We start from the raw sequence: 57671 nt of genomic DNA, 5'->3' as shown, positions 1-57671 counted from the left end.
ATCGCAGGTCCACAACACCGGTGTACCGGTGGCCTTGACAGCCTCGATGATTCCCGGGAGATACCGTTCGATGTGTTCCGCCCCCATGCGGGTGATGAGCGTCAATCGTCCGGGTCGGGCGTCCGGGTTCAAGGTGCGGACCAGCGTCTTGAGGTCTTCAACCGGCATGTCGGGACCGACTTTCAACGCCACCGGGTTTGCGATGCCTGACAAATAGGCCACGTGGTCGCCATCGGGCTGGGCGGTGCGCATGCCCACCCACGGGAAATGCGTCGAAATATTGAAGGTCTGGCTGGACTGGGCGTCCTCGCGCGTCAACGCCTCCTCGAACGGGAGCAGCAGGGCTTCATGGCTGGTGTAGAACGACACGCGCTCCATTTCCGTCCGGGGTCCCGGTGCCACGGCCTCCATGAACCGGATGGATTCCAGGATGGCATCGACCACGTCCTGGTATTCCTTCCGGAGGGCATCCTGGTTCACGAAACCGAGATTCCAGTTTTCCGGATGATGCAGGTCGGCAAATCCGCCTTCGCCCAGGGCCCGCACATGATTCAGTGTTGCGGCCGCGTGGTGATACGCGTGCAGCATGCGCTCCGGGTCCGGGGTGCGGGAGTGGGCCGTGAATTCCGTCCCGTTCACGATGTCCCCGCGGTACGAGGGCAGCGTCATGTTGCCCCGGGTTTCCAGGTCGGCCGAGCGGGGCTTGGCGTACTGTCCGGCGAACCGACCGACCCGTACCACCGGCATGCGCAGACCGTAGATGAGTACGAGGCTCATCTGAAGGAGTACTTTCAGCCGGTTGGAAATGATTTCGGGACGGCATTCCGAGAACAACTCCGCGCAATCGCCGCCCTGCAGCAGGAATCGCTTTCCGGCCGCGGCCTCCGCAAGCAGGGATTCCAACCGGCGGATTTCCCATGGGGTCACGAGCGGCGGGCGCTGGGACAATTCCTTCAGCGTGGCGCGAAGCTTGGTGGCATCCGGATAGAGCGGCTGCTGCAGGATGGGTCGGGTGGCAGTGGGCATGTCGGGAAAGTACGTCGTCGAAGTTTCGGGCAAAAGCCTGTACCCAATGCAGGTTTCAAGAACCGGGTCGCGCCGTGGACGTATCGACACGGAATTCCCGATGTCACCTTGCCCTGAATATCATGCGCTACCTGCCCGTTCTCCTGGTTATCCTGTTTGTCGCCGGTTGTGACAGTACCTCTTCTTCCGACGAGCCGGCAAACCGGTTCCGGATAACCCTGGACGTGGACGGGCTGGTGCCCCTCCAGGATGGCTTCAGGTATCAGGTCTGGGCCATGGTGGACAATACGCCGGTCGGGTCGACGGTGTTCAATGTGAATGAGAACGGTCAGTTCGTGAACAACCTGGGCCAGATCGTATCGCGGACGTTGTCCATGTCGGCGAACGTGGCCCGCGCCACGACCGTCATGGTGACCATAAACGGCAAGACGGATTCTGGTACCGTCCCGTCGAATCGCGTCCTCATGGCGGGTGATGTCGACAATGGAGGAGTCACCCTGTCGGTGGATCATCCGCTGGCCCTGGGTGCGGAGCTGGGTGGACCATTCACGGGGGCCTTCCAGCTCGCTACGCCCTCCGACACGAACCCGAACAACGAGCTGGGTGGCTTGTGGTTCGGGACCGGACAGGGCGCTCAACTCCAGCCGACGCTGGACTTGCCGGAGCTGCCTTCCCAGTGGATTTATGAGGGATGGATTTCTTTGTCGGACGGTACCGTGTTCTCCACCGGAAAATTTTCCCGGGGAGACCGGTTCGATGAGTCGAACCCCCACAGTTTCCAGGATGTCCCTCTCGTTCCGGGTGAGGACTTCCTGCTGGATCCTCCCGCCGGTGTGACGTTTCCGCCCGATTTCTCCGGAGCTGCGGTTTTCGTGACCGTGGAAATGGCCGAAGACGACAACCGTTCGACACCGTTTGCCGTTCGGCTGCTGGAGGGGAGCGTGCCGGCGTCACCGCAGCCGCGGACGCCGTACGCCTTGCAGTCGTCCACGTCCGTGCCGGGCGGCAGCGCCGAGTTCAGTCTGTAAGAAGCTTCGATGCCTTCACGGCTCGTTTGCGTCGATCCCGGATGGCGGAGCGGGCCTTGCGCAGCTGGCGTTCCACTCCGACCAGGGCATCGGCAATCGCTTCCGGAATGTCCCGCGACTTGGCCGATCCGGTCAGGTTTTCCGGCTTGTGATACAGGACGACCGTGGCTTCGTAGAGGTTGACGGTGGGCTTGCCTGACATCTGCTTGACCGATACATAGGCTCCGGTGATGTCGTTGCGCTCTTCATCCAACCCGTCCAGGCGGGACTGGATTTTCTCGACGACCGCATCGGAAATGTGGAGGTGGTCCAGATGGAGCTCGAGGTTGATGCTCATGGGTTTTAGGGGTTTTCCTGTACCTCTATTGTACTCGCGGAACGAGGAAGGATCAACCCTGGTTGGCATGCACCGACCCGGATGGATTCCGGACCATGACGTGGTATCCCCACCAGATGAGGGAAAGTCCCAGCAATTCGGTCACATACAGCACTTCCACGTAGCCCGCCCGGGTGAACGATCCCCCGATGCCGGGCAAGAGCGCGCCTACGGCAATCAGGGCATTGCCGTTCACGCGGCTGGCGAATTCGGCGCCGGCGTGCCGGTATTTCCACGCCGACCAGGCGGCGCCACCGGCCAGGAACAGGAAAGCGTACAGGTTCACGATGGGCGAGAACAACCGGACCCACTGCCACTCCAGGACGCTGCCCGACAGGCGGTGCGCCTCGACCAGGATGTAGTCAATGGGGGAGACCAGCACGAACCCGGCTGCCACGGCCACATACACGATGAGCAGTCCCGTCAGGACGTGGGCGGTGCGTCGCTTCATGAGCAGGTAGATGGTGCCCTGGGCCAGCGGAGCGCCGCCAAGCAGCGCCCCGCTGATGTACCAGGCCCGGAATACGCCCTCCTGCCACCCCAGCACCGTCGTCAGACTCTCGGTCAGCGTGCCGACGCCGTACATGATGACCCCGAGCATCCACCAGAACAGGTACAGCGCGGACGGCTTTTTCCGCCAATGCCGGTACAGCCGGATGGAGAACGGGACGGCCAGCAGGGTCGTCAGGATCGGGATGTAGTGGACGAAGGAGATCATTCGAATGACCGGCTGCCATCGGGCTGGAAGACGAAGTCGAACGTCAGGTAGCGGGCTTCGTCCGTATTCACCGGGTTGGCCGGTGCGCCGCGGTAGTACGATACCATGTTGATCTTGGCATACCGGCCGTCCGCCGTCTTCACGACAATCACGCGGCCCGGGGTCGGCTGCAGGATCTGCGTCGCGGGGTTGTAGGAATACCAGGACTGACCGCTGCCCGTACCCAGCGCCGGTCCGGCGGCCGAATCGGTGGCATAGCCGGTTTCCGGGGCCAGCGTCACTTCAGCAAAGGTGGTTTCCAGGATCTGAGCCGCGCCCTGGCCAGGCCCGCTGGTTCCGCCGTTCACCAGGATGGTCGAGCCCCGGAAGGCCACGTCCCACTGCGTCGTCGCAGAATCGGCGCGTTCAACAATGCGGTTTTCGCGCAGGCTGTAGAAGGAATGGAGGTTCTGACCCACGGGGCGGCCGTTGACGAATCCGACGAACGGATCGGCAGGCAGGTCGGCCACGCGTTCGGCGACCACTTCATTGCCGCCGTCCGGGGACGCCGGGTCGTCGCTGCAGGCGGTGAGCGTGAACAGCAGGATGAGGGAAAGCAGGGAAATACGTGTCATGGTTGATACTCGAATGCCAGCGAAGCGAACACTTGGCGCCCCGGCTGGGATGGGATGAGCGGTGCGTTGGTGAGGTTGAACAGGTTGCGGATGCCCGCCTGCAGACGCAGGCGGTTGCCCACGGAGCGTTCCGTGGTGACGTTCCAGAGCCAGTGGCCCGGGACATATTCATTGGCGGCGTCCAGGATGAGGTTGCCGTTCAGGTCGGCGTGCCCGTACCGGCTGCGGTACTGCCCCTGGACCGTGACGTCGACGCCGGCCATTACGCGCTCGGCGGTCATGGCGGCATGCAGGGAGTGGCGCGAACGGTTCAGCAGGCCTCCGTAGTCCTTGCGCGTCAGGCGGTAATCCACGCCGTCCCGGCGGGCAAACACCCGCCCGGCATCCAGGTCCTCCAGCACGGACAGGTCCGCCGTATCCAGGAACTGATAGCCGGCGCGAACGCTCACCGTCCGGGTGGGCCGCGTTTGCAGGTCGAGCGTCAGACCGCGGGTCCGGATCCGGTCCAGGTTGACATAGGAAAAGACATTCTGGCCGTTCGGCTTGATGGCCACCGGGACGGTCTCAATCAGGTCGCGAACACGGTTCAGGAAGGTCGATACCGTGATGTCCACCCGCCGGTGGGGATTCCACGCTACGGACGCATTCCAGGACACCGACTGCTCCGGCCGCACATCCGATGCACCGATCACGGAGTAGCCGGCCACGGGATTCGTGAAGTCCATGAACATCTGCTGGAACGTCGGGGCCTTGAATCCGCTGCCCACCGATACGCGCAGCTGGAGTCGGTCGGTGGGTTCGCCCAGGAGCGCGAGTTTGGGGGACACATGCGTTCCGTATTCACTGTGCACATCCAACCGCGCACTGGCTGTGGTCTGGAATCGGGACCTTCGGGCCCATTGATGCTGCAGGAAGGCGTGTGCGGCCTCCATGGACCGACGCTCGCCCAGGATCCGGTCGGCACGCACCACGTCGCGCGTGGCACCCGCACCGGCCGTGACCAGGTGGTGCTGGCTCCCCAGATGATCATAGATCGCTTCCAGCCGGTACATGCCCTGGCGGAACCGGGAGGTGGACGCGTCCACGGTGGAGGTCGTCCGGAACGAGGCGGCGTGGCCGCTCAGCCGGATGCGGTGGACCGGTGTGGCCCGCCAGGCGAGCGCGGGACTCACGGACCAGTCGTACTGGCGGTCCTCAAGCACACCGACGAGCGTCTCGTCGCGGCGCGCCTGGCGGGCCATGCGGACGTCCAGTCGGCTGTCGAAGCTCGGAGCGGCCTCCCAGTCCAGACGCAGCGAGCCCGTCTGGCTGTCATACGGTGCGCGGGTCATGCCTACGGCCGTGGGAGACAGGTCGTATCCGTCCGAGGTGAGGCTGTTCACATGGAGGGCGGCCGATACCGGGCCTGCCCCGCCCGACACGGACGCGTTCGCATCGGTCGTGGCGAATGACTGGCGGCGCACCATACCCGTGGCCGTGAGCCCGTCGGCGGGCGAACGCGTGATGATGTTGATGACCCCGGCGAGCGCATCCGATCCATACAGGGACGACGAGGGGCCTTGCACGATTTCCAGGCGCTCGATGTCAGCCACCGGCAGCCGGTCCAGGTCGAGGGTGCCGGCCGTGCGGCCGAGCAGGGGTTGTCCATCGATCAGGATGAGCGTGTAGGCGGGATCCATGCCCTGCATCTGGATGCCCGCGCCGTGGTCGTGCACAATGAACAGCCCGGGCTCCTGGGACAGCACGTCGGTCAGTCGCAGACTCCCCGTTCGGCGGATGTCCTCGGACCGGACGACCCGTGTCGGGACCGGCGTATCCTTGAGCCGCTGCAGTGTGCGGGACGCCGTAATGACCATGACGGGCATCTCGACGGTCCACAGCGAATCGCGGCGCGGTTTCTCCGCGTCAGGCGGCGTTCCGGATTGCCGGGCCAGTGCGGGAAGCACGGAAGCGGCGCAGAACAGCAGCAGGAAAAGAAGGACGGCAGCGCGGGACATGAGCAGACTCGATCAGATTTCGAGCTGCCAAAACTATATCATAAGTGAACAAATGTATACACAAATGTCACACTTGATAAGAAATGCACAGAATCAGGACGTCAATCCGTAGAGCGCGCCGTATTTGGCCGATACGTACTGCACGAACGGCTCGGCATCCAATCCCGTGCCGCACACATCCTCCAGGATCTGCGTGGCGGTCTTGCGGCGTCCCCACTGGTGGACGTGTTCGCGGAGCCACGCCAGGATGGGAGCGAACTGCCCGGACGCCACGAGGTCGTCGCGATTCGGGAGGTCCTTGGCCATCGCATCGAACAGCTGGGCCGACATCAGATTGCCCAGGGCGTAGGTCGGGAAGTAGCCGATGGCCCCGAGCGACCAGTGGATGTCCTGCAGCACGCCTTCCGCATCGTTCGAAGGACGCAGCCCCAGCCACGCCTCCATGCGGTCGTTCCAGGCCGCCGGCAGGTCGGCCACGTTCAGCCGCCCGGAAATCAGATCCTGCTCCAGCTCGAAGCGCAGCATGATGTGCAGGTTGTAGGTGACTTCGTCGGCCTCGACGCGGATGAGCGAGGGCTCTACGCGGTTTGCTGCCTGGTACATCTGCTCGGCGGTGACTCCCGCGAGCCCGTCCGGGAAATGCGCCTGCGCCCGCGGCATGTAGTGGTTCCAGAAGGGCAGGCTGCGGCCGATCTGGTTCTCCCACATGCGGGATTGGGATTCGTGCATGCCGAGCGACGTGCCCTCGGCCAGCGGTGTGCGCTCCAGGTCCTGGTCGACGCCCATCTCATACAGAGCGTGTCCGGTTTCGTGAAGCGTGCCGAAAAAGGCGGGATTGAAGAAGTCCGTCTCCAGGCGGGTGGTAATCCGGGAATCGTTGATGGAGAACGACGTGCTGAACGGATGCGCCGAGCGGTCCTGCCGCCCCCGCGTGAGATCATACCCGAACGCCTGGGCGACTTCCAGACCGAAGGCCCACTGCGCGGCTTCCGGGAAATGCCCCCGGACCGGGGCGTCGTCCAGTTGCGGGGCGGCGGCAATCTGCTGGACCAGCGGGACGAGCCGCGCACGCAGGTCGGTGAAGGTCCTGGTCACCGTCGCGGTCCGCATGTCCGGCTCGTACAGGTCCAGGAGGGCGTCGTAGGGCGTGTCGACGTATCCGTAGGCCTCGGCCTGCTGCAGGCACAGGTCCACGATCTTCTCCAGGTGCGGCTGGAAGTCCGCGAACCGGTTGGCCGCCCGGGCCCGCTGCCAGGCGCCCTTTGCCCGCCCGGTGGTGGCCGCCAATTCGGCGACCAGGGAAGACGGCAGGCAGGTGGCCTTTTCCAGGTCCCGGCGGGCCACCCGGATGAAATCCCGGTCCATGTCGGACTCGGGCGCGGCCGAATCCAGCAGGCTCGCCGTCCGGTCCGAGGTCAGGAGTTCGTGCGCGAACGAGCGGAGCGTGGACAGCTGTAGCGCCCTGGATTCGGCCGCGCCCTCGGGCATATAGGTCTCCTGGTCCCACTCCAAGAGGGCAGCGGCGTGGTTCAGGTCGGCGATCTTGGCGAAATGCTGGCGAAGTTCGTTCATGCTTGGAAAAAATCTTGGTTCGGACGGCGCGTGTCGCGTTCGGAGGATAGCTGAGCCGCCATGTACGAAGCGGGCGGGATCCCGATCCACGCGGGTGCCGTATGGGCCGGATGAAACGTCCCATCGACAACATCATCCGCAAGCGGCGCACCTGGAAGGTCATCGGATCGCCGACGCATCCGTTGCCCGCAGAGGACTCCATGCCGTTGGTGCGGGACGTGCTGGAGGTCGCGGCGTGGGCACCGTATCATCACGCAATCAAAGGAGACGTGCCCCAGCCCTGGCGCGTGCATGTGCTGGATGCGACCGCCTGCCGCACGCTGGCCGCGGACCTGGCCAAGGACCCGGAAGCGGGCAAGTACCCGGGCATGTTGGCCACGGCGAGCGCCCTGCTCATGGTGAATTGGCTGCCCGAGGGATCGTTCAAGCACGGCCGGAAGCCTTCCTTCAAGGGCACCCTCGTAAACATGGAGCACATTGCGGCGGTGTCGGCCTTCATCCAGAACGTGCTTCTTGCCGCCACGGACCGTGGCCTGGAGACCTACTGGAGCAGCGGCGGCCTGCTGGCGGAGCGGCCGTGGGCCAGGAAACTCGGCATTCCCAAGGACGAACTGCTGCTCGGCGCAGTGTTCCTGTTTCCGGATGATGCGCCCGGCGGCGTCCCCGGAAAACACCGGGACAAGCTCGCGCCGATCGATGCGTGGAGCCGGCAGGTCCACCTCAAATGACCCCTTGAACGGCCCGGGGCAGTAAAGAATCCGCGAACTACGGTACCCCGGTCCGGGTCGTGCGTTGACTGACCCGATAAAGGACCGTATTTTACCGGTCTATGCCAATGTAGCTCAGCTGGTAGAGCAGCTCACTCGTAATGAGCAGGTCAGCGGTTCGAGTCCGCTCATTGGCTCCACTGAAAACGCCTCTCTCGGTATCGGGAGGGGCGTTTTGCGTATGGTCAGGGCTCTGGGCCGTTGCGTTCCATTTTGAGTGTGCAAGATATATTCAAGACGAGCGGCTGATTACCTAGGCTGTTGTACCCTATACCAGTCGATTGGAAGGGGGGTGTTGCTGGGGCTCCTTCAATTCCGACCATTTTTCCAGCGAGACTCCCTTTTACCCGCAGCCTCATTTCCGACTATCTTGGCAATGCACCAATTCCGAGACCAAGATCGGTCTTTAAAGAAGTGTCCACCGAATCGGGGTAGAACCCGCCAGAAAAAAAGCCCCCCAAGATCGCTCATGGAGGACTTTCAAGGACTGTGGAGGACAAACCTCCTCATCTGAGTGCCCAGGACTGGAGTCGCGGAAGTTCCGCCTGTTCACTCCGGAATCATCACGGTAAGTTTGGTGCCATGGCCAGGCCTGGATGTGATCGTCATGCGACCTTGAATTCTCTCCGTCCGCTCCTGTATACCGATCAGGCCAAAGTGCCTCCTCTCAGCGAGGGAGACAAGATCTTTCGGAACGAGAAAACCAACTCCGTCGTCTTCGATCCGTAACAACCACTGCCCGCCATTCTTTCCGATTGATATCGTGAGACGGGTAGCTTGGGAGTGCCGAACAACGTTTCCGAGAGCGGTCTGAGCAATCCAGTAGAGGTGTTCAGCGATGGAAGGAGGCACGTTCTGGAGGTTCGGTGAAAGGCGTGCCACGATCTCGAGACCTGGGACCAATTCTCTGATGCGGGATAGCATTCCGTCCACGGCAAACTGAATTCCTAAAACGTCAAGAACTTTGGGTCGGAGTTGATCGCATACGTCACGAATTTCCTCCGCAATACCGACAATGGTCTCCCGGGTTTGTTCGATATCGGATCCGTTCGCCTCCAGCTGGTGATTCAGTGCATACAACGTCTGAATGGGCCCATCATGAAGCGTTCTTGCAACGTCTCCCCGCTCCTGCTCCGCCCTGAGAGCGACGATACGGGCCATTTCAGAAACATTTTTGGCCTTTTGGCGCTCATCTCGACGAACGGCTGCTCGTGAACGTTTGAACAGAAGGCCAATACCCATCAGAATCAATAAGAGGCTCCCGCCGACAAAACGGGAGGAGCGCCAGAATGGCGGATACGCACGTAAATACACGAAGCTATCGGACGGGCTTCCCGGTGGTTCGTCCACGTATCCGAATTCGAGGCGGTGCAATCCCGGGGAAAGATTGTGGAAGCTGAGTATCTGGCTGGTTGGATCGGTCGGGATCCACGCGTCACCCTCATTTGTCAATCGGTAACGGAATCTTCCCGCCGTAGGACTACCGAAACTGAGTGTGCTCATACGAATGGAAATCGACCGCTCGTCAGGCTGGAAAATGAGTGTGTCGCCCTCGCTTACGAGTCCGGGACGGCCAATGCCGAAAACCGAGACCTCTGATATCATCAAATCGCGTTGAATATGCGGTGTCAACACCCTCTCCGGGTCGAAAAACGTCATTCCGCTTGGACCACCGAAGTACATCCTGCCGTCACGCGCCTTGTATGAGGAGGCCAGATCAAACTCGTCGTCGTGCAGGCCCTGATCCCGGGTGAATGATCGTATGGTTCCGGACTGTGCATCGCGGTATCCCAGCCCGTCTGTGGTGGAAAACCAAAGCCCGCCGCGTTCATCTTTCTGAAGCGCATAGACCATGTTGCTGGGAAGTCCGTCGGCAGTTGTCAAGCAATGGGATTCGCCCGCTGCGACATCCAACTCGAGCAGTCCTCCTCCAACCGTCGCCAGCCACAGCGTGCCCGGATCGCTATCCAATTCTTCGATGTCCCAGATGACAGAAGAGCAACCGTTGTCCTGTACCAGGAGGTCAACCCGTTCTGCGTCAAACCCATCGCTTGACTCGTCGACCCGATACAGGCCGTTGTCATTCCCCAGCCAGATGGTACCGTCAATGGATTCAAAAACGGTGTTGGCCAAGTTGTGAGAACTCATGGACTCCACTTCGCGTGCACCGAAGCGGACCTTGTGATGCCATCTCCCATCCACGGATCCTACGACCACTTGGTTCGACCCTGCGACCCATACTCGGTGTCTGCTGTCTTCGAGCAAGTCGAGAACAAACCTCCTTGGCCGCTGGGGTAACACCGGTGGCAATTCGACCAGATCGATGTACGATTGGTCAAGAACGACCTCCGCGGCATCCTTTGGCATTCGGTAGAGCCAGCCGGAAGTGCCAATGAGCACTGTACCATCGGAAAGCCTGGACAAGCTCCTGATGAACTGCGGATGCTCTGTCATGAGACTGGGGCCTTGCGGAATGGCGATCCGGGTGGCGGGGACGCCTGGATCCCTGTTCCATTTGAAAAGACCTTCATTGGTACCCAGAACCATACTTTCGTCGTCGAGCTCCAGCATTGAATTCACCGCCGTAGGCGGAAGCACGAGGGAGGGAGGGTTCGTTCCCGAGAACCGATTGAATGGCAACGGAAGTGATCGTTGCAGCGTGACGCCGGCGTGCGTGCCAACCCAGAGGTTTCCTTGGCTGTCACGCATCACCTTCAAAGAACGGCTACTGGGTAGACTGAATGGTGGATTCGAGAGGGAGTACGTTGATACAGAATCGGTAAAGATGTCCTCTGCACGTAGGACATCCTCAAGACCACTGATCCAAATGGTGCCGGGATCGTCAACCCATACGGAAAAGATCCCGCCTACGTCAGCATGCGGCAGGACAATCCGTCTTTGAGGCGAAAGATCGCTCGCGGAATATGTTTGCACGTGGATTCCTTCGGCAAGGTCAGTATCAAGTCCATCGACATAACGGAACTGAAAGACGACGAAAAGCAAAGAATCTTGTTGGACGATGTCACCGAAGGATGCCAAGGAAGGCCCCAACGGTTCACAAGCGCCCGTTGATAAATCTACTTTTGAGAGGGCGACGCGAGGTAGCTCGGACGCCGACGGCGTCCATCGGCAGAAGCCCAGGATGCCCGAGTCTGCGAGCACAAAGGCCTGCAGTTTCATGGTCGCGTCCGTACCATCCACGTTGAGAGGAACACGACGGATGGTTTCCGTAGCGAGGTCGAATTCGGCCAGTTCCCCCGAGCGGGTTGATAACAGGAGTGAACCGTGTCCAGTGAAATTGACGTATTCGACTCTGTTTGACGGCAAGCTGGCTTCATTGTCAGGGTCGTGCTGCCACGAACGAAACGTCTCGGTGGATGGGTCGAACCTGTTCAGGCCACCGGACATGGTTCCGATCCAGAGCGCACCGTCCGGCGTCTCTTCGATACTCATGACCTTCGAATCGGACAGCGTCTCCGGGACTCCAGGTTCGTGACGAAAGACCTTGAAATGATGCCCGTCGTAGCGGTTCAACCCGTCCCTTGTCGCAAGCCAGACAAAGCCGTTTCGGTCTTCGTGGACATCGTAGACAATTCGCTGCGAAAGGCCATCACGGGAATCCAGATGGAAAATCGGACTCTGGCGAGCAGACAGCGCACCGGAAGGGAGCGTGGAAACAGCAATAAGTAAGATAGCGATTCGCACGGGCCGCCAGTGATCATGATCATACGTACAATTAGCACCAAAGTATACTGTTTATCAGACCGGGTTTGCCCATTTTGTCACCGATTGCTTTTTCACACGGTGTTTCGATATGACCATATCCTCTCCGGTTCGTGTTGTTGTGGCAGACGACCATCCGGCATTCAGATCGGGTGTTGCATCGTGGCTGGACCAGAATCCTGACGTAACCGTGATCGCTCAGGCGGCTGACGGGCATGAGGCGTTGCGCCGGGCCATGGAGTCTAAACCCGATGTATTGGTGCTGGACCTGGAAATGCCGAAGATGACAGGACTGGAAGTCATCCGTGCGTTGAAGCGGGAAGGATCGACAACGCAGGTTCTGGTACTGAGTGCGCACGAAAAAATGGAGTGGGTGCAAGCCATTTTGGACGAGGGAGCGGCGGGGTATTTGTCCAAGGTCGAGTCCCTAGATGCCATCCTTGAAGCTGTGTTGGGTATCCATTCAGGAGAAGTCGGATGGCTCAGCCGGCGAATTTCCCGGCTGTACGTACAGTCCGCGCGCGATCCGGATCGTGATATACTCGCCGAGACGAGTGAGCGGGAGATCGATGTGCTGCAGGCCATAGCCAGGGGTTTGTCGAACAAGCAGATCGCAGATGAGCTGTTCATTGCCGAGAGCACCGTCAAGAAGCACGCGAACAGCATATATGCCAAGCTGGGTGTTGAGACGCGCGCGCAAACCATCGCATTGATGTGGCGAAATGGCCTGGTCGACGGCGCAGAGGGGTAGTCTTTCGTTCCATGTATAAGGGTCAACAAGGGGTAGTCAAAGCTCTCCTTTTGTTTGACCCGTGTCAACGCAACGATTTGCAACATGGGAGTCGTTCCATACCCACCCCCAACGAGGAGTGTCATGCAATATCGTACTAAGTCAGGATTCGTGGTTCTGAGGGCATTCTTGGCCCTTGTCGCACTTTTGGGCCTGGTCGGGCCGGCAAATTCAGTATTCGCAGCTGGCCCGTCAGGCCCTACGGGGGTTGATGCGACGCGCGCCGCAGGCGCTTTGAGCGTAAGTGTGACCCATGATGCTTTTGATCCCATCGAGATAGGGCGCCAATTCAAGTACACCATAAACTACAGTTGTGCCGGTTCAGACTGCGTAAACCCAGCGTTGCAGTTAGACCTCTCGCCAGAGCTGGTCATTATCGCCGTAGAAGGAAATGGTCAATTTCCGAACGGGAGTGCCTTGTACTACAACCAGCTTACAAAGGCGATCTTCCGCAGCCCAACTGCATCGATCCCGGCCGGATCGACCGGTCAATTAACGGTCACGGCGTTCCTTCGATACGGGGATACTTGCAACGGAACCGAGACTACGGCGACAGCGGTGATGACGGCTGACGGATCACAGACAGCCGAAGCCCAGGCCAGCACCGTGACGGCGCGGTCGTACTTCAAGTACACGGCCGAACTGATTCGCGAGGCCGGCGATGCACTCGGCGGTGAAGTGGTGTACAGGATTCGGATGTTGAGTCCTCAGGGCAACTACATAGGAGGCCTCAATCTGTACAATCCGATGATAACCTTTACCCCTCCAACGGGCGCTGAATTTGTCGATGCATCTGATGGTGGACAATGGAATCCTGACGACGGGACCGCCACCTGGCAGCTTCCAAATATCGTCTCGACAGTCGCTGCGTACTTCGACCGCTTCGTCACGGTCCGATATCCAGCAGCGGTTTTTTCGAACGCAGGAAGCGTGACGGCCGAGATGCACATAGAGGGGTCAGGCCCATCAAATTGTGCCGAGTCCTTTGTAATCGACGATTCGGAGGAGACTATCCTCGTTGCCCCATACGACGAGACGGAATTTCGCGTCTACGGGCCAGGTCAAGAGTGGATAGACTATGTAGGAATTTGGGGCGATCCCGGGACTCAGAACTCCACATTGCACTTTACCAACAGTGGAAACGTCCCACTCGATGACCTGACATTGACACATCGTGTACCCGTCGAACGTGAGGTGCTTGTCATCCTGACCGGTAAGTTTGCAAATGCGGTCGGTGTCAACGCTACGATCAGTTATCAGAAGAACGACAATCCAGTATGGATCCCTATCGGAATATTCGATGCCGCAGTGCACGAAGAAATTCCACTATATCCGTCGCTTGATCCGCGACTGGCGAATACCGGGTTCACTTATGGGGTTGATCAGATAACGGCACTCAGATGGGAGTACGGCACGGTCCCTGTCGGTTTTCATTACGCCACTGTGAATCCAAATTCCGTAGACAAGCCCGGCGTATTCGTAAAGATTCCGCCCGTTACTCGGGACGGGAGAGTGGTGCAGGTGGGAGACCAATACTATGCCTGTGCTACCGCGGAATATTCTTATTCGGGTAGTCATGAGTCGGGAGAACATTGCATCACTGAAACGCTGAGGGCCGATTCACCAGTCGTTGTGGGGAGCATTCAGCCGCTCAGCGGAATGAGCTTCCGTCCCGGAGAAACCAGCAATTGGCGACTCACGTTCGGCAATTACGCTCCGGGTTCGGCGTTCAACCCGCGAGCCATCATCAACCTCCCACCTGAATTCGAATTTGTTTCGTTCGGCGATATCCCTGAAGGATGGATTGACGCGACTGATCCGCAGAATCCGGATGTCCCCACAATTTCTGCCCCGGTAATCGAGGGGCCGCAGTTGTATAACGAACTCTTCCAACTCACGATAAATCTCCGAGCACGTGCAGGTGCCCCGATTGGTACGGTAGCCTTGTGCTGGGGAGGCGTGAGTGACACGCCCGGATGGAACAGCAATCCCGTACAGTGCCAAAATCCGCGAATTACCGGCCTTGCCTCTGTGGAGTCGACCAAACAGGTTCAAGGCGCCAGCAACTACCCGGATTATGCGTCGGGCAGCCAATCGGCCAAGACGGTTCAGGGCGGCGCAGCCAACTACCGGCTCACCATACAGAATACGGGGAACGTTCCTCTTGAAGGCATTACGGTTGTTGATCTCCTACCACGAAGCGGTGACGTCTCGGTGCTCGCCCCATTCGGCCCCCGTGGAAGCGGTTGGACTCCGCAACTCGCCGGTCCCATCGTGGCACCTGCAGACGTGACGGTGACCTATTCAACGACCGACAACCCATGCCGGTCTGATATCGGAATCAGCGGACCGACGGGATGTGTCGATCCAGCATGGACAGCCGAGCCGCCCTCACCGATAACCTCCGTGCGCGCACTCCGCTTCGAATTCGGCTCAACGCTGAATGCACTCGAAGAGCGAGTATTTGACTGGCCCATGGTAGCACCGCTCGGTGCACCTCACGATTCGCAGGCCTGCAATAGCTACGCGTACTCGGCAAGGCGTGCCGACGATGGGGCCGTGTTGCTGCCGTCAGAGCCGGCGGCGGTGTGTGTTGGCATCGATCCGATCGAGCCCGCGGCGCTTGGCGACTTCGTCTGGGAAGACACGAACTTCAACGGCCTTCAGGACGATTCGGAAGAAGGAGTAAACGGCATAGCTGTCACCCTGCTTCGGCCCGTCGCGGGTGGCGCTCCGGTCGTAGCTGTCAACCGATCAGGCATACCGATGCAGACCGTTACGGCCGACAATGCGTCCGGCAAGCCAGGTTTCTATCTGTTTTCGAATCTCGAGCCTGGAGACTATATAGTCACGGCAGAGCTGCCGGAAGGCAAAGCGTTCGCTCGCAACGACGGGGGAAACGAGGCGCTCGATTCTGACATCGATCCGGCTACAGGCCAGTCGGCGGTCATTTCGCTGGGCCCAATTGAGCTCTACTCGGTGGATATCGGCGTACGTCCGCCGAACTCTCCTCCGATCGCCGTCGCGGGCGAGGATGCGATCCACGAGTGCCTCGCACCGACCGGGACCGACGTCATTTTGAATGGATCGAGTTCGAGCGACCCGGATGGGGACGCACTCACGTACACCTGGTTGAATTCCGACGCCCAGATCATCGCCGGGCCCGGGAGCGATCCCGTGAGCACCGTCACGCTCCCACTCGGCGAGCACCTGATCACGCTTTATGTGGCCGATGACAAAGGTGCGGTCTCGACGGACGTGATCGAAGTGACCGTCGAAGACACAACTCCCCCTGAGATCATCTTCGCTGCCGGCGCCCTCAGCCTCTGGCCACCCAATCACAAGTATAGGACGATCGATCTGGCCGGTCTCGCGACCGCAACCGACGCGTGCGATGCCGCCATCACGATAGAAGGATTGGCCGTGACCCGGGTGACAAGTGATGAGCCGGAAGATGTAATCGGAAATGGCGACGGCAAAACCACCGACGACATGGTGGTGGGGGCCACGTGCCAGAGCATCGACGTTCGCGCTGAGCGGCAGGGCGGTGGGAATGGCCGCGTGTACTCGGCGCTCGTGACGTTGGCCGATGCAGCCGGGAATGCGGGATCGGGCGTATTGACGATCGGAGTGCCGCACGACGTCAAGGATGTAGCCGCGGACGACGGTCCAGCGTACTCTGTCGAGACCTCTTGCCTGATAATGGGCAAGGACATCGCGGAGGCCGCCGACCTGGCGCCCATTCCGACCGAATACGAATTGGGCAACTACCCCAACCCGTTCAATCCTTCGACGACGATCCGTTTTGCATTGCCGGAGGCACAGGTGGTGCGGCTGGAGGTCATTGATATGGCCGGACGCCGTATTGCGATGCTCGTCGACGGGCTGCGCGAGGCGGGAACGCACGAGGTCCAGTTCGGTGGACAGAATCTCTCGAGCGGCCTGTATGTTTACCGCATGCAGACGGACGCGCACGTACTGACAGGGCACATGTTGCTGTTGAAATGATGCATTAAGGCTAGAGCCTTCAGGGCGCGACTCTCCCAAGGGGTTGCGCCCTGCAGGGAAATGGGCCTGAGTGAACCGGGAGGCGGAATCGTCCCATAAACATGAACCAGCGATTGCACGACATGACCGGGGTAGTAGTCGAACAGAGGATCAATGCCCCATGACCGAGTTGCCGAACACGGTCCCAATGCTCAATCGGCTCAGTATCTCGATCCAAGATTTCGAGCAAGTTGCGGATTTCTCGGATGTCTTGACCAAGAACGATGCGAATCTGGACCTGGCCGTCGAAACCAAGTATCTCCTTACTCTGCGAATCTCATGCTAGGACGAGGGTGGGCGTTCAAAACGTGCTCGTTGGATAGGATGAAAATAGGGGTTCTTGCCCGATTCGGTGGACGGTTGAGCTAAGTACAATTCCTTCGATCTAGACACGTTCAGATTGAGGCGAATCAGGTGGGTTCTACCCCAGTTTGGGTGGGCCGGACGAACGGGCCATAGGTTCTAGCCCAGTTACAACTTTGGGATAAAGAGTTTACATGTACCGGGCGTTAGTATGAGTCGGCACACGTGGCGACTAGCTCGATGGCTCAACGACCATTCTCGGCCGACTGACGAGTCCGTCATTACAATTTCGTGACACTAGTTTTACAACGACCGGAAGATCCTATGAGTTTGTGGGCCTAAGATGGATCGAGCATTCTTCCTTTTTGGCATCGCGACAACAAATTAGGAGGTGACTACAGATGAAAAGAATCTACCTGCTTTCAGTATTCTGCATACTCGCTATCGGCTACGCCCGCGGACAGAATTTCAGCGTGGACGCCGGGCCGAATGCTACGATCGCAAAGGGAAGTTCAACACAATTAAATGCGATTCTGACGCCTTCGATAGGTAGGTATTCGGCGTCGGAAGAAATTTGCATTTTTGATGTTGGAGGTAGCTGCAATTTCAGTAGGAACCTATGCAATGACAATTTTACCAATACTCCCGGGTCAAAGTCATCTCCGAATTTCACACTGCCTGGTGCAGTGAGGATTGAGAGCATAGATTTTGAATTCTATTTCACGTGTGCGGATGCCTCCTTCGAACTTCTGTTGAACAATAATCACTTTGCAACGGCCAGCTTTTTGAATATGGAGGAGTGTTCCTGCACTCCTGAAAGCACCTATCCCATCTCCTATCGCGTGGATGACTCGGATGCAATGCAAGCCGCGTGGAATTTTGAAGGCACAAACACTCTGACGGTCAACAACGTTACTAATGGTGACAACTTCGTAGCAGGGTATAAGGCGACAATTAGCTACACAGCAGAACCTGTATTCAGGTGGAACCCATCTTTTGGGCTAAGTAATTCCAACACAGCTGATCCTATTGCATCTCCACTCGTGACTACGCTCTACACTGTCTTCGTAAACGCAGGTGCGGGTTGGGGTCAAGCGGATGATCAAATCCTGGTAACAGTATCAAATATTGTTGACTCTGATTTAGACGGAGTCGCCGATCCGGACGACAATTGCCCGACGGCTGCCAATCCTGGACAAGAGGATTTCGATTATGATCTTGTGGGTGATGTCTGCGACGCGGACGACGACAACGATGGTGTTTCCGACGTGGAAGAGGATCTGGATGGAACGGATCCGTTCGATTCTGACTCTGACGACGACGGTGTGAATGATGGCATGGACCAGTTCCCCCTTGATGCTGGCGAATCAGTAGATACAGATCTGGATGGGCTGGGGGACAACGCCGACCAGGACGACAACAACGACGGTCAGGTAGACGTCCTTCAGGATGCTCAGAGTGACATATCTGCCTTGCTTGGAGTTGGCGACAAGAAGGACGACAAGGAATTGGAGAAGGCTCTGAAGAGCATCGAAGACGCGCTGGACGCTGGCCTGTGGCTGGACACGTCGCTGCTCATCCTCGACCCAAAGGACGGCCACAAGGTCTTCAGCGAGCTCAAGAAAGCTGCAAAGGATCTGCAAAAGCTGATCAAGAACGGTGGTCCCGCCGCTGCAGGTTCACAGGCAGCCCTTGAGGCCCTCGCCGATCTGACTGAGGCAATTGCCATGAATGCGCTGGACAGCGCAACGCTTGCCTGCACCGCCGACAAATGCCTCAAAGAGCTGGACAAGGCCACCGTGGAAATGGCGGACGCAGCCGACGAACGTCTGGCTGGTGACCTTGACAAAGCCATTGACGACTACAAGAAGGCGTGGGAGTACACGACAAAGATGGCAGGCGAGGGCACCATCAACAAGGGCGATACTCTGGTGGCCACGTTGGACGTCCCGGCGACATTTGAACTCCTTGGCAACTACCCCAACCCGTTCAATCCGGTTACAACCATCCGCTTCAATCTGCCCGAATCTGCCAGGGTCAGCCTGGCCGTCTTCGATGCTGCCGGTCGTGAAGTGGCCCGGCTTGTGGACGGTGTTGTCGGGGCTGGTGTGCACGAAGCCTCCCTCAACGCGGCCCACCTACCGAGTGGCATGTACCTGTCGCGGTTCGTGACGCCGGCGGGGACCTATTCGAAGTCCATGATCCTGATGAAGTAGGAATCAACCAGCGATACTCCAGTTGAAACGGAAGCCGTGGCGTCACAGCGATGTCAGGGCTTCTGTTTGTTTGGGAGACCCTCCCCAGGGGTTGTAAGCTGCCCTGAAGTCGGTGAACCTCGAAGTCCTTGTGCGTGCTCGAACCAGTTCCCGAAGGGGTTCCCGAGATACCGTCCAAACCTACCCTGATCTACTCAGGTATACATACCTAAATCGGCGAAATAGGCTATTCAGGGCCGCTTTCGCCGTCGTCACCACTTTCTCCTAATGAGCAGGTCAGCGGTTCGAGTCCGCTCATTGGCTCCATTTCCCGGGGATTTCCTCCCGCAAGTAAGCGATGTGCGCCCGGGATCGTAGAAAATGTGTAGAACGCGGTTCGAGCACGTTCGGGTAAGACCATGTATAAAACCATCGAAGCCATTCTGGACAAGGACGGACGCAACAATGGACGACGTCAGGAAGGCCGTTGGCGCCGGTCAACGATTGTGCCACGGCGTAGGGAAACCAGATCCTGGAATGAGTTCGGGATAGGGCGGCGGTTCGGGCCACGGCCTCGGATCCTCTTCAATGAGGCGCATCAGGTGCTGGACCGCGGCTTCGAGCTGCGCATCCTGTCCCGTCCACGTGGCATGCGGCGGATTGTCGACCTCAACGTCGGGATCGAAGCCCCAGCCCTCAATGAGCCACTCATCATGCGCAAAAACACCCATTTGGGAGGCGCGAGTTATGCCGCCGTCCACCTGTCTGTTGGAACTGCTCAGCCAGACTTCGCCGCCCCAGGTCCGCATACCGATCGATGCACCGAGGCCGAGCCGCCGGAATCCGTCCGCAACGGCCTCGCCGTCCGATGCCGTGCGCTCGTCGACCAGGATGACTAGATGTCCGCCGAAGCTGAACTGCATGTTCGGAGAAACAACCCCGTCTGCGCGCGGCTTGAACCACGCCCATGGTCGCCGGAGCAGCTGTGTCAAAATCCAGGAGTCTATGTTGCCGCCGTTGTTGTGGCGCACGTCAATGATGATGGCTTGCCGGTCGAGCTGCGAATAGAACTCGCGTGTAAACTGGCCTGCATCGCCGCCGCCCATGGCGCGGAGGTGTACGTAGCCGATCTGACCCTGTGAGAGACGCTCGGCCTCCAGGCGCCGCGTGTATTCCCATTCGTGGTAGCGCAGATCAAACTCCTGTCTCCCACTTATGGCGCGCGTGACGACGTCGCGACGCGCACCTCCCGGATCCTGTATGCCAAGGCGCACCTGCTTTCCGGCCTGCTCAAGCAGCAGTTCGCCCATGGCCCTGGCGTCGCGGGCCGCCTGGCCATTGACCGACAGAATGATACTTCCTTCCCGGACATCCGCATCTGGATGGGCAAGAGGCGAGCGGAATTCCGGTAGATCCGGATCGTGCTGCAGCCGATGGACCAGGCGGAACCCGCCGGTATTGGCGTCGCGCTCGAAATCGCCGCCGAGCGCAGCCGGCGCGGCCTTGTTTTCGCCCTCGCGCGCATCTCCCCCTCCTGCATTCGAGTGCAGCAGGCTCAGTTCAGAGACCAGCATGCCCTGCAGGTCGGCCAGCGCTTCGCGCGATCCGACTCTCGGGAGAAGCGGCGCATATTTGACGCGCATGGCTTCCCAGTCCACACCCCCCATGTCCGGATCCCAGAAATAATCCCGGTGCAGCCGCCACATATCCAAGTAAATCTGACTCCACTCGGCCCGTTTGTCCACCGCAAATGCCCAGTCGTCCAGTTGCACCCTGTTTTCGTTCTCGAGCTTGGCGTCAGCTCCGGCCAGCGCATCAATGACGTGAAAGGCGTCACCTCTTCGGAGGATTACCTTCGTGCCGTCCCCGGAAAGCGTAAAACCCGAGCCGGACTCCACGATCTTGACGGGTTCAGCGTCCGGCTTCAGGTCGAGTGCCATGAGGCTGTTTTCAGATGCATCGCGGTACAGGATGCGCTTGTCGGTTACGCCGACAAGGTTCCACGATCCGGCTGGCACGGGCACCTCGCGCACGTGCGCAGCAAAATCCCACCGGTACGTATGGTCCGCGCTGGAACGGTCGATCCGTTGACCGCCCTGTGCTCCTTTCAGATCGAGTTCGGTCGGCTCGGCAAACGGAAACAAGGCACCCTCGACGAGCGGCATGGCGTAGATTTTGGCACGGTCGTCAAAATGCGGCATGGGCGCGCGTTCTCCCCACGGGCTGCTGACGGTTGAGTTCCATGTGCGGGTCGATACGAAGTACAGCCAATGGCCATCCGGCGAGACGATGGGCCAGGTGTCGCTGAACCGATTGGATGTCACCTGCTGCGCCTGGCCCAATGCTACATCGTGTGCCCATAGCACGTCCAGCAGGTTGCGGTCACCGCGACTGTAGATGAGATATTTTGAGTCGGGTGTCCAGGTGAAATCCGAACGCGTGGGCGCATTGGCAATCATGGTCGATGACCCGGATTCCAGGTTGACGAGCCAGAGCTGATTGTCGAAGTCAAGCTGCGCCAGATAGCGGCCATCGGGCGAGGCCGTTGCGCCGAGCCGTAGCATGGCCGGGCCACGCGTGACCTGCGAGGGCGGCTCGGTACCGTCTGTGCGCACCCGCCACCACTCCAGCTCGCCGCTCCTGTCCGAAAGCGCAAACACATGCAGGCTGTCCGGTGTGAAAACGGCGTTCCGGTACCGCACGCCCGAATCGCGCGATACGTGCACCCAGCGGCCCGTTCCAACGGGCGCGGTGAAGAGTTCGCCGCGCGAGACGACGGCGACCCTGCGGCCGTCATGCGCTACGGCCGCGTCTGATATGCGGTCAAACGGCTTCGTTTCCCAATCGATGAGCGACTGTGGAAGATCCGTCTGAAGTTGGATCTCGATTTTTTTGGGCTCCGCTTGCAGAACGTAAAGGTCAGCGCCCATCCGGAAAACAAGCTGCGTTCCATCGGATGCCAATTCCTGAATGTCGAAGTCCTCGAACTCCGTGTGGCGCAACAGGTCTGAGCCGTCTTCCTCCATCGACCATACGTTCATGGCGCCCTCACGGTCGGTCAGGAAATAGATGCGTCCGTCTGCCAGCACGTTGGGCTGGCGGGACGTGCCGGGGTAGTCCGTCGTGAGCGGCACGGCTTCAGTCGCACCATCGTCGAAGCGCCAGAGTTTCTGGGCCGTGCCCCCCTTGTACCATCGGCTGTTGCTGCCCTGACGGGGCAGGCGCGCAAAAACGAGCGAGCCATCGGCTGTGAAACTGCCCTCGGCTGCCTGCGAGAGCGGGATTTCATCGAAGTCGCCGGATTCGGGGTCCACAAGCGCCAGGCGGACGTCGGGCAAACCCGCGCTCCAGGAGCCCCGCACGAGCAGGCGGCCATCCTTCGTCCAGTCAACAGGCCGCGCCCCGCCGCGTGCGTCCCACGTCACGCGGCGGGGCACGCCGCCGGAGACCGACATCACATAAACGTCCGGACTCCCTTCGTACGATGCACGAAACGCTACCTGCGTACCATCCGGCGAAAACACGGGAAAGGATTCCTCTCCGGCATGCGTCGTCAGCCGGGAAGCCGTCCCACCGCTTGCGTCCACGGTCCAGAGGTCGCCCTCGGCCGAGAATACAATCCGATCGCCGTGGATGTCCGGATGCCGGTAATACCCTGGGACCTGGGCGGCCAGCGGCTGAACCGGAGTGGCGAAAAGAATGACCGCAAGACCGACCAGCAGGAAACGGAAAGTCCGGAAACAGCTCATGGCAGCGTAAACCTGGAGGGTGGAATCAGCAAAAACAGATGGTACGCATCCACAGCAACAAATGCGCTGGCGGTCACAACGTCCGGACTGCCGTTCAGCGCCACAAAGAAGCCGCCAACCGCGTCTTGATTTCGTCGGCGATGGATCCCGGCATGGTCATGTTCTTCATGAACGCCCATTTCCCGGCGTCCTCGAAGAACATTTTCATCCGGTACATGGCGTCGACAGCCAGGATGTCCACACCATCTCCGGAAGAACGGACCACCAGTTCGATGGGGTAGGCGGCGGCATGATCAATGCCTGGACACGCCAGACCGGATGCCTGGTCCCGATTGCCGGCACCCACAATTTCAAAGGATTTCGACTCCATGGGTGCACCGCTGACGCCGACCACGGCCCACGAGGCGCCATCAGGATGGTAAACGTACTTGACGTCGAGGCCCCAGGTCATGGCGCCGTCCCCGAATGATGTCCGGATGCGATCGAGTGCCGTTTCAAGACTCATGCCGTCTGCATGGTGCAGGAGTCCAATGCGTTCGTCGAACAGCCCTCCGGCCATGACCCCCATGGTCTTCCCGATGTGGCCGCGCGACCGTTCCTGTCCGCGGGATTCCGCATTTCCGGATGCCAGGGGTGCGAACAGTCGGGCAGCATGCTGTTCGGCGCTGCTGACGGCCGACGGATGGTCCAGCAGAACGGTTCTCCAGATGGACACGGGATTCACGACGACCACATGGGCCCCTTCCTCGTCACGGATGAGCGCCCATCGGTCCACCATGCCGAACGGCGCCGTCTCGGCGTTGAGGGCAGACAGGTCGGTTGAGGCATCGGCGTGCACCCCGGCAAAAACCGTTGCAACGGACGTGCATCCTTCGGGGGATGCGGCATCCCATGTGCCGACAATCTCCCAGCCGTTCTCTGACAGCGTTTGGGTATAGGCCCCTGCTTCGTTGGCCGGTAACGTGTAGGACCGGTATACGGATGCCGGCTGAGCGACGACCGTGACCGTGGAGCACAGGAGTACGGCAATCAAGGCGTGCGAGCGGGGAGAGCACTTCATGGGCGTGTCCGGAATGTGAAGGATTCGGCTGGGTAAAACAGCGCACCCTGACAAGCTCGGTGTTCTCGAACCGTTGGGTTCCCGGAGAAATTCAGGCACACGCTGCCGGGCTCTGCCTCATTCGGACGGAGGGGAAGTCACCACGACCAGCGTTCCATGCCGGGAAAGAGATCATCGAGACGGACGTCGCCGGAGTCGGTCTGCGCTACGGGATGGATGAGGCGCAGCCCGTGGCTGTAGTCCTCGTAGCGGTCATGATGCACGAGGGACAGGGGCTGGATGGGCTCGCCGACGGCGGTGTGCCAGCCGTAGATGGCAATCCGCCCCGGCTGTGAATCCAGGCGGACCGTCGCCACGATGTCCTTCTTGTGGCCGGCAATCAAACCACCGGGCGCGCGGCCGGCGCGCTGGGTTTCTATCATCTGCTGGTGCGCCAGATAGTACGCGTTCGACGACATCTCCGGGCCCGGCGTCATGGGTTGGGGATCCAGACGCAGGTCGGCTTGCTCGTAGATGGCGTCGACCATGGTCGTTATGGGCAAGTACATGCCCCAGTCCCGGGCAATTTGACGCGCCGAGGGCAGTGTGAGCGGCATCCGGACGAAATCCGAATCGGAACCCACGGACAGGTAATCCCCCGTGACCCGGATGGTCACCGAACGCCCGCCCCCCAGATCCAGCCGAACAGGGTGCATTTCGCGCACGGACGCGGGCACGTTGCCGCCCAGGATTTCCGCCACGGCGCGTTCCTGGCGCCGTTCGGGCGTGGCCGATGCCGTGGCCTGGATGAACACGGATCCGGACAGCAGCGCCCGATCCGGATCCAACACCGGGTCGGATTCAGTCTGCGAGGTACCGGACGGATCGCATGCGGACAGCAACAGCAAGCACGAGCGGAGGACGGCGAAACGCATGGAGACGGTGGGACGATAGCGAAGTCGGACGGAGAGAAGCAAAGCTACGTCACCGCCCAGACAACCGTTCACATGCCAATGGAGACACCTGGAGACGAACCTTGGAGCGTTGACCCGGTAGGCTTCAATGGTCACTCCCGGATACCCTATCAATCACCATGGAAATCGCCAGATTGCACATCGTACCGGTCGTCGTGTTCCTTGCGGTGTTTCCGCCCATGGCCGCTCTCGCCCAGTCTTTTGAGCGGGATACAGCGGGTGCGTTGCACCGTGACAGGAACTACAGTTACGCATCGTCATGGGGCGATATCGACAACGACGGCGATCTGGATCTGTTCGTTGCCAACGCAGCGGGTGAAGCCGGATTCAACCAGGTCTTTGAAAATGATGGATTCGGTATACTTCGATTGATGGAGAACCATCCGGTCAGTCAGGAAAGCCATAATACCGTGTCGGGAAAGTGGATTGACCTCGACCAGGACGGCCTGCTCGATTTGATGGTCACCCACCTCAGTGGTGAGCCCTTCCATTTCGAGAACCGGGGCGCCGGGGTGTGGCAGGAAAACGGGCAAACATTCGAGCATGTCACACATGGATCCCGGAAAATCGGGCCGATCGATTTCGACCAGGACGGGGATCTGGATCTGTACGTGTCCATCCGCGGGGACTCCAGGAATCTGTTTCTGGTCCAGAACGACAACGGATCCTTCGAAAACCGGATAAGGGAGCATTTCGGGGATGACAGACAGGACTCCACCTGTGTAGAATGGGCGGATGCGGACAACGATGGAGACATGGATCTGTTTGTCTGCAACGCAACGTCCGATAACGTCCTTTATGAGCACAAAGAGGACCACACGTTTGAGCGGGTGGACAACATGCTGAGCAACGATGGTGGTCGGACCGGAGGAGCCGTGTGGGGCGACTATGACATGGATGGAGATCTGGATTTGTATGTCGCCAATGTCGACGAGCAGGAGAACTACTACTACCGGAATGACGGAGGACTGGTTTTCGAGAAGATCCTGACCGGCGACCACGTGACCGACAGGGGAGCGTCAAACACGGCACATACGGCAGATTTCGACAATGATGGTGATCTGGACTTGTTCGTCCCGGACCTCTCCGGAGTGAACGACCTGTTCCTGAACGACGGATCCGGAAATTTCGTCAAGGTATCGTCCAAATCAATGTCAGAGGTGTCACTCCGGACAGCCAGCGCGAGTCTGGCCGATGTGGACCGTGATGGGGATGTGGATATCCAGACCAACAACATTCCCGATCAGTCGGGTGAGGGAGGGTACAACCACCTTTATTTCAACCAGACCACACCGGCGGAATCCTCCCGTTGGCTCACCCTCGAATTGAAAGGCGAGCTGTCCAATATCCACGGAATAGGGGCCCGGGTGCGCGTTGTGGCTACAAGTGCAGGACGGGTTCTTGAGATGATCCGCGAAATCACAGGCAGCGCGGGCAGCAGCATAGGCGGATACGAAGCTGCGTTCGGTTTGAGCGGGGCAACCGTCGTCGATTCGTTGATCATCGACTGGCCGTCCGGAGTGCGTCAGACGCTCAACCACGTTGCTGTCAACCGTCACGTGGTGGTCCATGAGGCACCGCTCAGCGCGAAAGCGGATCGCTTCATTGTTTCGTCCGGTCCCACCGTCCAGATCCCGATCGAGATAGCGGGGGACACCGCGGTGACGGAGGTAACCACTTATTACAGACCCGTCGGCTCGCAGGCATACGTGTCCATCCAGGCCAGCCGGATTTCGGCAACCCGGTACACGGCCACCATCGAGCAGGTGACGACAGATCTCGAGTTCTTCGTTCAGATACATTCGAGCACCTCCTCATTTGCCGTCGGCAGCGCGGCCTCCCCTCACATCGTGATCCTGAAGACCGTCAATCCTCGTATTTATCGCAGTGAGGACGTTCCGCACGACAACGGAAACCAGATCCGACTGGAATGGGCGGCCTCTGCATTGGACGTTGACATCCTGGACCTCCCATACTACAGCGTATGGAGATCACTGCCACCCGGTACCGATTCCGGGAGCAATCTGGCTCATGACCCTGACATCGTCATTGCACGTCCCGAACGATGGCGTCTGTCCAAATCCGGGTACGTGTGGGAATGGCTTGCCAACTCGCCTGCATTGCGACTTGATCAATACGCCTATACCGCTCCGACACTGTTCAATTCGGGATTGAGCACGGATGGCACGCACTACTTCATGGTGGTTGCCCACACATCGGATGAAAATGTTTTTTATCTCTCCAACGTGGTCAGCGGCGCATCCGAGGGCGACGTTGTTGCAACCGGGGTCCATGCATGGACGTCAGTCCACGACTCAAATCAGATCCAGGGAATGTCCGCATTCCCCATGCCGGCCATATCGTCCCTGTCCGTGGAATTGGAGTTAAAGCAGGCTTCAGAGGTGACCATTGCGCTGTTTGACATTCTGGGACGAAAATTGGACGTTCTGGGCGAGTCACAGAGCTCTGCAGGCAATACCAGATTGACCTTCGATGTTTCAGGGTATCCGTCAGGAGCCTATATCCTGGTGGCCACGTCCCTGTCTCAGCGGAGACAAATTCCCCTCGTAATCAGCAGGTGATTCACAGGCGGACTACGGTCCCCACGGATTCCAGCAGGTTGACTTTTTCAGTCGGGCAGAACAGGAAGTCATTGGTGGACGATGCGTCATGTCTCAGGTCGCTGACCTCCACCAAGGAGTGTCCTGCAATGCGGAAGAGTGCGTAGTCCAGAGCGGCAATCTCCTGCTGGATTTCCGCTTCGACCCGGTTTGGCAACACCTCGCAGAACACGATGGGCCGATGCGTCCCGAAGGTCTTCCTGGCGCCTTTGATGACCATGTGTTCCGTGGCTTCCGTATCGATCTTGATCAGGTCGATCCCGTGGCCCCGGTATGCGTCCATGAAATCATCCAGCGTCTGAAGCGTGACGGGTATGGCCATTCTCCGTTCTGTCCGGTATCCCTGTACTTCGTCAAGGCTTCCCGTGCTTACCAATTGATCCTCCACGAAGAGGAACTTGGGATTGAGGGAAAAATGGAACTCGGACGCTCCGGATGCATCCGACAATGCAATTTGATAGGCATCCACGTTCACCGCTTGGTTGGCCAACGCGTTCCGCTTCAAATATGTGAACGCAGCCGGAAGGGGCTCAAAGCTGACTACCTTGATTTTCGGGTTGTATTTGACAGCGAGCAGAGAATACAACCCGATATTCGCCCCGACATCGAAGAACGAGTCTGCCTGTTCTGCCAGCCGTCTGAACCAGACCTGCATACCAGGCTCGAATCCATTCAAACCCTTCCAGAACAGCACCTTTCCCTGGTAGCAGGTTGGATTCACGTGCAGGAGAAGCGGTGACATGCCCGGAACCGGGACGTTCAGCAGGCCATCCACCGGAAACTGGTACTTCTCCGGGACGAACGACTTGAACGGGGACACAACAAAACGCGCAATGCGGTTGCCAGTCGGGGTGTATAGAAAAGGTCGAGCGTTCATTCGCGCAGTGTTAGACAGGCAAGGTGTGTGTCACGGTGCGGACAAACGTGCCAGGTCGGCTACCGCCGCGATGGTTCCGAAGGCGGCCCAGTGCTGACCGGCCACCACGTCGCGGAAAATTGCGAGGGCGCGCGTCGTATCGCCTTCCGTCAGGTACCAGTTGCCGACGCCGTAGCCCTGGGTGGCCAGGTTGAGCGCGACGTCACCATCGGCACGGCCGAGGAGCGAGTCGGGCGCGACGAGCCCCTGGTACATCAGGATGCGCCTGTGATAAACGTGGTTTTCCAGCAGTTCCATGTCGGGCGTCACGAAGGCAATGACTTCGCGGGCCTCGTCGTGCAGGCCCGACCGGCGCAGTGCCATGTACTCCCAATCGGCGGCGGCGACGCGCATGTCGTCATTCGTGGCGATGGCGCGGCAGTGTCCGAAGTGCCGGGCGGCCTCCTCGAAAGCACCCAGCAGATAGTGGGCCAGTCCGAGGTGGTAATGGATGTTGGTCTGGAGCGTGCTGGTCGGAATGCCCGCCGCGTTCGGCTGACCGTCCTGTTCGACCACGTCCGGTTGCCCCTCCACCGCCGCGGCGGCGGCCGAAAGGTCCTCGCGCGCCTGCTCGAACGCGCGCACGGAAATCAGGCGATGCCCGCGGTGCCGGAGCAGCTCCGGATGGTTCGGCCAGCGCTCCAGGCCCTCCGAAAAGACCTCGATGGCATCGTGGTAGCGCCACAGATAAGCGGTGCGCCGCCCGACCCAGATGAGCGCATCCACGTCGTCCGGGTTATCGGCCAGACGGGCTTCGGCGGCGGCAAGGTCGGCCTCCATTGCGGAACGAGCTTCGTCCGAAACCGGGGGTTCTGGAATCTGGACGCGGGTGTATTCGGGGGCAGATGCCGTGTCGGGCTCGGCGCATCCGGCGAGCGCCAGCGCCAGGATCATAATCGGGATGCAGACAGGCAAGGACGGACGGGGGCGGGAGGTGGGCATGGCGGGCAGGGGTTGATGCGGGTGCAGACCCCAATCTACGATGCGCCGCGAACATGCCCCGGACTCAGTGCCCCTCCCGTTCCGCTATCAACTCGAATCCGATAGTGATTTCATCCCGCGCCTTGACCAGTCCCAGGAGCGCGGTCGGCGGCGTGATGCCGAAATCCGTCATCTTCAGGTCCTTTTTTCCTGTTCCGCGATACCTGCCGTCCTCCAGACGATCGGCCGTCATGAGGACCACGACTTCGCGGGATTGGCCGGCCAGGGTGAGCGTCCCGACGACCTGGACGCGGAGGCTGTCCCCGGGCGCGTGCACGCGTTCGGCATAATCGAGGCGGAAGGTGATGGTTGGAAACTCATCGGCCTTCATGGCATCGCGCAGGTCCTTGTTCATGCGGCGGTTTCCGCAGTCCAGGGCCGGCACCTGAACGGTGATCAAGGCCGGCGATTCCGATCCCGTGACCGAGTCACGGCCTTTCAGGACACCGGTACCGTCCATGTCCGTGGCATGGCAGGTGAAGCTGTTCACACTGGATGTGCCATCAATCCACAGGCGGCTTTCCTCGGCCAGGGCCCATTCCTGCACCGAAACCGCATGCGGAATGAGGATGGGCATGGCCATAAGCAGGAATGCGATCACACCGGAAACTCGATTGGGGCGCATGGGCGTCAATTGAACAGCGGGTAGAGGGGAGGGGAGACGAGGTTGAGGGCAGGCCTTCTACGCAAGAAGGGGCGCCGCGTTTTGCGCGGCGCCCCCCTTGTTCTGCACGAAACAGATTAGAAAGCGTCAGAAAGCAACCACACCTTCGATGGTGATGCCATCGAACTGACCTTCGTGCAGGATGCTGCTGGCCGGGTAGTCATTGTAGTTCTGGACTACATAGTTCACCTTGAGCAGCACATTCGGCGTGGCGAACCAGCCTGCGGCGACCTGGATACGGTCGCTGGAGATGTCGCCGGCGGCGGTTTCGCCGTCAACCACGTTGTAGCGGACGCCTACGTAGGCCGTTTCGTCTTCCAGGAAGCGGTACAGCACGTCGGCCGCCATCTGCGTGTAGGTGTAGTCCGGTCCTTCGACGCCGCCCTGGATGGCATTGCCGGTAGCCGTTTCGTACACGCCATGGAACTCAGCGCCCATGAACTTCACGAACGGATTGATCTGGATGGCCGTGACCTTGTTGCGGAAGCCGGGGTTGATGCGGCCGTTGGTGAAGCTGGATCCAGCCGACTTGACCATAACATCGTAGAAGCGGGTGCCGGCGCGGTCGCCGCCATAGAGCGTGTTGGAGATGGACTTGCTGGTCGTGTAGATGCTGCCCGAGAGGCGGACCCGGAGGTCGTCCTGGAGCTGGCGATCGAAGGCCAACTTGCCGATGATGGACGGAGCACGGTCATCGGGACGGTCCACGCGGCCGCGGATTTCGCCGTCGGTGATGCCGACCATGCCCATGAGGCCATTCTTCTGGACATAGATTTCAGCGCCGATTTCCGTGGAGAACGAATCCATGATCAGGTTGCCCACGAAGGGGTTGTAGATGGCCTGGCCGTTGTCCGAGCGACGGAAGTGCGCATCGCCGTAGTTCAACTCCATGTGTCCCACGCGGATGGTGACGTACTCCATGAGGTTGTCAAGCGCTTCGCTGTTCAGCATGGGCAGCTTGTCTACCTGCAGGAATCCACCTTTCACCCATGCTTCCGAGTGGTGCTGGGACGACAGGTACGTGATCAGGTTGACCTGGATACCATCGGCCAACTGGGCGCCGAGCAGCAGGTTGGCGGTGGCGAGGTTGAAGCCATTGCCGAGTTCCAGCAGGTCATTGTCCGGATTGTTGGTCGGGTTGGCATTCTCGTGGCTCAGCATCTGGAACTGCTGCGTGAAGGCAGCGCCCCAGTAGACTTCAAATCCGGTGAAGGGCTTTGCGTCTTCCTTGGTGGTCTCAAAAACGTTGGTTCCGCGGCCGTCGTAGGGACGGAAGTACTGCAACGTTTCCTGTTGTGCGCTGGCAACCATGGGCAGGGCCATGGCCATCGCCAGGAGCGTGATGGTGAAAATGTGTAGCTGGTTGCGTTTCATGGCAGTGATGCGATGGTGTGAGACAGATTGGAGAGAATTACCGAGTTGCACAGTGCGATAGTTACTGTGCGTCCGGAATGTTGGTGACGATCTCGAAGTGGACCTTGACTTCGTCGCCCGTTTTGAGCGTGCCGAGCATGGCCGTTGGAGGATCGACGTTGAAGTCGGACATGACCACAGGGACTTCACCCGCGAAGGTCACGGTGTTGCCGGTATGGACGGCCGTTACGGGGAAGACCAGTTGTTTTGTTGCGCCGGCGAGTGTCAGGACACCGGTGACATCAATCTGGTCGCCGATGGTCGTAGACTCGATGGTGAAGCTGATGGTCGGCGTGTTCTTGTCGTTCAGCGCCTCGTTCACCTTCTTGTTCATGGTGCGGCTGTCGCAGTCGATATTTTCAACGGGGACCGAGAACGTGCCGGCGGAGATGGAAGTCACGGCGTCGGATACGCTGGCGGTGACAGAACCGGTGACGTCCTTGACGTCGCACTTCCAATCATGGACGGTGGACGTACCCGTCACCCACATTTTGCTGTCGGGCGAGAAGGTCAGTTTGACGGAGTCGGTTTGCGCGGTGGCCGTCGAAGCGGACAGGCCGAAGGCGAGGAGAAAAAGGAGTAACGTTTTCATGGATCGGGTCAGGTGTTTTGGTTGCTGGTCCAATAATCGGGACGAAACCGGGACTGCCACGTCCGGTATTCAATATGCGTTGTGACCGTCGCCTCCCCACGACCGGTGTAGGTGAGAACCCTACGTTGAGCTCGAAATCGGCCACTGCGCGGCTTTCTGCGCGCTTTTTCACTCCCGAATCCCGCCAATGCCCCACACCCCCACACTTCCGGACCTGCCTGTAGGGGTGGTGCTTAAAGAAGTTCTGGCCGGATTGGTGGCCGGAAACGATGTCGTCCTGGTGGCGCCTCCCGGTGCCGGAAAAACCACCTGTGTACCGCTGGCCTTGCTCGATGCCGGGTGGCGGAACGACCGGAAGATCCTTGTACTGGAGCCCCGGCGACTGGCGGCCCGGGCAGCAGCGCACCGGATGGCACATCTCCTGGGAGAGCAGGTCGGCCAGACGGTCGGCTATCGTGTACGGATGGATACGCGCGTTGGTCAGAATACCGTCATTGAAGTCGTCACGGAAGGCATCCTGACCCGGATGCTGCAGTCGGATCCTGAACTGACGGGCGTAGCGGCCATCCTGTTCGACGAGTTCCACGAGCGCAGCATCCACGCCGATCTGGCCCTGGCACTGACACTGGATGTCCGGGCGGCCGTTCGTCCGGATTTGCGGCTAGTGGTCATGTCTGCCACCCTCGACGACGATCGGGTGGCCTCGGTGCTGCCGCGGGGCACCGTTATCCGGAGCGAGGGCCGTGCCTTCGAGGTGGAAACGCACTGGTCGGACGAACCGCTGCCCCGCTTCATGGAGGACGCCGTGGTGCCCGCGGTGCGACGGGCGCTCGCCGAAACCGAAGGCGATATCCTGGTTTTCCTGCCGGGCGCCGGGGAAATCCGCCGGGTGGAGGAGCGATTGGCGGCAACAGCTCGAGCGCAACCGGGCGAATGGTCGGACAACACCCCGGCCTTGGTAATACGGCCGCTCCATGGTTCGCTGTCTTTCGATGCGCAGGATGCGGCGCTGCAACCCACCCCTCCCGGTCAACGCAAGGTGGTGCTGGCCACGGACATTGCCGAGACCTCCCTGACCATCGACGGCATCCGGGTCGTCATCGACTCGGGGATGCGCCGCGTTCCGGTCCACGACCCGGGCACGGGGCTGACCTCGCTGGCCACCCGGCCCATTTCGCAGGCCTCGGCCAACCAGCGCCGGGGCCGTGCGGGACGCACGGCCCCGGGCGTGTGCTACAGGCTGTGGACCCGTCTGGAAGAATCGCACCGGGCGCCGTACGACCGGCCCGAGATCCTGGATGCCGACCTGGCGCCCCTTGCGCTCGAACTGGCGTGCTGGGGCGTCGGCGACCCGTCGGCGCTGACCTGGCTGGACGCGCCGCCCGAAACAGCCTGGCAGGAAGCACACGGGCTGCTCCGGATGCTCGAAGCGGTGGGGGGCTCGGGGGGCGCCACACCGCATGGCCGCCGGATGGCCGGCGTGGCGGCCCACCCGCGGCTGGCGCACATGATCCTCGCGGCGGACGACCCATGGGCGGCCTGCGGTGTGGCCGCGGTCCTGACCGAGCGGGACCGGGCCGGCATCCGGCAGGTGGACCTCGGCGATCCGCGACGCTGGGCGGGAGTCCGGGACGCCGCGCGCGACTTTGCCTCGGCGGCCGGATGCCGGCCCGGCCCGCTGCCCCCCGAGCCCCCCCTTGGGCCTATTGTGGCACTGGCATTTCCCGAGCGGGTGGCGCAGCGGGTAACGGAGAATGAAGAACGTGGAAGGGGCGCCTCGAAGGGAGGAAATAAAGGCGCCGCCGCTGGGTCCGAGGTGGTTTTCCGGATGCAGAATGGGCAGCTGGTGCATTGCAGCACGGACGATCCGCTGGCGCGCAGTGCGTTCCTGGCCGTCGCATCGACCGGAGGCGCAGGTCCCCGCTCCCGGATTTTCCTGGCGGCGCCGCTGAGTGGGGTGGACGTCCGGCGCCTGGCAGAGGGCTCGGGAAATGGCTCGGGCGGTGGCTCGGGCGGCGTGGAGCTCGTATCGACCCTCTCCTTCGACCCCACCGCCGAGCGCGTCGTGGCCCGCCTGGAGGAGCGGTGGGGGGCGCTCGTGCTGAAGTCAGGGCCGGATCCTGCGGCCGACCCGATGGACATTGCCCACGTGCTCTGCGAGGAAATCCGCTCGCGGGGGCTCCATGTGCTCCCCTGGGAAAAGGAAAGCCGGCAGGTGGCCGATCGGCTGCGCTTCCTGCATGCCCGCGACCCCGAGTGGCCCGACCGTTCGGAAGAGACGCTGCACGAATGGTTGGAGCCCCACCTGGTCGGGATGGCGTCGCTCACGGACCTGAAACGGGTGGACCTGGTGCAAGCCCTCCTGAGCGGGGTGGATCGCCAGGCGTTCGAGCGGCGGGCGCCGGCCCGCATCCAGGTCCCAAGCGGCTCCCGGATTGCCGTGGACTGGTCGAGCGCCGACGGTCCCGTCCTGGCGGTCCGCTTGCAGGAAGTGTTCGGCATGACCCGGACGCCCATGGTCGACGACGGAAAGGTGCCGGTGGTCCTCCACCTGCTCTCACCCGCCCACCGACCGGTCCAGGTCACGACCGATCTGGCCGGATTCTGGACCTCCTCCTACCACGACGTCCGAAAAGACATGCGCGGCCGCTACCCCAAACACTGGTGGCCCGAGAATCCCCTCGACGCCGAGCCTACGACGCGGACCATCAAGAGGAACCAGTAATCGGTGAGTTGCTTTGATTGGGGCATGATATTTAACTCGAGAGTTGCGCCAAACAAAAAAAAAACGATACAATGGCGGCACAACATAAACGAAACCGCCATGACCACGCTATATCGCCCTCTCGTAGTACTCTTCTTTATAATCGTCGCGGTACATGCTGTGGATATCGAGGCGTCAGACGACCGTTCCTCCGGTGTCAGTTTTATTCCTGTAGCATTTGCTGCATGTGAAATAGACGAATATGGAAATGAAGATTGTGGAAGCGATGGATCGAGCGGTGGCAGTGGCGAAGGGTGTGTCTTGGGACAAGTATTGGGGAAACCGTGTGGCTTTGACCGGACATTTCCCTGTCCCGCTTATCAATGCACCATATTGTTCACGTTCAATTGTAGCTGGACCATCAATTGGAAAAACTATTGTGAGGTTCTGGAGGGGTACACACAAGTCTGTGTGTTTGGAAATACCAATCCAAACTGTTGATGACTCGACCAGCCGAAATCATTCTCTTCTGCTTTGTGATGACGTCGCTGATTGGATGTTCACGAGATACGTCAATTGCGAGCAAGGATGCCCTCACCGTCATTTCTCAGAACGTCGAAGATCGGAGGTTTGTAAGAGTCCCGACCGATTCGACTTACCTCGATCTTGACATCGGAAACCTGTTTGTTCGTTCCTTACAGGTAAACGGCGACTCAACCCTGCTCGCTTTGGATGAGGCAAATGTCTCACTTGTGAGAATATCGCCCAAACACGATGAGTTTGAAGTAATTGGAGCGGGACGGGGAAGTGGACCCGGCGAGCACGTAGTCATTACAAACTATGGGCAGACACAAGCTGGCACCATCTGGACATTTGATGCGACTCAAAGTCGAGTTACCCTGTTCGATCGTCGAGGAGTATTCGAATCGACAATTCCATTGGATGCCAGTGTTCAACAGGTATCTGTAAAAGAATCAGGTATATTTGGATTCAGCCTGAATGATGGGGGTTCGATAATAAGATTGTCACCGGACGGCAGGAGCCAGGAAGTTGCAATGGTATTCAGCGGTTCATCAGACGGAAAACCCGGTCTCAAATGGTCTGGACATATGATCGAGGGTGCAAATAACGATGGTTGGGTGCATGTGGCCTCCAATGTCAATTCAATTATGACGTTCATTGAGCCATTCAAACTATCCTTTGCAATGTTCGGAATTGACGGTCCACAAGACCCAAGCATTGTCAATCATGGCGATAGTTATTCGTTCGATTCCAACGCTTCATTGCCTATTCAGATTTTCGGGCTGAATGTGTGGGAGGATACCATCTACGTATTGGCACTGCATCATGTGGCTGAACAAATGACGCTCGATGCATATTCTGCCGTAGACGGCTCTTATAAGTATTCTTTTCGAATACCGGTCAGTACTGGCTGTGCACCGCTTTTTGTTACGGATACAGATATTTTCTCGAGATGTCCGGCGGGACTTGTTAAGCTGGCTCGCGTCGACGTTCAATGAACCCTACTTCCCGGACAATAAAGCGGCGGTGACCAGCCATCGTTGCCGGACCGACAGTTCCGCCACCGGTCCGATTTGCAGTTCATAGGTCCCCGGCTCGAGGGGCGTGAACAGGAAATCGGCGGTTTCGCCCTCTCGGTAGATCCGGGTTTCCATCACGTTCGTGCGCTGGGCCGGGGGGAAGTCGGCGCCATCCTTGGCGATGGCCAGGAGGGGGTAGGGTTGCCCATCTTTCGTCATCAAAAAGCGGGCCGCGGTCACGGGCGCCATTACGGCCAACCGGAGGCGGTGCGTGGTCCCGGCCGTGGTCGTTATATCCGGCTGCTCCCAGGTGCCATTCGCACCCAAGGCCTCCTGGAAGGATTGCGCGCGGTAGCGGCGCCTTCCCCACATATAGACATGGTCGGTTTCGGGATTGAAGACTTCCTCTTCCCCAAGCACAACAATGGCTCCGTACAGCCCGCCCCGTAACTGGTCGATGTCATTCAGATGGGAGTGGTACATGAAGGTCCCGGGCCGCATGAGGGTCAATTTGTAGGTAAAGGAGTCGGCGGGCGCGATGGCGGGAGACATTTTTCCGTGGGAGGCACTGAAATCAGGCACGCCGTCTGCCCAGGCATCGAGCTCCAGTCCGTGCCAGTGCACGCCCGCGGGCTGATCCATGCCGTTCTTCACGGTGACGAAGGTCGGTTCATACTGCCGCATGACCAGGACTGGGCCCGGCGCGGTACGGACCGTTGAATCGGGGTCGTGTACCGGGTCGAAGGCAAAGGCGTAACGATGGAGGGGATTGTCATCGAATTGCAGGGTGTGCAAGGTCAGGTGTCGCGGCTCGCCCCGTTCAATGAGATCCGATGGGCCGGGTTGCACATCGATGCCCATGACCAGGCCGGCCATGTGACCATTGTGGTGCATTTTTCCGTCCGGCAATTGGACGTTCGGAGACACATGGAACGAAAGGTGGCAGTGGAACAGCCACGCGCCTTCCCGTTCCGGCACCCATCGCATGTACATGGTCGTCTGGCCGCGCATGACTTCGGTGACGACCTTCTGGACCAGACTGTCGGGCAGGGCGTGGTTTTCCGTGGCCGTACCCCGGGCCAGGACATCGTAGTAGAATCCATGCAGATGCATGGGATGAACTCTCCTCGACGCGTTTATGACGTGCCAGGACTGTGCTTCGCCCACATCCGTCACCATCCGCTCCGTATCGGGAAAGGATCGTCCGTTGATGAGCAGGGTCTCGAAAGCGCCGTGCTCGTAGGTCGAATCGGGTTGTGACCAGATGTTGATGACCAGGACCCGATCGTCCAATGCGCCCTCAGCCGGGTCCACAATGAACGCGCCGGCGGCCGTTTCGCGCTCGCCGACCTCCCGGATTTCAGTCCCACCGATGATGGCCCCGTACAGGTAGGTACCCGCCTGGCCGGATGTGAAGGTCAAACGGGTGGATTCGCCGGGCGCCAACCGCACGCTGTCCGGGGTCGCCGACGGGCGACGTGCGAATCCGAAGAGCGTGATGGAAGAGTCGGGCAACGCATTCCGTACCGTGGCGTCGATGGTGGTGCCCTGTGGAACGCGAAGGAGCGGTCCCGGCACGGACATCGGGCGTCCAGCCTCGGCAAAAGCCTCGGCGCGAACGCCGGGTCCCGGTTCGCCATTCGGGTAGAGTACCCCCCGCCTAACGTCCAGCACGACAACCAACGTATCTCCGTTCCACGTTCCGGCCGGTGCGCGATTGTCATTCGCCTGGATCACGGAATCGGCGCTGACGACCATTCCGGAAGGCACGTACGTCGGATGGGTGGGCAGATGCTGTGCGACAGAGGGGGTGGTTTGGGCCAGCGCCAAGGCAAGCGCCAACGCGAGTGCCGGAAGGGTGCGATCGGATTGCATGTCGGGACTCCTGGATGACGAGGGGGGTGATGACCGGAAATACCGGACGTCTGCACCAAAGTTGATCCTGACCATCCAGAAGTTGCGCTGACACCGCTAACGGTCTGCCACCGGCACCATGCGCCCCCCGGCCACGCGGTAGGCGGTCCGGATTTCTTCGTTACTGAGGCCCTTCGCGAGGAGTTCAGCCAGGTCGGCGCGGAGCGTGGTACCCTCGACGATATCCGTCAAGGTCAGGGTGTCGAGATGGGCCAATACCCGTTCTGTGGCCTCCCGTTGGACGGCCAGGAAGGCGGCCGCGAAGTGGGCATCCAGCGGATGCCCGTCCTTGGTCGGCAGATCGTGGAGGTCGAAGGCCGGTTCGAATTCGACGGCCCGTGCCACGGCTCCGAGCCCGATTTCCGTCGGCTCCTTGGCCAATCGGACGCCGCCGCCCACGCCCCGGGTGGCGGTCACCAATCCGGCATCGCCCAGATCGGCCACCAGGCGCCGGATGACGACGGGGTGCGAATCCAGACGAATGCCCAGGGATTCAGAGGTCAGGGTGTCCTCGGTGGCAAGGGCCACCAGCAGGTGGACGGCGGAAGAAAAGCGGGTATTGGCCATACCTGAATATGTAACCTGGCAGGTTACATTTCAAGCAAGCCCCTCAAATCAGCGACAGAGGGCTCAATTCGAGAATATCCGGGGCTTTTCCTCGTCGATGACCTCGACGTCCTGGACCGCGAACCAGGATTCGCCCTCGGCGCCGGCGGAGTTGCGATAGGGTTGCTCGGGATCGCCGGTTTCGATGTCGACCACCAGGACCAGGTCCTTTTTCATGCCGGGCGCAACCTCCACCGCCTCCGCCACGTCGGCCACACGACCGGTGACTGTGCCCACGGCAATGCCTTCGCGGCTGTAGAGGTGCACGCGCACCTGTTTTCCAAGGAAATGATACATGCGGACAGGCCCGGGTTCATGGACAGATGCGGTCCTCTACGATCAGAGGGCATCCGGTGATCCGTTGAGCAGAACCTCACCCCGGAAGCGCCGTATCGGGTGCATCATGAAAAAACGCGACCACACAGCCGGGCGATGTCCGTTCCCGATCCCGGGTACGCTTTTGCCGTTGAACAGCCCTCTGCTCCTGGCAGGACTGTGGTTGTTGGTGGGGCTGTGGCTCGGCGGTGCCGAGGTCGCGGCGCAGGTGCGGGTATCGGGCACGGTCGTCGACGCCGACACCGGCACGCCGCTGCCGTCGGCGACGGTGGCCATCCAGGGCACGAGTCGGGGCGTCGTCACGAACCGGGATGGCCAATTCCTGATCATGGCCGATCGGCTGCCGTTCACACTCGAAGTCCGGTTCATCGGGTACGTCACGCGGCGCATCGATATCCGCGCGTTGCCTGACCGGGCCATTGAAGTGGCCCTGAAGCCCTCCACGGTGACCATGGAGGAAATTGTCGTATCGGGCGAAAATCCGGCCGACCGCATCATGCGACGGGTCATTGAGGAAAAAGCGCGATGGCGGCAGGGGTTCACGTCGGCCTATGCCGATACGTACACGCGATTCATGCTGTACAGCCAACTGGATCTGGTGCAGGTTACCGAGAGCGTCCGCGCGTCGTGGTGGACCCCGGCGATCGGCGCGCGAGAACTCGTCCGGGCTACGCGTACGCGGCCACAGGGCAGCGGCACGTTCAAATACGCCGAACCACATGTGGTGGTGAATTTCCTGGACGACGAGGTTCTGCTGCGCGGCACGACCTACGTCGGCCCGACGCATCCCCGTGCGCTGGAAATCTACCGGTTCCTGCTGGGCGGCGTGCGCGAGTTGGATGGCCAGCGGGTGTTCGACATCTATCTGTCGCCCCGGAGCGCCACGCGGCCGGCCTTTTCCGGGCATCTGGCCGTGCTCGATTCCACGTTCATGGTCCTGGAGGCCAACCTGCGTCCGCTGCCGGAAACGGTCGTCACACCGCCCGTGCAGCGCCACGATCTGTATTTCGAACAGCGCTACTCGGCCGTGAATGATTCCGTGTGGATGCCGTTGGGGTTGTACGTAGCGGGCATCGTGGAATTCGGGCGCGTGGGAGCGGCCTATCTGCCGGCCCGGTACGAGCAGTTCTCCAGCCAGAGCCTGCGGGTGGTGAATCCGCCCGTACCCGACTCCTTCCTGGTGGCCGGTCCTGCCGTCCTGTACGATCCGTTGGCGGCCAACCAGGACTTCCTGTTCCAGCGGAATCCGTCCATGATTCCGTTGACGCCCAGGGAGTTGGAGGACATGATGGCCATTCCGCCGACCATGACGCTTGAGCAGGCCTTCCGACCCGAGGGATTGCTGGCGGGCTACACGGCTGTTCCGGTTACGCGCGAGGGGGAGGCCGCGGATGCGGAAGAGGATGCCCGGTTGACGACGTTCCGGGAGTTGACCCGCGGTGACTGGTTCTGGTACAACCGGGTGGACGGATGGCACCCCGGGTTGGGATGGGATCGCTCCTTCGACTTCGGTCTGCAGGTGACGGGGTCCGTGGGATATTCCACGCTGCGCAAAAGGGTCACGTACGATGCGGAAGTGCTCATGCCATGGGGCGGTCGCGTGCTGGGTGGCCATGTGGGCGCCGAGGCCTTCGATGCGACCGGGGTGGTTGCGCGGGAGGATGATCTGGGTCGGTTCGTGCCGGGGTTGTTGACGTATCTGGGTTACGATGACCTGTATGACTACTACCACCGGAGAGGGACGTCGGTCTATGTGGACGTGCGACCGTTCCGGGGGCCGGTGACGCTCTCCTCGCGTATGCGGTGGGAGGTGCATTCCTCGTTGCGCAAACGATCCGATTACATGGGCTGGTTGTTCACCAACGAGCAGCGGGAGAATCCGGCGGTAGAGGACGGGCACCTCCGGTCCCTGGAGTTCGGGGCCTCCATTGGAAAACCGGATGTGCGTGCGCTGGAATTGATTGTCGAACACAGTCCGGGACAGGTCCTGAAATCGGACTATACGTTCACCCGTTTCGAAGCCCGGGCCACCATGGGGTTGCGCACCTTCTACCGGTCCCGCTCCCGACCCAACCGGCTCCGCGTGACGGCATTCGGGGGCACGCGGACCGGATTGTTGCCCATCCAGCGGCAGTTCACGCTCGGCGGATCGTCGGGCCCGTTCGCGGAATATGCCGGCTTCCGGACCCTGCAGAACACGCGGTTCGTGGCCACCGAACTGGCAGGCATCTTCTGGTACCACGACTTCACGACGGCCCCCTGGGAGAAGTTGGGTCTGTGGTGGTTGGCCGAGCAGGGACTGGGACTGCACATTTTCGGTGGTCATGCCTTTACGACCAAGGAGGCGTTCTCGGACATCTATCGCGGACGTTACCACGAAATCGGTGCCGGTATTTCCTATCCGCTCGGCCTGCCGTTCCGCGTGGACGTGGCAACGGGCACGAACGCGACCGGGTTTTCGGTGCGCATAGGGCGGCCGCTCAAATAGGGTATTTGCACTCCCTTGTTCTTTGCTCACCCCGTAGAAGGAAAAAATCGTGTGCTTTACCGGGGTGTGACATTAAGGTGTCACACCCCCTGCGGTACTCTTCGGCAGCATCACCAAAACAATGGCTGACCGACATGAACCGCGTATCTGCATTCCCGACTGTCCAGTGGCTCGAAACCCGCTCACCCGACCGCCCGCCGGTAGGCGCCCCGCGCGCCGCCGCGTTTTCCGGCAAGCGCTCTGGCAAGCTTGTGTTCGGCATGGCGTCACCGGGCCGGCGTCTGGCCGATCGGCTGGAGCGGATGGTGGCTCCGGGCGTGCGGGTGGCCGCGGATACGTGGGTTTCCACGCCCAACGGTGACCAGGAAGTCGATGTCCTGGTTTCAAGCGGCAATCGCCGCGTGGCCATCGTGTTCACCGGCCGGTACGAGCACCGCGCTGCGGAAATGGACGCCGTCCGCCTGGTCTATGGTCGTGCGGATGTCCTGCTCCGTGTGCGGGGTGAGATGTCGAACGAGGCCCTGTACAGCGTGCTGCTGGCCCTGGTGGTGGAGAAACCGGGTTGGTTCACGGCGGCAGGGCGGGTGAAGGCAGGCCGATGGGCCACGCCGTTGGCCGCGATTGCCCTCAGCATGGCGCCGACCGGTCGGTGCGTGGATGGCGTCCCGTTCTGGGACCTGGGCGCCAACCGGATAAGCCGCATGCGCGTGCGGTGCGCCAGCGATTGGGTCCGCCTGTTCGAGGCCGCGCTGGGGTTCTCTGTCCACGGAAAGTAAAGGGCTCCGAGGTCAGTTCCGGGTCTGAAGGTACGAGTCCACGCTGCGTCCGAGCTCGGCGGCTTCGCCCAGCACGCGCGGCGCGGCCTTCTCGACGCGACCCGCCGCCAGGCCGAGGTTGACGTAATACTGCACGACGGCTTCCGCCCGGGCCGTGGCCAGATCATCGGCGCGGCCGGCCGCCTGTTCGGAGGCCAGGGCATATCCCTGGACGACCACCTGGAGTCCGGGGCACGAACCGATGGACACCATGTTCTCCCGCAGCAGTTCGCGCATGGCCAGGGAGAGGGTGGACGAGTTCCGGCCGAAAAACACCACGTGCAACGGTGGCGGGGAACTGCATACGTCGGCTTGGACCGTGACAAGGTGTTCGGATACGGCCGAATGGGCTTCATTTTGGACCTGCAGGGCCACCCGGTAGGTTCCCGGGGCATCGAATGTGTGCTCCGCCTCGCACAACGCCGAGGTGCGCCCGTCCCCGAACGACCAGAGGCAGGTCGTGGGCGTCCCCCGCAGTATGGGGGTAAACGTGACGGTCTCGCCCGGTCGCGGCGAACGGGGTGTCGCGGTAACCGAAAGGATGGATACCCGCTCGAATACGGGCAGCACGGTTACCTGGATTTCGCGGATGACTTCGTCCCGGGCCGTGGACGCGGTCACTCGGACAGTATAGGTCCCCGGGGACGCGTAGCGGTGTACGGCGCTGGCCGTGGACGCCCGCTGCCCGTCCCCGAAGTCCCATGCAACGGCGTAGGACACGGGATCGAGGGCAGCCGACAGGAGGAACAGGGCTTCGTCCCCCGTCCGGACCTGGGCCGGTACGGATATCACGACGTCTCCCAACCGGGGCGGCCGGGGTTTGCGCGTCCATACGATGCCCATGGAAACGGTCGTGACCGCATCCGGGCTCGTGGAGATTGCGCCGGCCCCGTCGAGTCCATCGTTCGGATACGCGGCGAACTGGTCCAGACGCAGGAAAACCGGCCATCCGAAGAGCGGCGTCTGGATACCCAGCCCGACCTGTGGACCGACGGCCGTGGTCCGGCTACCGTTCAGCCTGCCCCAGTAGGTCCCCAGGCCCCCTGCCAGGAACGGGGTGAACCGGCCGATCGGGAGCAGGGTGTAGCGCACCTCGGCGGAAAGATGGTTCCGGCGCGACGACGTGGTCGAAGGGTCCAAACGGTTGGAGGGCAATGAATTGCGGTCAATTTCCGGGTATATGCCGGAGGTCAGGTTACCCACGACCGAGAGCGGTTCGGACAGGCGGTACCCCACGGACAGACCGGCGCCCGGCCCGAAACGTCCGGTCAATCCATCCAGGCCGGATATCCACGGTGCGACGCGGTCCCCGGAGTACAGGTTCGTCTGCAAACGGCCTTCGACGAAGAGCGGACCGGACGCCGTTCCCGGCACGGTCTGGGCTGTGGCCTGCGGGACGCGGGCGAGGCCAATCAGTGCGCAGAGCGCGAGCAGGAAGGGTAACCGGGAGGTTCGGGACACGAATTCAGGGTTCGACGGAATGGAGGGGTGAGGTCCAGCACGAGGGATCGGTGCACGAGGACATGCACAGGGGATCCGAATGGCCTGTAAAATCGTCATGCGGTTTCCTATTGTAAAGCATTCCCCGCAGATCAACCCGAATCCCCCGTGAATCACCGTCTACCCGCTTTCCGTCGTGGTCCCGCGCTGTTGACCCCGTTATTCCTCCTGCTGCTCGCATCGTGTGACGCCACGGCCATCAGCGGCCAGTTCCAGCGCATATTCGTGGAGCATCAGGGCACGACGCGGACGACGCATCTGTTCATTCCATCCAGTGTAACCGACCGGCCGAATGTGCCGCTGGTCCTCGCGTTCCATGGCGCCGGCGGCAGCGGTCCGCTGTTCCGCGACCAGATTGATCTGGACCGGCAAGCCCATGACGACGGATTCGTGGTGGCCTATCCGACGGCTACGGGCGTGAACTGGGCCGAGGGCTGCGGATGCATCCGCCCCGATCTGGACGGGGTGGATGACGTGGGATTTGCCGATGCGGTCATTGAAGCCGTGGCGGACGTGGTGGAAATTGACCGGAGTCGCATTTTCGCCATCGGGTACTCGCAGGGTGCCGTGTTCCTGCACCACCTGGCGTGCCAGCGTACGGCGACCTACGCCGGTTTTGCGTCGATTGCCGGGATGATGAACGGGCCGGTAGCGGCCTCGTGTCCGGCCGACGTGCCGGTGGACATGCTGCTGGTGCATGGTTCGGAGGACACGGTGTTGCCGTTCGACGGGCAGGAGGCCGGCTCTTCCTCGCTGCTGTCGGTGCCGGCGACCATGCTGGCGTGGCGCGACAACAACGGATGCAGCGCGGGTGCCGACCGGACCACGGAGAAGATCGGGGATTTTGACGTGGACGCACGACGGTATGAAACGTGTGAGGAAGGCACGCGGGTGCGTCTGTTCGAACTCCTTGGACACGGACATTCCTGGCCGTCCGGGATCGAGTCGGAGATAGCCGGGTTCTTCGGACTGACCCGGACTGACTGAATGACTGATTTTCCCGCCCCATGCTGACGCCCACCCTCACCACCGCCCAGAAAGAGCGATACAGCAGGCACCTGCTGCTTCCGGGGTTCGGGGCGGAGGGCCAACGTCGGCTGCTGGATGCGCGCGTCCTCGTGATTGGCGCCGGTGGGCTGGGTGCGCCGGTGTCCCTGTATCTGGCCGCGGCCGGCGTCGGCTGCCTGGGCCTGGTCGACCACGATCGGGTGGATGCGGGCAATCTGCAGCGCCAGGTCCTGTTCGGGACGGCGGATGTGGGTCGAAAGAAGGTGGCGGCTGCGGCGGAGCGGTTGCGCGGGTTGAATCCGGACGTGACCGTCGTGGAACACGATACCTGGCTGACCGCCGCGAACGCCGAGGCGCTGATTTCGCAGTACGATCTGGTGGTGGACGGCACGGACAATTTTGCCACGCGCTACCTGGTGAACGACGTGTGCGTATGGACCGGACGCCCGAACGTCTATGCGTCCATCTACCGTTTCGATGGTCAGGTCTCCATTTTCGGGGCGCCCGGCGGGCCGTGTTACCGGTGCGTGTTTCCGGAGCCGCCCCCGCCGGGCGCGGTGCCCTCGTGCGCCGAGGCGGGGGTGCTGGGGGTGCTGCCGGGGGTTCTGGGCAGCCTGCAGGCGGCCGAAGCATTGAAGTGGCTGACGGGGACCGGGGAACCCTTGGTGGGCCGGCTCTTGCTGGCCGATGTAGGGTCCGGGCGTTTCCGTACACTTTCCGTGGACCCCGATCCGGATTGCGCCGTATGTGGGCAGCATCCGACCATCACGGAGCCCGTGGATTACGATGCGTTTTGCGCGTCGGCTGCCACGCAGGAATCATCACCCACACCAGAGCCCTCACCCACCGGGGAATCCATGTTTTTTTCGCCCTCCGTACCTGAAATGACCGTCCGGGAATTGCACGCCAAGCAGGCGGCCGCGGACGACTTCCTGCTCCTGGATGTCCGAAATCCCGAAGAATTGGAGATCGCCGATCTGGACGGGACCCTCATTCCGATGGGCGAACTGACGGCCCGGATGGAGGAACTTGAGCCCTGGCGGGAAAAGGACGTGGTGGTGATGTGCCGCTCCGGTGCCCGTTCGGCACAGGTGGTGGCGTATCTGCGCCAGCAGGGATTCGGGAAAGCGGTCAACCTGAAGGGGGGCATCCTGGCCTGGTCCCGGGAGATTGACCCATCCGTGGCGACGTACTGATGCGGCGGCTGAAGGCGATGAGGGGATGGGCGGTATTCACGGGCGTGTTGGTTGGCCTGTTGATCGGCATGGAGCCGGGTGTCAGGCCCGTGGCGGCCCAGGATCAGGGTGCGCTTCCGCTGGTCCGATTGAGTGGACCGGTGGAATTGGATGGCCGCTCCGATGAACCGGCATGGGCTGACGTGGCGCCGCTCCCGTTGTCCATGTACGCGCCCATTTTCGGCGGCGAACTTACAGAGCGCACCGAAATCCGGGTGGCCTACGACCGGACCCACCTCTACGTCGCGGGACGGATGTACGACTCGGATCCTTCAGGCATCCGGGCGAACTCGCTCTACCGCGACCGCTACAGCGGGGACGACACGTTCGCCATCCTGCTGGACACCTTCAACGACAACCAGAATGCCCTCTGGTTCTACACCACTCCGCTCGGCGTACGGATGGATATGGCCGTCTCCAACGACGCGGAAGGCGGTGGTGGCGGCTCCTCCATGGGGGCCATCAACAACTCCTGGAATACGTTCTGGGATGTGGCGACGTCCCGGACGGACGAGGGTTGGTTCGCAGAAATGCGGATTCCGTTTTCCAGTCTGGGATTCCAGGCGGACGGCGACCGGGTGGAAATGGGGATGTCGGCCTACCGGTACATTGCCCGGAAAGGGGAGCGACATACGTTTCCGGCCATTCCGCCGGACTGGGAGCGGGGGTTTGCCAAACCCTCGCAGGCCCGGACCGTCGTGCTGACCGACGTGGAGTCCAGCCGCCCCGTCTATATTACCCCCTACGTGGCAGCCGGTGCGGACTGGACCCCGGCGCTGGAAGGCGGAGAGTGGTCCACGGAATCCGGGTTCGAGCGGCAGGCCGGTGTGGACATCAAATACAACCTGACGAGCAACCTCACCATCGACGTCACGCTGAACACCGACTTCGCCCAGGTCGAGGCCGACAACCAGCAAGTCAACCTGACGCGATTCTCCCTGTTCTTCCCCGAGAAGCGGCAGTTCTTCCAGGAGCGCTCGAGTGTGTTTGATTTTTCGTTCGGTCGGAATGACCGCTTGTTCCACAGCCGGAACATCGGACTCATCGGGGGGGAGACGGTGCAGATCCTGGGTGGTGGCCGCCTGGTGGGCCGCGTGGGCCTGTGGGACATTGGCGTCATCAACATGCAGACGGTGGGCGAAACGGCCATTCCGGCAGAGAACTTCGGCGTCGTCCGCGCCAAACGGCGTGTATTGAACGAACAGTCGCATGCGGGCTTGATGATGACCTCCCGCCTGGGTGACGACGGGTCGTGGAATGTGGCCTATGGCGTGGATGGCCTGCTGAGCCTGGGCGACGAAAAATACCTGGATCTGAAGTGGACCCAGTCCTTCGAGGACGCGTCATCCACGGCATTTGCGGACGCCGGACTCGGCCTCGTGGAACTCATCCGTCGTGGCAACATCGGATTCACCTACAAAGCCTCGGTTGTGTATGCCGGGAAGGCCTACAACCCGGGCATCGGGTTCATTTCGCGCAACAACTATGTGAAAATGAACCTGGACGGCCAGTACGGCTGGCGACCAGGCGATGCCTCCGTCCTGCGTAATCACGATGGCTCGGTTTTCGGCGACGTGTACGTGCGCAACGACGACGGGACCGTGGAATCGGCTCGTGTGGGCAGTTCCTGGGACATGGATTTCAAGAGCAGTGCGAGTGCACGGGCTTCGGTGAATGTGCTGTACGAGGATGTGCTCGAGCCCGTATCGTTTCCCCAGGGAACGTCCGTGCCTGCCGGGTCCTATACCTACGTGGAGGGACAGGCGCGCTGGGAAATGCCGGATGGCGCCCTGCTTCGTGGTCAGATCGAATTGCGGGGCGGATCCTTTTTTGACGGACGGCGGCTGGGCGCGGAGCTTTCCCCGACGTGGAACCTGAACCGGCATCTGGAACTGGCCGGAACGTACTCGTATACCCGTCTGGAATTCCCGGACCGGGACCAGACCGCCAATGTGCATCTGGTGGGTGCGCGTTCCCAGATCGGGTTCAATACGCGTGTATCCTTGAATGCCTTCATCCAGTACAACACGGCGGCCGACCTCATTGCGGCCAACGTACGGTTCCGCTACAACGTCCGGGAAGGAAACGATCTCTGGATTGTCTACAACGAAAACCTGAACGCGGACCGGTTCCGTGAAACGCCCGCACTTCCGGTGTCGGGCGGCCGGAATGTCCTCCTGAAGTACACCTATACGTTCATCTCATGATGTTGAAAGCCCTCTTACGGAATCGATTTGCCGGTTTTCTCCCGGCCGCTTTTTTACCGACCGTGTTGTTCGCGATGGCGGTCCTTGTGCTTGCCGCGTGCACGCCCTCGCCCGATGCCTCCGTCGACGTCCAGTCCGGACGGGATGTCCTGGCCGCCATGCATGCCGAACACGCATCGGATTGGTACCGGACCATGACGTTCGTACAAACCACCATCCAGCACCGGCCCGATGGCACGGCCGATACGACCCTGTGGTACGAGGCCATGGACTTGCCGGGCCGGCTTCGGATTGACATCGGTTCGCCGGACAGCGGGAACAGCTGGATTTTCCGCAACGATTCCATCTACGTGTTTGCCGGTGGCTCCGTGGTGAATGCCGGCCCGACGCTGCATCCGTTGTTGCTGCTCGGTTTCGATGTGTATCACCAGGATCTGGAGGAGACGGCCTCCCGCATGGATACCCTGGGATTCGACCTGGACGTCGTCCACACGGCCGAGTGGCAGGGACGACCGGCATGGGTGGTTGGCGCTGCCGAGGGGGACCTGGAGCGCAACCAGTTCTGGATTGACCAGGAGCGCCGTGTATTCGTGCGCCTCATCCAGAAACAGGGGCCGCTGACCCAGGAAATCCTGTTCAACAAGTACGAGCCGTTGGCCGGCGGGTGGGTGGCCCCCGAGGTGCTCTTCCACGTGGATTCCACGCTTACGTTGGAGGAGTACTACGCCGAAATGCGCGCGGACGTGACGCTGCCCGACGGATTCTTTGACCCGGCCACCGCCATGACGGCGCCGCATTGGTTCTCGTCAGACGGGGTCAGCGAGCGGTAATCGGGAGGATGGCGCCGTCCGTGAGTGCGTCGCCCAGATCGCACTGATCGATGATGGCTCCCGAGAGATCGGCGCCTGTGAGGATGGTTTCGCTCAGGAGCGTCCGCCGAAGGGTGGCCCCGTTCATCCGGGTATTGAACAGGATGGCTTCGGTCAGGCGTGCATCCGTCAGGTTGACCCCGGACAGGTCGGCGAAGGTGCAGATGGCGTAACTCAGGTCCGCTTCGGTGAGGTCGGCGTCGACCAGGGTGGCCCGTGACAGGTCCGTGCCCGTGAGGTTGGCGGCTGTGAGGTCGGCCCGGTCCAATTGCGCGCCTTCCATTTCGGCGACCGTGAAGAAGGTGCCCCGGAGGTTGGCACCGCGGAGATCGGCATCCATGAAGACGCGGCCCGTGAAATCGGCTCCGGACAGATCGGGGGTGACAGCGGGGTTCTGCTCCCGCCAGGCATTCCAGGCCGGAATTCCCGCGTTCAGGATGTCGAGGTGCTCGGGATGTGCCACGGGATCCTCAGAAGGCCTGGGTTGTGGAGCTAAGCGGGTTCGAACCGCTGACCTCTTGAATGCCATTCAAGCGCTCTACCAACTGAGCTATAGCCCCAAGACCGGTAAAATAGGTTCGTTTCAGTACGTCGTGCAACCCACGGCACGCCGCTGGGTTCGCCTCCACCGTCAATTCATACGTCACCGGGTGCCAAACAGGGTCGCGAGCGTGCCGACGAACGCGGTATAAAGGGCCGATCCGAGCCAGAGCCCCGCTACCAGGAACGTATTCCGGACGCCCGCCTGCAAGGCCAACATGATCACGAACAGTCCATTGTGGATGACCGCGATGACCAGTCCCCCGAGGAACGCCTGCCGCGGCAGGATGACCAGCGACTCCCGCTCGGAGGCGGGATACAGCCCGGCCAGGAAGCCCATGAGGGTCTTCAACAGCATGTGCATGCCCCATGTCCCATAGATGGCGTCAAGCAGGAAACCGCCCAGGAATCCACTGGTCGTTCCCCACATCCGCCCGTACCGGAGCCCGACCCACGCCACGTACAACAGGACGACATCCGGGTAGGCACCCCACAATGTGATGCGTCCCAATACGAACCACTGTACCAGGATGGTGGCCAGTCCCAGGACGATGACACGGACGAAGGTGGACACAGGATGCGTGGTTTCGGTGGTTGGTGGATGCACGCCGGACGGCGTGCGGCGATGGCCCAAATGTACGGCCTTACGGCGGACCGTGTCATCGTCGCACGTCCGGAAAGGAACCTGGATCCGCGCGGTCAGTTTTCCGGGCCATGGCGAAATCCCCGAAAGATCAGTCTTCCGCCCGACGGAGTCGGCGCTCGCAGGGCAAGCGCACCCGCGGCGTGATGGTATTCACGCGCCAGAACTACGTCCTCCTGCTGCTCGGCATTGCCCTCATTGTGGTCGGATACGTGGTCATGCGGATGGAGAACGAGGTGGACGGCTTCCTGTCGCTTTACGTGGCACCGCTCCTGATCCTGGGCGGCTACCTTGAAATCATTTACGCCATTCTGAAGCGCCCGCCGGCACCTGACGCCGCTCCGTCCGCTGTCAATACAGCAGATACGAACGCCTGAGCGTCTCGAACGCCCGGACTTCATCGGCCCATTCCGCCATGATGGCTTCGGGGGATGCACCCGAACGCAACGCCGTTTCCAGTCGCCGGGTACCCGACAGCCGGGCCATGCCTGAACTCCGGATGATGGATTCGCGCGTCGAATCCGGCGCCGTTTGGATCATGGACGTCAAAAGCCGGATGCCCACTTCCAGCGGTCGTACGGTTGATGCATCGGTCACGTCCATGCGAATCGCACGAATGGCCTCGTCCTGCCACTTCGGATGCGTCGAGGCCCCCGGAATGCTGCGCGGTGTGATGTCCAGAGTGTCCACGGTCAGTCCCGGCAGACGGATGGCGTCGGCGACGGCCGGTGCGTCCATCCAGGGGGCGCCGATGGTCAGGAACGGCAGGTCCGTACCGCGCCCTTCACTGGCCGTCGTGGCTTCGACCAGACAGGTGCCGGCATAGACCAGGGCGGCATCGAATGTCGGCAGGTTCGGGCTGGGAGCGATCCAATCGAGGCCCGTTCCGGGCCAGAGCATGGATCGCTCCCAGCCCTGCATGGTAACCACGGTCAGGTCCAGGGAATCCACGCCCGGAAGCCATCCTTCATCGCGGATCATGGTCGCCAGTTCGCCGATCGTGAGACCGTGCTGGACAGGAATGGGGAACTGCCCGACGAACGACTCGAATTCCGGCTCGCGGACGTAGCCATCCACCCGCAGCCCGCCGAGCGGGTTCGGGCGGTCCAGCACCATGAACGGCACTCCGTGCTCGGCGGCCGCCTGCATGGACAGCCCCATCGTGGAGATGTACGTATAGAAGCGGGCGCCCACGTCCTGCATGTCGAAAATGAGCAGGTCCACATGCTCGAGCATCTCGGCCGTTGGAGCCCGGTGCTCCCCGTACAGGCTGTAGATGGGGGCACCGGTCTCTGGATCACGGGCATCGCCCACGACCTCGCCCGCATCCGCATCGCCGCGGATGCCGTGTTCCGGCCCGAACAGGGCCGTGATTTCCACGTCCGGCATGGCGGCGAGCGCATCGATCACATGACCGTTGGCCGTTCGGGATGTGTGGTTGACAATGAGCCCTACCCGCCGGCCCGCAAGCGGATTGCGGCTGTCCGAAACAAGAACGTCGGCCCCCGTTTGCACGGGGACCGACGTTTCGACAGTCAGGGAGCCCTGGCGGGCATCCTCGGTGGAGGTGCCGCATGCGGCGAGCAGAAGGAGAGGAAGGACGACGAGTCCGGCCTCAGCCCTTGTTCGCAACGATCTCCATTTCGGGGAAGAAATAATTCGATTCCAGGCGGCCGTTCTCGACCGAATCCGATCCGTGTACAATGTTCTGCCCTTTGTTGTCCGCAAAATCACGGCGGATGGTGCCCTCGGCCGCCTCGGCCGGGTCCGTCGCGCCAATCAGTGTACGATAATCGGCAACGGCGTTTTCTTTTTCCAGTACGATCGGGACGCACGGGCCGCTGGACATGAATTCCGTCAACTCCGGAAAGAACGGGCGGCCCCGATGGACTTCGTAGAAGCCTTCGGCCTGCGTCTGGGTGAGCTGCACCATTTTCAGGGCGCGCACGGTGAATCCGGCTTCCTGGATGCGGCGGATGATTTCACCGATGAGGTTCTTGCGGACACCGTCCGGCTTGATGATGGCGAGTGTGCGTTCGATGGCCATGGGAAATGGGGTTCGTTGGATTGGAGCGGGCATATACGCCCGAACGCGGCGCAGGCCCGTGACTTCCGTGGAAAAACGTGTGAATCAACAGCCGTCCAGGGCTTAGTGTTGATACGGCCTAATCCTCGGTCAGCGCTGAAATGGTCATGCTGGCCACGTATTCCGATTCACGGGTCTGGATGCCGGCGAGCGGATAGGGAGTCAGGCCCATGAACCGGATGCCGAGGTCTTCGAACTGGATGGTGTCCGCGGACAGGAACGGCTGGGCGACCCGGCCCGGCATCGTAGCCAGGACCTGGTATTCGGCGTCATCCAGGCTGTTTGAAACGATGAGCAGGATATCGGCCTGCCCGGGGTGGATGCAATCCACGTTGGACGGGCATCGGCTGTCCCCGACGATCAATCGGAACTGGACGAACTTGTTCGTGCCTTCAATGGCCACGGTATCGCCTACCCGGAATTCGAACATGCTGTCCGGTTGCACCGTGAAGCTCTGGGGCTCGTCCCTCCGTTCCCCGGGCAGCGGGTCCAGCGGGAATTCGCGGCATCCGCCCAGCGCCAGCACGACCACGAACAGGGCCGCGCGCGGAGGGAGCGATCGGAATGAGCGGAGAATCATGAGTACGTGCCGTGTGCGAAGAACCATGAGCAGACGTAGCGTGGAACCCTATATACGGATGGGGCGCATCACGGTGCACGCCAGCGGAGCAGGACGGTCGAAGTCCGGTCCCGGATGGTACGGGAACGGCCGTGAATTGTACCTTCAGCGGATGGACACACCACCCGGACAGACCCGTATGGATTGGAACGCATTCAGGGAGCGCTTCCCGGCCTTGGAGGGCACGGCCTATTTGAACACGGCCGGTGGCGGGGCGCTGTCCCGGGAGGCAGCCGCGGCCGGGATGGCGTACTACACCGAGCATCTGGAGGAAGGCGATGCGGCCTGGTCCCGGTGGCTGGCACGGGTGGAGTCCGTGCGCGCCCGGACCGCCCGGGCTTTCGGCGCGGAGGCCGAGGACGTGTCGTTCCTGCAGAACGCATCGTTGGGGCTGAATGTGGTGGCCCGCAGTTTTCCGTCCGGCACCCGGGTCGTGGTGCTGGAGAACGAGTTTCCGTCGTGTACCACGCCGTTCATGGCGGCGGGCCACGTGCTGCATCGCATGCCGGTTCCGGCGAGCGGCAAGGTAACCGCGGAAGACCTGGACCGGCACCTGACGAGCGATCACACCCTCTTCGTCATCAGCAGCGTCCAGTATGCGACGGGGTTCCGGGCCGATCTGAAGGCGCTTTCAGCGGTGTGCCGGAGCAAGGGGGTCGGATTTGTGGTCGATGCCACGCAGTCCGTGGGAGCCTTTCCGGTGCGGTTGGACGCAGACGGCGTGGACTACCTGGTGTTCAGCGGATACAAGTGGGCGACGGCCGGATACGGCATTGCCGTGCTGTTGACGTCCCGCGGAGCTCCGGGTCGGGAGGGGCTTCCACCGCTGACGGGGTGGCGGTCGGCCAAGCGGGCCTATGACCTGGAAAATGACCGGATGGATTTCTGGCCCACGGGGATCGGGCATGAGATGGGGCATCCCTTGTTTCCGGGCATTTTTACGTTCGGGGCCGCGTTGGACGTGCTGGAGCGCGCCGGAATCCAGGCCATCGGCGATCGGATCCTGTCCCTGTCCGGCCATCTGGTGGATGCGCTCCGAATCGAAGGGTATACCATACGATCGCGTACATCGACGAATGAACGCTCCGGGATCGTGCTGGTGGATGCGTCGGATCCGCACGCGCTCACGTCCCGGTTGGCGCAGCGGAACGTATTCGTTTCTCCGCGGGGCGGGGGACTGCGCGCATCGGTCCATGCCTACAATTCGGAGGAGGACGTGGACCGCTTCATGGCCGGATTGCGTGCCGGCTGACCGCGGGGTTGTCAGACCGTGTCCGTGGCGGCGTTTTCTCCGAAGGGAGAAAACCACCGGGGAGCAGCGTGTTCGCGTTCCTTGTCCTTGTCCTTGTCCTTGTCCTTCGCAGCCAGCCGTTCCAGCCAGAAGATGAGCAGGTCATCGCTGTATTCCGGAGCCGCACTGTCCTCCAGCACGTTGGACACCAGCTTTTTCATGGGCTCGGGTGTGCCCCAGGCCTTCTGCATGGCCTCAACCAGGCCTGCTTCGCCCAGTTGGTTGCCGGAGGCCATCTGTTGTTCGACGAGGCCATCGGTATAGGCCAGGAAGCCGGATCCGGGCGAAACGATAAGCGATGTGTCGCGGAATTCCGCGTCCGGATTCAGTCCAAGCACCATGTCCGAATACTCGACGATCTCGGCACCTTTCGACGATACGGTCACGGGGCGGCAGTGTCCGCCGTTGGCATACGTGACCAGATTCCGGGCCGGCTCCCAGCGGATGAACAGGAGGGAGGCGAATGTGTCTTCCATGGGCGGATCGTCCACAAGCATCTGGTTCACCCGCGTCATGATCTCGGCCGGTGAGTTGGACGTCCGGAGCAGGGCATGCACCGTGCTGCGGATGTATCCCAAGAAACTGAAGGCGTAGAACTTGGCCTGGAGGCCCTTGCCCATGACGTCTCCGACGGTAATGAAGTAGACGCCCGGCTTGATCTCCGTCCAGTCAAAAATATCTCCGCCACCGTGTTCTTTCGGGGCGTTGTGGAAATCCAGGCGCCAGCCATCCACCACGGGAAGTTTCTTGGGCATGAGCTTCTGCGAGAAGTCCTGTCCGATCTTCGCGTCAAGCTGCGTCTGGAAGTGCGACGTACGGGCCAGCAGCCGGTCCACGCGGGACAGCAACTGATCGATGTCGAAGGGTTTCGTGATGTAGTCGTCCACACCCGTCCGGCGGCCTTTCAGGCGGCTCTGCTCATCGGCCTTGGCCGTGAGGAAGATGAACGGGATGACACTGGTTTCCCGGCGCTCCTGCATGGCAGCCTGCAGGGCGAAGCCATCCATCTTCGGCATCATGATGTCCGAGATGACGAGGCTGGGGAGTTCCTCGGCAATGCGTTCCATGGCTTCTTCGCCATTGGATGCGGTGCGCACCTTGAACTGTTTCCCGAGGCGGTACTCCAGCAGACGGCGCAGGGTGTGCTCGTCTTCTACGACTAGAATGGAATGTTCAGCCATGGATCCTTTTCTCCTGATACGGTGAACTCCAGTTTCTGTCGACCGTCATCCAGACGGGAGTAGCGGAAGTACTCGGTCGCAGCGTCGAGCATGAGGAGGCCCATTCCACGCTCCGGAAAGGGCTCGAGGGCCTCCTGACGGACCACCAGCTCCTCCAGGAGCGGAAATCCGAGGGAATTGTCTTCAATCACACAGCGTACCCGCCGACCATTGGGAATGATATCGAGCGTAACGCGCGGCTCACGATCGCCGAATTCCGCGTGTTGCACGATGTTGGCGACCCATTCGTGGAGGGCCAGTTTCATGAGTTCCACGGTGTCGGAATCGAGATGCGACAAGAGCGCGCCTTCGGATTCCCACGCGTCGAACAGCTCATGAAGGTCATCCACGATGCGGTCCAGTTTTCGGAAGTGCGTCTTGGTGACTTCCATGGCGGGATACGGGTTGTCTCGGTGGGATGCTTGCTCAGCGGACGGCTTCGCGGGCCGCGTCGACCGTCGGGAACTGGCGGAACACCTTGTAGGTGCGCGTCAGCTGTACGACGACCTGGACAGGGCGCGATACCGAAGCGAATACCACCTGGCCGCTCATGGGCGATACCTGGCGATAAAGGCTGAAAATGGATCCCAATCCGGTGGAATCGAGAATGCCGGTGTCGGTGAAATCAAGAATGAAATTCCGGACGCCGGACCGAACCTGCTCCTGCGCCGCAGCCTTGAAATCGGCGGCGTTGCGGAAGTCGAGGGCCTTCCCGATCCTGATGACGACCGTGTCGTGTGTGACAGGTTCGATGGAGAAGCTCATTGTTGTAGCTTGCATGACCGTAATGGTGCAGATCGTGGACGTTCGTTGTGATCTGGTTATCGGCGGCCGACCACCAAACTAAAATCATCCTGGCGTCCCTTTTCTGGCGCGATCCCTGAATATACACCCTCCCCTCCAGAATGATCGAGATACACCACAGAGGTCCTGAATCGCTGCTTTTGGGGGCCGTCGCTGCGGACGGAGTCCGCGCGACGGCCCCGCATTCCGCCCTGGAGGAACGCTTGGAGACCCTGCTCCAACAGCGGCGCTCCCCGCTCGACGCGGCGGACGATGCGTTCCGCATGCGCGTCCGGGATGTATTCCGGAACGGGCGCTACAAGCCCACCGGCCGCGGGAAGCCGGCGAGCGAGTACCTGCTCCGGACCGCTGAGGAGGGCACGTTTCCCCGGATCAATACGCTTGTGGACATCTGCAACGCGGTCAGCCTGGCCCACGTCGTGCCCATTTCCATCCTGGACCTGGACCGGGCGGCGGGCTTGACTTCAATTGCGGATTCCGGTGCAGCCATGCCCGCTCCCTTGTCTGTGATGGTCCGTCTGGGCGCGCCCGGGGAGTCGTATGTGTTCAACAGCGCCGGACAGGAAATCGACCTGGAAGACCTGATTGCAGGCTGCGTGGGTGACGTGCCGGTGGTGAATGCCGTGAAGGACAGCATGGCCACCAAGACCACCCCGGATACCCGACGGGTATTGGCACTCCTGTACGCGCCGGCTGGCCCAAGCGAAGCATCCCTCACCAACCCCGCCAACCCCACCGATATCGTCAATCCCCACCCGGAACGCCTCCGCCTGGAGGCCGCCTGCACCGAATTCGCGCGGTTGCTCGAAGGCACCTGTGAGGGCGCCCGGGCGACGTGGGCGATTCTGGCACCGGACGGGACCGGGCGCCCCTCACCCGCGTATCTGTCGCCATGAATCCACGAATCCATCCATTTCATGCATTGCAGGTCAGATCGCGGGCTCGCTTTTTGACCCGGTTGCCTGCCGGAATACGGCCCGGATTCAGGTCTGTTGTCCTGGCCGTATTCCTTGTCGCGGTGGTGGCCGGTTGTACCCGCCATGAGTCGGCCGTCACGGTCGATTCCGCGCTCGCTGCAGTGGGCCCGGACCAGGAGTCCTGGGCGCCCGACATGTGGGTGAGTGAGCACGGCATACCCCG

The 57671-nt window shown here is 61.2% G+C and carries 45 protein-coding genes and 2 tRNA genes (2 of these 47 running past the window's edge); 19 read left to right on the top strand and 28 right to left on the bottom strand.

The window, feature by feature from the left end; translation table 11 throughout:
• Positions 1-1026 carry the 5' portion of a 3-deoxy-7-phosphoheptulonate synthase class II gene (locus RIE53_13280; protein MEQ9105656.1) on the bottom strand. Its footprint begins 300 nt before the window's first position, so only the first 1026 of its 1326 coding nucleotides appear in the window; the start codon lies at positions 1024-1026; its stop codon lies beyond the left edge, outside the window.
• A 122-nt stretch (positions 1027-1148) separates the two neighbouring features.
• Here RIE53_13280 and RIE53_13275 point away from each other — a divergent pair, with 122 nt between their 5' ends.
• Positions 1149-2054: a hypothetical protein gene (locus tag RIE53_13275; protein MEQ9105655.1), complete on the top strand. Its 906-nt coding sequence runs from the start codon at positions 1149-1151 to the stop codon at positions 2052-2054.
• Here the strand turns inward: RIE53_13275 and RIE53_13270 are convergent.
• The 5 genes from RIE53_13270 to RIE53_13250 form a co-directional block, all read right to left on the bottom strand.
• Positions 2044-2391 (bottom strand): HPF/RaiA family ribosome-associated protein, encoded by a 348-nt coding sequence (locus tag RIE53_13270; protein MEQ9105654.1) that lies wholly within the window; start codon positions 2389-2391, stop codon positions 2044-2046. The genes RIE53_13275 and RIE53_13270 overlap by 11 nt on opposite strands.
• A gap of 52 nt (positions 2392-2443) precedes the next feature.
• The gene (locus RIE53_13265; protein ID MEQ9105653.1) at positions 2444-3148 is read right to left on the bottom strand and encodes a hypothetical protein; all 705 of its coding nucleotides are present in this window, start codon (positions 3146-3148) and stop codon (positions 2444-2446) included.
• Positions 3145-3762 carry an HmuY family protein gene (locus RIE53_13260; protein ID MEQ9105652.1) on the bottom strand — a complete coding sequence of 206 codons (618 nt, stop codon included), beginning with the start codon at positions 3760-3762 and terminating at the stop codon, positions 3145-3147. Before RIE53_13260 ends, RIE53_13265 begins: the two co-directional genes overlap by 4 nt.
• Positions 3759-5759: a TonB-dependent receptor gene (locus RIE53_13255; GenBank protein ID MEQ9105651.1), complete on the bottom strand. Its 2001-nt coding sequence runs from the start codon at positions 5757-5759 to the stop codon at positions 3759-3761. The genes RIE53_13260 and RIE53_13255 overlap by 4 nt, the downstream gene beginning before the upstream one ends.
• Positions 5760-5852: 93 nt before the next feature.
• The gene (locus RIE53_13250; GenBank protein ID MEQ9105650.1) at positions 5853-7331 is read right to left on the bottom strand and encodes a carboxypeptidase M32; all 1479 of its coding nucleotides are present in this window, start codon (positions 7329-7331) and stop codon (positions 5853-5855) included.
• A 110-nt stretch (positions 7332-7441) separates the two neighbouring features.
• Here RIE53_13250 and RIE53_13245 point away from each other — a divergent pair, with 110 nt between their 5' ends.
• The gene (locus RIE53_13245; protein MEQ9105649.1) at positions 7442-8059 is read left to right on the top strand and encodes a nitroreductase family protein; all 618 of its coding nucleotides are present in this window, start codon (positions 7442-7444) and stop codon (positions 8057-8059) included.
• A gap of 103 nt (positions 8060-8162) precedes the next feature.
• Positions 8163-8238: transfer RNA gene (locus RIE53_13240), tRNA-Thr, on the top strand.
• 409 nt (positions 8239-8647) lie between these two features.
• Here the strand turns inward: RIE53_13240 and RIE53_13235 are convergent.
• Positions 8648-11803, bottom strand: coding sequence for a two-component regulator propeller domain-containing protein (locus RIE53_13235; GenBank protein ID MEQ9105648.1), 3156 nt, complete (start codon positions 11801-11803; stop codon positions 8648-8650).
• A gap of 109 nt (positions 11804-11912) precedes the next feature.
• Here RIE53_13235 and RIE53_13230 point away from each other — a divergent pair, with 109 nt between their 5' ends.
• The 3 genes from RIE53_13230 (at position 11913) to RIE53_13220 (ending at position 19177) form a co-directional block, all read left to right on the top strand.
• Positions 11913-12572: a response regulator transcription factor gene (locus tag RIE53_13230; GenBank protein MEQ9105647.1), complete on the top strand. Its 660-nt coding sequence runs from the start codon at positions 11913-11915 to the stop codon at positions 12570-12572.
• A gap of 168 nt (positions 12573-12740) precedes the next feature.
• A complete protein-coding gene (locus RIE53_13225; GenBank protein ID MEQ9105646.1) occupies positions 12741-16619 on the top strand; it encodes an SdrD B-like domain-containing protein in 3879 nt (1292 codons plus the stop codon).
• A gap of 743 nt (positions 16620-17362) precedes the next feature.
• The gene (locus tag RIE53_13220; GenBank protein MEQ9105645.1) at positions 17363-19177 is read left to right on the top strand and encodes a T9SS type A sorting domain-containing protein; all 1815 of its coding nucleotides are present in this window, start codon (positions 17363-17365) and stop codon (positions 19175-19177) included.
• Positions 19178-19653: 476 nt separating this feature from the next.
• On the opposite strand, the gene RIE53_13215 is transcribed toward RIE53_13220, so the two are convergent.
• From RIE53_13215 to RIE53_13205, 3 genes are all read right to left on the bottom strand, one after another.
• A complete protein-coding gene (locus RIE53_13215) occupies positions 19654-22905 on the bottom strand; it encodes a S41 family peptidase (protein ID MEQ9105644.1) in 3252 nt (1083 codons plus the stop codon).
• 94 nt (positions 22906-22999) lie between these two features.
• Positions 23000-23965, bottom strand: coding sequence for a hypothetical protein (locus RIE53_13210; GenBank protein MEQ9105643.1), 966 nt, complete (start codon positions 23963-23965; stop codon positions 23000-23002).
• Positions 23966-24102: 137 nt separating this feature from the next.
• Entirely contained in the window at positions 24103-24879 is a 777-nt protein-coding gene (locus tag RIE53_13205) for a hypothetical protein (protein ID MEQ9105642.1), read from the bottom strand.
• Between the two features lie 158 nt (positions 24880-25037).
• Here RIE53_13205 and RIE53_13200 point away from each other — a divergent pair, with 158 nt between their 5' ends.
• Positions 25038-27500 carry an FG-GAP-like repeat-containing protein gene (locus RIE53_13200; protein MEQ9105641.1) on the top strand — a complete coding sequence of 821 codons (2463 nt, stop codon included), beginning with the start codon at positions 25038-25040 and terminating at the stop codon, positions 27498-27500.
• 1 nt (position 27501) lies between these two features.
• On the opposite strand, the gene RIE53_13195 is transcribed toward RIE53_13200, so the two are convergent.
• The 5 genes from RIE53_13195 to RIE53_13175 form a co-directional block, all read right to left on the bottom strand.
• Complete coding sequence (locus tag RIE53_13195) at positions 27502-28359, bottom strand: FkbM family methyltransferase (protein ID MEQ9105640.1); 858 nt, start codon at positions 28357-28359, stop codon at positions 27502-27504.
• A gap of 87 nt (positions 28360-28446) precedes the next feature.
• Positions 28447-29397, bottom strand: a complete 951-nt coding sequence (locus RIE53_13190) for a hypothetical protein (GenBank protein MEQ9105639.1) — start codon at positions 29395-29397, stop codon at positions 28447-28449.
• A gap of 64 nt (positions 29398-29461) precedes the next feature.
• Positions 29462-30061, bottom strand: coding sequence for a YceI family protein (locus RIE53_13185; protein MEQ9105638.1), 600 nt, complete (start codon positions 30059-30061; stop codon positions 29462-29464).
• 126 nt (positions 30062-30187) lie between these two features.
• Complete coding sequence (locus RIE53_13180; GenBank protein MEQ9105637.1) at positions 30188-31474, bottom strand: hypothetical protein; 1287 nt, start codon at positions 31472-31474, stop codon at positions 30188-30190.
• A gap of 61 nt (positions 31475-31535) precedes the next feature.
• Positions 31536-32105 (bottom strand): YceI family protein, encoded by a 570-nt coding sequence (locus RIE53_13175; protein ID MEQ9105636.1) that lies wholly within the window; start codon positions 32103-32105, stop codon positions 31536-31538.
• A 187-nt stretch (positions 32106-32292) separates the two neighbouring features.
• Here RIE53_13175 and hrpB point away from each other — a divergent pair, with 187 nt between their 5' ends.
• On the top strand, positions 32293-34830 hold the full coding sequence (gene hrpB / locus RIE53_13170; protein ID MEQ9105635.1) for an ATP-dependent helicase HrpB: 2538 nt from the start codon (positions 32293-32295) through the stop codon (positions 34828-34830).
• 479 nt (positions 34831-35309) lie between these two features.
• Positions 35310-36329 (top strand): hypothetical protein, encoded by a 1020-nt coding sequence (locus tag RIE53_13165; GenBank protein MEQ9105634.1) that lies wholly within the window; start codon positions 35310-35312, stop codon positions 36327-36329.
• 3 nt (positions 36330-36332) lie between these two features.
• Here the strand turns inward: RIE53_13165 and RIE53_13160 are convergent, their stop codons facing one another.
• The 3 genes from RIE53_13160 to RIE53_13150 all read right to left on the bottom strand — a co-directional run bounded on the left by RIE53_13160 (position 36333) and on the right by RIE53_13150 (position 39167).
• The gene (locus RIE53_13160; GenBank protein ID MEQ9105633.1) at positions 36333-38225 is read right to left on the bottom strand and encodes a multicopper oxidase domain-containing protein; all 1893 of its coding nucleotides are present in this window, start codon (positions 38223-38225) and stop codon (positions 36333-36335) included.
• A gap of 96 nt (positions 38226-38321) precedes the next feature.
• On the bottom strand, positions 38322-38831 hold the full coding sequence (locus RIE53_13155) for an Rrf2 family transcriptional regulator (protein MEQ9105632.1): 510 nt from the start codon (positions 38829-38831) through the stop codon (positions 38322-38324).
• A 63-nt stretch (positions 38832-38894) separates the two neighbouring features.
• Positions 38895-39167, bottom strand: coding sequence for a hypothetical protein (locus RIE53_13150; protein ID MEQ9105631.1), 273 nt, complete (start codon positions 39165-39167; stop codon positions 38895-38897).
• A 106-nt stretch (positions 39168-39273) separates the two neighbouring features.
• Here RIE53_13150 and RIE53_13145 point away from each other — a divergent pair, with 106 nt between their 5' ends.
• Positions 39274-41694, top strand: coding sequence for a DUF5686 family protein (locus RIE53_13145; GenBank protein ID MEQ9105630.1), 2421 nt, complete (start codon positions 39274-39276; stop codon positions 41692-41694).
• A gap of 134 nt (positions 41695-41828) precedes the next feature.
• Positions 41829-42470, top strand: coding sequence for a hypothetical protein (locus RIE53_13140; GenBank protein ID MEQ9105629.1), 642 nt, complete (start codon positions 41829-41831; stop codon positions 42468-42470).
• A gap of 12 nt (positions 42471-42482) precedes the next feature.
• Here RIE53_13140 and RIE53_13135 read toward each other — a convergent pair whose 3' ends face one another.
• On the bottom strand, positions 42483-43970 hold the full coding sequence (locus RIE53_13135) for a PKD domain-containing protein (protein MEQ9105628.1): 1488 nt from the start codon (positions 43968-43970) through the stop codon (positions 42483-42485).
• Positions 43971-44117: 147 nt separating this feature from the next.
• Between RIE53_13135 and RIE53_13130 the strand changes: the two genes are divergently transcribed.
• From RIE53_13130 to RIE53_13115, 4 genes are read left to right on the top strand one after another with little or no spacing between them, the layout of a single operon-like run.
• On the top strand, positions 44118-44996 hold the full coding sequence (locus tag RIE53_13130) for a hypothetical protein (GenBank protein ID MEQ9105627.1): 879 nt from the start codon (positions 44118-44120) through the stop codon (positions 44994-44996).
• 20 nt (positions 44997-45016) lie between these two features.
• Complete coding sequence (gene moeB, locus RIE53_13125; GenBank protein MEQ9105626.1) at positions 45017-46213, top strand: molybdopterin-synthase adenylyltransferase MoeB; 1197 nt, start codon at positions 45017-45019, stop codon at positions 46211-46213.
• Entirely contained in the window at positions 46213-48459 is a 2247-nt protein-coding gene (locus RIE53_13120; GenBank protein ID MEQ9105625.1) for a DUF5916 domain-containing protein, read from the top strand. Before moeB ends, RIE53_13120 begins: the two co-directional genes overlap by 1 nt.
• Positions 48456-49289 carry a hypothetical protein gene (locus RIE53_13115; protein MEQ9105624.1) on the top strand — a complete coding sequence of 278 codons (834 nt, stop codon included), beginning with the start codon at positions 48456-48458 and terminating at the stop codon, positions 49287-49289. Before RIE53_13120 ends, RIE53_13115 begins: the two co-directional genes overlap by 4 nt.
• Here the strand turns inward: RIE53_13115 and RIE53_13110 are convergent.
• The 3 genes from RIE53_13110 to mreD form a co-directional block, all read right to left on the bottom strand.
• The gene (locus tag RIE53_13110; protein ID MEQ9105623.1) at positions 49276-49791 is read right to left on the bottom strand and encodes a pentapeptide repeat-containing protein; all 516 of its coding nucleotides are present in this window, start codon (positions 49789-49791) and stop codon (positions 49276-49278) included. The two genes, RIE53_13115 and RIE53_13110, sit on opposite strands and share 14 nt — an antisense overlap.
• 24 nt (positions 49792-49815) lie before the next feature.
• Positions 49816-49888 (bottom strand) — tRNA-Ala (locus RIE53_13105).
• An 83-nt stretch (positions 49889-49971) separates the two neighbouring features.
• Positions 49972-50475, bottom strand: coding sequence for a rod shape-determining protein MreD (mreD, locus tag RIE53_13100; GenBank protein ID MEQ9105622.1), 504 nt, complete (start codon positions 50473-50475; stop codon positions 49972-49974).
• 107 nt (positions 50476-50582) lie between these two features.
• On the opposite strand from mreD, the gene RIE53_13095 reads away from it, so the two are divergent.
• Positions 50583-50888, top strand: coding sequence for a DUF3098 domain-containing protein (locus tag RIE53_13095; protein ID MEQ9105621.1), 306 nt, complete (start codon positions 50583-50585; stop codon positions 50886-50888).
• On the opposite strand, the gene RIE53_13090 is transcribed toward RIE53_13095, so the two are convergent.
• The 3 genes from RIE53_13090 to RIE53_13080 all read right to left on the bottom strand — a co-directional run bounded on the left by RIE53_13090 (position 50863) and on the right by RIE53_13080 (position 53177).
• Positions 50863-52143 (bottom strand): DUF1343 domain-containing protein, encoded by a 1281-nt coding sequence (locus RIE53_13090; GenBank protein ID MEQ9105620.1) that lies wholly within the window; start codon positions 52141-52143, stop codon positions 50863-50865. The genes RIE53_13095 and RIE53_13090 overlap by 26 nt on opposite strands.
• On the bottom strand, positions 52127-52558 hold the full coding sequence (gene ndk, locus RIE53_13085; protein MEQ9105619.1) for a nucleoside-diphosphate kinase: 432 nt from the start codon (positions 52556-52558) through the stop codon (positions 52127-52129). Before ndk ends, RIE53_13090 begins: the two co-directional genes overlap by 17 nt.
• A 118-nt stretch (positions 52559-52676) precedes the next feature.
• A complete protein-coding gene (locus RIE53_13080; protein ID MEQ9105618.1) occupies positions 52677-53177 on the bottom strand; it encodes a hypothetical protein in 501 nt (166 codons plus the stop codon).
• Between the two features lie 25 nt (positions 53178-53202).
• Here RIE53_13080 and RIE53_13075 point away from each other — a divergent pair, with 25 nt between their 5' ends.
• Positions 53203-54468, top strand: a complete 1266-nt coding sequence (locus RIE53_13075) for an aminotransferase class V-fold PLP-dependent enzyme (protein ID MEQ9105617.1) — start codon at positions 53203-53205, stop codon at positions 54466-54468.
• An 11-nt stretch (positions 54469-54479) separates the two neighbouring features.
• Here RIE53_13075 and RIE53_13070 read toward each other — a convergent pair whose 3' ends face one another.
• The 3 genes from RIE53_13070 to RIE53_13060 are packed head-to-tail and all read right to left on the bottom strand — an operon-like array spanning position 54480 to position 56507.
• Complete coding sequence (locus RIE53_13070) at positions 54480-55688, bottom strand: SpoIIE family protein phosphatase (protein ID MEQ9105616.1); 1209 nt, start codon at positions 55686-55688, stop codon at positions 54480-54482.
• The gene (locus RIE53_13065) at positions 55667-56119 is read right to left on the bottom strand and encodes an ATP-binding protein (protein MEQ9105615.1); all 453 of its coding nucleotides are present in this window, start codon (positions 56117-56119) and stop codon (positions 55667-55669) included. The genes RIE53_13070 and RIE53_13065 overlap by 22 nt, the downstream gene beginning before the upstream one ends.
• 34 nt (positions 56120-56153) lie before the next feature.
• The gene (locus RIE53_13060; GenBank protein ID MEQ9105614.1) at positions 56154-56507 is read right to left on the bottom strand and encodes an STAS domain-containing protein; all 354 of its coding nucleotides are present in this window, start codon (positions 56505-56507) and stop codon (positions 56154-56156) included.
• A gap of 125 nt (positions 56508-56632) precedes the next feature.
• Between RIE53_13060 and RIE53_13055 the strand changes: the two genes are divergently transcribed.
• On the top strand, positions 56633-57427 hold the full coding sequence (locus tag RIE53_13055; protein MEQ9105613.1) for a phenylalanine--tRNA ligase beta subunit-related protein: 795 nt from the start codon (positions 56633-56635) through the stop codon (positions 57425-57427).
• Positions 57424-57671: the 5' end (the start) of an LPS export ABC transporter periplasmic protein LptC gene (gene lptC / locus RIE53_13050; GenBank protein ID MEQ9105612.1), read on the top strand. Its footprint extends 409 nt past the window's final position; 248 of the gene's 657 nt are visible here — the first part of the coding sequence; its start codon is at positions 57424-57426; the stop codon falls past the right edge of the window. The genes RIE53_13055 and lptC overlap by 4 nt, the downstream gene beginning before the upstream one ends.

The organism is Rhodothermales bacterium, from assembly GCA_040221055.1.
Classification (GTDB): domain Bacteria; phylum Bacteroidota; class Rhodothermia; order Rhodothermales; family UBA10348; genus 1-14-0-65-60-17.
This window is presented reverse-complemented; position numbering and strand designations above follow the sequence as displayed.

Excerpts from the sequence above, each read along its gene's own strand:
- RIE53_13275 (MEQ9105655.1), top strand. The coding sequence starts at position 1,149 with ATGCGCTACCTGCCCGTTCTCCTGGTTATCCTGTTTGTCGCCGGTTGT.
- RIE53_13270 (MEQ9105654.1), bottom strand. The coding sequence starts at position 2,391 with ATGAGCATCAACCTCGAGCTCCATCTGGACCACCTCCACATTTCCGAT.
- RIE53_13265 (MEQ9105653.1), bottom strand. The coding sequence starts at position 3,148 with ATGATCTCCTTCGTCCACTACATCCCGATCCTGACGACCCTGCTGGCC.
- RIE53_13260 (MEQ9105652.1), bottom strand. The coding sequence starts at position 3,762 with ATGACACGTATTTCCCTGCTTTCCCTCATCCTGCTGTTCACGCTCACC.
- RIE53_13255 (MEQ9105651.1), bottom strand. The coding sequence starts at position 5,759 with ATGTCCCGCGCTGCCGTCCTTCTTTTCCTGCTGCTGTTCTGCGCCGCT.
- RIE53_13250 (MEQ9105650.1), bottom strand. The coding sequence starts at position 7,331 with ATGAACGAACTTCGCCAGCATTTCGCCAAGATCGCCGACCTGAACCAC.
- RIE53_13245 (MEQ9105649.1), top strand. The coding sequence starts at position 7,442 with ATGAAACGTCCCATCGACAACATCATCCGCAAGCGGCGCACCTGGAAG.
- RIE53_13230 (MEQ9105647.1), top strand. The coding sequence starts at position 11,913 with ATGACCATATCCTCTCCGGTTCGTGTTGTTGTGGCAGACGACCATCCG.
- RIE53_13220 (MEQ9105645.1), top strand. The coding sequence starts at position 17,363 with ATGAAAAGAATCTACCTGCTTTCAGTATTCTGCATACTCGCTATCGGC.
- RIE53_13215 (MEQ9105644.1), bottom strand. The coding sequence starts at position 22,905 with ATGAGCTGTTTCCGGACTTTCCGTTTCCTGCTGGTCGGTCTTGCGGTC.
- RIE53_13210 (MEQ9105643.1), bottom strand. The coding sequence starts at position 23,965 with ATGAAGTGCTCTCCCCGCTCGCACGCCTTGATTGCCGTACTCCTGTGC.
- RIE53_13205 (MEQ9105642.1), bottom strand. The coding sequence starts at position 24,879 with ATGCGTTTCGCCGTCCTCCGCTCGTGCTTGCTGTTGCTGTCCGCATGC.
- RIE53_13200 (MEQ9105641.1), top strand. The coding sequence starts at position 25,038 with ATGGAAATCGCCAGATTGCACATCGTACCGGTCGTCGTGTTCCTTGCG.
- RIE53_13190 (MEQ9105639.1), bottom strand. The coding sequence starts at position 29,397 with ATGCCCACCTCCCGCCCCCGTCCGTCCTTGCCTGTCTGCATCCCGATT.
- RIE53_13185 (MEQ9105638.1), bottom strand. The coding sequence starts at position 30,061 with ATGCGCCCCAATCGAGTTTCCGGTGTGATCGCATTCCTGCTTATGGCC.
- RIE53_13180 (MEQ9105637.1), bottom strand. The coding sequence starts at position 31,474 with ATGAAACGCAACCAGCTACACATTTTCACCATCACGCTCCTGGCGATG.
- RIE53_13175 (MEQ9105636.1), bottom strand. The coding sequence starts at position 32,105 with ATGAAAACGTTACTCCTTTTTCTCCTCGCCTTCGGCCTGTCCGCTTCG.
- hrpB (MEQ9105635.1), top strand. The coding sequence starts at position 32,293 with ATGCCCCACACCCCCACACTTCCGGACCTGCCTGTAGGGGTGGTGCTT.
- RIE53_13165 (MEQ9105634.1), top strand. The coding sequence starts at position 35,310 with ATGACTCGACCAGCCGAAATCATTCTCTTCTGCTTTGTGATGACGTCG.
- RIE53_13160 (MEQ9105633.1), bottom strand. The coding sequence starts at position 38,225 with ATGCAATCCGATCGCACCCTTCCGGCACTCGCGTTGGCGCTTGCCTTG.
- RIE53_13155 (MEQ9105632.1), bottom strand. The coding sequence starts at position 38,831 with ATGGCCAATACCCGCTTTTCTTCCGCCGTCCACCTGCTGGTGGCCCTT.
- RIE53_13150 (MEQ9105631.1), bottom strand. The coding sequence starts at position 39,167 with ATGTATCATTTCCTTGGAAAACAGGTGCGCGTGCACCTCTACAGCCGC.
- RIE53_13145 (MEQ9105630.1), top strand. The coding sequence starts at position 39,274 with ATGAAAAAACGCGACCACACAGCCGGGCGATGTCCGTTCCCGATCCCG.
- RIE53_13140 (MEQ9105629.1), top strand. The coding sequence starts at position 41,829 with ATGAACCGCGTATCTGCATTCCCGACTGTCCAGTGGCTCGAAACCCGC.
- moeB (MEQ9105626.1), top strand. The coding sequence starts at position 45,017 with ATGCTGACGCCCACCCTCACCACCGCCCAGAAAGAGCGATACAGCAGG.
- RIE53_13120 (MEQ9105625.1), top strand. The coding sequence starts at position 46,213 with ATGCGGCGGCTGAAGGCGATGAGGGGATGGGCGGTATTCACGGGCGTG.
- RIE53_13115 (MEQ9105624.1), top strand. The coding sequence starts at position 48,456 with ATGATGTTGAAAGCCCTCTTACGGAATCGATTTGCCGGTTTTCTCCCG.
- RIE53_13095 (MEQ9105621.1), top strand. The coding sequence starts at position 50,583 with ATGGCGAAATCCCCGAAAGATCAGTCTTCCGCCCGACGGAGTCGGCGC.
- ndk (MEQ9105619.1), bottom strand. The coding sequence starts at position 52,558 with ATGGCCATCGAACGCACACTCGCCATCATCAAGCCGGACGGTGTCCGC.
- RIE53_13080 (MEQ9105618.1), bottom strand. The coding sequence starts at position 53,177 with ATGATTCTCCGCTCATTCCGATCGCTCCCTCCGCGCGCGGCCCTGTTC.
- RIE53_13075 (MEQ9105617.1), top strand. The coding sequence starts at position 53,203 with ATGAGCAGACGTAGCGTGGAACCCTATATACGGATGGGGCGCATCACG.
- RIE53_13070 (MEQ9105616.1), bottom strand. The coding sequence starts at position 55,688 with ATGGCTGAACATTCCATTCTAGTCGTAGAAGACGAGCACACCCTGCGC.
- RIE53_13065 (MEQ9105615.1), bottom strand. The coding sequence starts at position 56,119 with ATGGAAGTCACCAAGACGCACTTCCGAAAACTGGACCGCATCGTGGAT.
- RIE53_13060 (MEQ9105614.1), bottom strand. The coding sequence starts at position 56,507 with ATGCAAGCTACAACAATGAGCTTCTCCATCGAACCTGTCACACACGAC.
- RIE53_13055 (MEQ9105613.1), top strand. The coding sequence starts at position 56,633 with ATGATCGAGATACACCACAGAGGTCCTGAATCGCTGCTTTTGGGGGCC.